Origin of the sequence: Pseudarthrobacter enclensis (assembly GCF_030811655.1) — a bacterium.
Classification (GTDB): domain Bacteria; phylum Actinomycetota; class Actinomycetes; order Actinomycetales; family Micrococcaceae; genus Arthrobacter; species Arthrobacter enclensis_A.
Genome location: NZ_JAUSRE010000012.1, coordinates 1 through 57,032, shown reverse-complemented (window position 1 = coordinate 57,032; position 57,032 = coordinate 1). Strand labels below are relative to the sequence as shown.

Annotated in this window: 54 protein-coding genes, 1 tRNA gene, 1 other RNA gene, 1 pseudogene and 1 riboswitch (1 of these 58 running past the window's edge); of the genes and pseudogenes, 26 read left to right on the top strand and 31 right to left on the bottom strand. The window is 65.2% G+C overall.

Annotation, left to right across the window (positions count from 1 at the left end; all coding sequences use genetic code 11):
- Window positions 1-501: the start of an arginine--tRNA ligase gene (gene argS / locus J2X98_RS12645; protein WP_307308614.1), read on the bottom strand. The gene continues 1,164 nt to the left of window position 1, outside the view; the window shows 501 of its 1,665 coding nt (coding positions 1-501); the start codon lies at window positions 499-501; its stop codon lies beyond the left edge, outside the window.
- 252 nt (window positions 502-753) lie between these two features.
- Here argS and J2X98_RS12640 point away from each other — a divergent pair.
- A tRNA-Arg gene (locus J2X98_RS12640) sits at window positions 754-826 on the top strand.
- A gap of 55 nt (window positions 827-881) precedes the next feature.
- Here J2X98_RS12640 and J2X98_RS12635 read toward each other — a convergent pair.
- Window positions 882-1,832, bottom strand: a complete 951-nt coding sequence (locus J2X98_RS12635) for a cation diffusion facilitator family transporter (RefSeq protein ID WP_307308611.1) — start codon at window positions 1,830-1,832, stop codon at window positions 882-884.
- Window positions 1,833-1,958: 126 nt separating this feature from the next.
- On the opposite strand from J2X98_RS12635, the gene J2X98_RS12630 reads away from it, so the two are divergent.
- From J2X98_RS12630 to J2X98_RS12615, 4 genes are all read left to right on the top strand, one after another.
- A complete protein-coding gene (locus tag J2X98_RS12630; RefSeq protein ID WP_307308609.1) occupies window positions 1,959-3,011 on the top strand; it encodes a M4 family metallopeptidase in 1,053 nt (350 codons plus the stop codon).
- Window positions 3,012-3,071: 60 nt separating this feature from the next.
- Window positions 3,072-3,410: a protealysin inhibitor emfourin gene (locus tag J2X98_RS12625; RefSeq protein ID WP_307308606.1), complete on the top strand. Its 339-nt coding sequence runs from the start codon at window positions 3,072-3,074 to the stop codon at window positions 3,408-3,410.
- Window positions 3,411-3,489: 79 nt separating this feature from the next.
- Window positions 3,490-7,500, top strand: coding sequence for an ATP-dependent RNA helicase HrpA (gene hrpA / locus J2X98_RS12620; protein WP_307308603.1), 4,011 nt, complete (start codon window positions 3,490-3,492; stop codon window positions 7,498-7,500).
- Window positions 7,501-7,527: 27 nt separating this feature from the next.
- Entirely contained in the window at window positions 7,528-8,511 is a 984-nt protein-coding gene (locus J2X98_RS12615) for a beta-ketoacyl-ACP synthase III (protein ID WP_141942124.1), read from the top strand.
- A 57-nt stretch (window positions 8,512-8,568) separates the two neighbouring features.
- On the opposite strand, the gene J2X98_RS12610 is transcribed toward J2X98_RS12615, so the two are convergent.
- Genes J2X98_RS12610 through J2X98_RS12600 form a run of 3 tightly spaced genes read right to left on the bottom strand, consistent with a single transcriptional unit; the run spans window position 8,569 to window position 11,065 of the window.
- Complete coding sequence (locus tag J2X98_RS12610; protein WP_141942126.1) at window positions 8,569-8,997, bottom strand: HIT family protein; 429 nt, start codon at window positions 8,995-8,997, stop codon at window positions 8,569-8,571.
- The gene (locus J2X98_RS12605) at window positions 8,994-10,154 is read right to left on the bottom strand and encodes an NAD(P)-dependent alcohol dehydrogenase (protein ID WP_307308600.1); all 1,161 of its coding nucleotides are present in this window, start codon (window positions 10,152-10,154) and stop codon (window positions 8,994-8,996) included. The genes J2X98_RS12610 and J2X98_RS12605 overlap by 4 nt, the downstream gene beginning before the upstream one ends.
- The gene (locus J2X98_RS12600) at window positions 10,151-11,065 is read right to left on the bottom strand and encodes a sulfurtransferase (RefSeq protein WP_141942130.1); all 915 of its coding nucleotides are present in this window, start codon (window positions 11,063-11,065) and stop codon (window positions 10,151-10,153) included. The genes J2X98_RS12605 and J2X98_RS12600 overlap by 4 nt, the downstream gene beginning before the upstream one ends.
- A 73-nt stretch (window positions 11,066-11,138) precedes the next feature.
- Here J2X98_RS12600 and J2X98_RS12595 point away from each other — a divergent pair, with 73 nt between their 5' ends.
- On the top strand, window positions 11,139-12,242 hold the full coding sequence (locus J2X98_RS12595) for a PLP-dependent cysteine synthase family protein (RefSeq protein ID WP_141942132.1): 1,104 nt from the start codon (window positions 11,139-11,141) through the stop codon (window positions 12,240-12,242).
- On the opposite strand, the gene J2X98_RS12590 is transcribed toward J2X98_RS12595, so the two are convergent.
- Entirely contained in the window at window positions 12,239-12,895 is a 657-nt protein-coding gene (locus tag J2X98_RS12590) for an MBL fold metallo-hydrolase (protein ID WP_307308595.1), read from the bottom strand. The genes J2X98_RS12595 and J2X98_RS12590 overlap by 4 nt on opposite strands.
- Before the next feature lie 90 nt (window positions 12,896-12,985).
- On the opposite strand from J2X98_RS12590, the gene J2X98_RS12585 reads away from it, so the two are divergent.
- Window positions 12,986-13,447 carry a Fur family transcriptional regulator gene (locus J2X98_RS12585; protein ID WP_141942136.1) on the top strand — a complete coding sequence of 154 codons (462 nt, stop codon included), beginning with the start codon at window positions 12,986-12,988 and terminating at the stop codon, window positions 13,445-13,447.
- Here J2X98_RS12585 and J2X98_RS12580 read toward each other — a convergent pair.
- The 5 genes from J2X98_RS12580 to J2X98_RS12560 form a co-directional block, all read right to left on the bottom strand.
- Complete coding sequence (locus J2X98_RS12580; RefSeq protein WP_307308590.1) at window positions 13,425-14,309, bottom strand: metal ABC transporter permease; 885 nt, start codon at window positions 14,307-14,309, stop codon at window positions 13,425-13,427. The two genes, J2X98_RS12585 and J2X98_RS12580, sit on opposite strands and share 23 nt — an antisense overlap.
- Window positions 14,309-15,121, bottom strand: a complete 813-nt coding sequence (locus J2X98_RS12575; RefSeq protein ID WP_141942141.1) for a metal ABC transporter ATP-binding protein — start codon at window positions 15,119-15,121, stop codon at window positions 14,309-14,311. Before J2X98_RS12575 ends, J2X98_RS12580 begins: the two co-directional genes overlap by 1 nt.
- Window positions 15,122-16,090: a metal ABC transporter solute-binding protein, Zn/Mn family gene (locus J2X98_RS12570; RefSeq protein WP_307308588.1), complete on the bottom strand. Its 969-nt coding sequence runs from the start codon at window positions 16,088-16,090 to the stop codon at window positions 15,122-15,124.
- Between the two features lie 142 nt (window positions 16,091-16,232).
- Window positions 16,233-17,303, bottom strand: a complete 1,071-nt coding sequence (locus J2X98_RS12565; RefSeq protein ID WP_307308585.1) for a hemolysin family protein — start codon at window positions 17,301-17,303, stop codon at window positions 16,233-16,235.
- Window positions 17,300-18,634, bottom strand: coding sequence for a hemolysin family protein (locus tag J2X98_RS12560; protein WP_307308583.1), 1,335 nt, complete (start codon window positions 18,632-18,634; stop codon window positions 17,300-17,302). The genes J2X98_RS12565 and J2X98_RS12560 overlap by 4 nt, the downstream gene beginning before the upstream one ends.
- Window positions 18,635-19,178: 544 nt before the next feature.
- Between J2X98_RS12560 and J2X98_RS12555 the strand changes: the two genes are divergently transcribed.
- The 5 genes from J2X98_RS12555 (at window position 19,179) to J2X98_RS22240 (ending at window position 25,300) form a co-directional block, all read left to right on the top strand.
- Window positions 19,179-22,988, top strand: a complete 3,810-nt coding sequence (locus J2X98_RS12555) for a multifunctional oxoglutarate decarboxylase/oxoglutarate dehydrogenase thiamine pyrophosphate-binding subunit/dihydrolipoyllysine-residue succinyltransferase subunit (protein ID WP_141942153.1) — start codon at window positions 19,179-19,181, stop codon at window positions 22,986-22,988.
- Between the two features lie 142 nt (window positions 22,989-23,130).
- Window positions 23,131-23,730 carry a GDSL-type esterase/lipase family protein gene (locus tag J2X98_RS12550; protein WP_141942156.1) on the top strand — a complete coding sequence of 200 codons (600 nt, stop codon included), beginning with the start codon at window positions 23,131-23,133 and terminating at the stop codon, window positions 23,728-23,730.
- A gap of 83 nt (window positions 23,731-23,813) precedes the next feature.
- Complete coding sequence (locus J2X98_RS12545; protein WP_307308578.1) at window positions 23,814-24,647, top strand: DUF4097 family beta strand repeat-containing protein; 834 nt, start codon at window positions 23,814-23,816, stop codon at window positions 24,645-24,647.
- The gene (locus J2X98_RS12540; protein WP_307308576.1) at window positions 24,647-25,108 is read left to right on the top strand and encodes a PadR family transcriptional regulator; all 462 of its coding nucleotides are present in this window, start codon (window positions 24,647-24,649) and stop codon (window positions 25,106-25,108) included. Before J2X98_RS12545 ends, J2X98_RS12540 begins: the two co-directional genes overlap by 1 nt.
- 117 nt (window positions 25,109-25,225) lie before the next feature.
- The gene (locus J2X98_RS22240) at window positions 25,226-25,300 is read left to right on the top strand and encodes a 50S ribosomal protein bL37 (protein WP_369299106.1); all 75 of its coding nucleotides are present in this window, start codon (window positions 25,226-25,228) and stop codon (window positions 25,298-25,300) included.
- Window positions 25,301-25,403: 103 nt separating this feature from the next.
- Here J2X98_RS22240 and rsrA read toward each other — a convergent pair whose 3' ends face one another.
- Both rsrA and J2X98_RS12530 read right to left on the bottom strand, forming a co-directional pair.
- Window positions 25,404-25,664 (bottom strand): mycothiol system anti-sigma-R factor, encoded by a 261-nt coding sequence (gene rsrA / locus J2X98_RS12535; protein ID WP_141942165.1) that lies wholly within the window; start codon window positions 25,662-25,664, stop codon window positions 25,404-25,406.
- A complete protein-coding gene (locus J2X98_RS12530) occupies window positions 25,661-26,473 on the bottom strand; it encodes a sigma-70 family RNA polymerase sigma factor (protein WP_373460885.1) in 813 nt (270 codons plus the stop codon). Before J2X98_RS12530 ends, rsrA begins: the two co-directional genes overlap by 4 nt.
- Before the next feature lie 237 nt (window positions 26,474-26,710).
- Between J2X98_RS12530 and J2X98_RS12525 the strand changes: the two genes are divergently transcribed.
- From J2X98_RS12525 to J2X98_RS12480, 10 genes are all read left to right on the top strand, one after another.
- A complete protein-coding gene (locus J2X98_RS12525; protein ID WP_141942169.1) occupies window positions 26,711-27,259 on the top strand; it encodes a DoxX family protein in 549 nt (182 codons plus the stop codon).
- A 6-nt stretch (window positions 27,260-27,265) separates the two neighbouring features.
- Window positions 27,266-28,654, top strand: a complete 1,389-nt coding sequence (gene aroA, locus J2X98_RS12520) for a 3-phosphoshikimate 1-carboxyvinyltransferase (RefSeq protein ID WP_307308570.1) — start codon at window positions 27,266-27,268, stop codon at window positions 28,652-28,654.
- Window positions 28,638-29,753, top strand: a complete 1,116-nt coding sequence (gene rsgA / locus J2X98_RS12515; protein ID WP_141942173.1) for a ribosome small subunit-dependent GTPase A — start codon at window positions 28,638-28,640, stop codon at window positions 29,751-29,753. The genes aroA and rsgA overlap by 17 nt, the downstream gene beginning before the upstream one ends.
- Before the next feature lie 44 nt (window positions 29,754-29,797).
- On the top strand, window positions 29,798-30,610 hold the full coding sequence (hisN, locus tag J2X98_RS12510; protein WP_141942175.1) for a histidinol-phosphatase: 813 nt from the start codon (window positions 29,798-29,800) through the stop codon (window positions 30,608-30,610).
- Between the two features lie 152 nt (window positions 30,611-30,762).
- Window positions 30,763-30,876: riboswitch (SAM riboswitch) on the top strand.
- A gap of 37 nt (window positions 30,877-30,913) precedes the next feature.
- Window positions 30,914-32,332: an aminotransferase class V-fold PLP-dependent enzyme gene (locus J2X98_RS12505; protein ID WP_307308562.1), complete on the top strand. Its 1,419-nt coding sequence runs from the start codon at window positions 30,914-30,916 to the stop codon at window positions 32,330-32,332.
- A gap of 93 nt (window positions 32,333-32,425) precedes the next feature.
- The gene (locus J2X98_RS12500) at window positions 32,426-33,184 is read left to right on the top strand and encodes a class I SAM-dependent methyltransferase (protein ID WP_307308559.1); all 759 of its coding nucleotides are present in this window, start codon (window positions 32,426-32,428) and stop codon (window positions 33,182-33,184) included.
- Between the two features lie 49 nt (window positions 33,185-33,233).
- Entirely contained in the window at window positions 33,234-33,947 is a 714-nt protein-coding gene (locus J2X98_RS12495; RefSeq protein WP_307308556.1) for a metal-dependent transcriptional regulator, read from the top strand.
- Window positions 33,948-33,954: 7 nt separating this feature from the next.
- Window positions 33,955-34,359: a fluoride efflux transporter FluC gene (locus J2X98_RS12490; RefSeq protein ID WP_307308764.1), complete on the top strand. Its 405-nt coding sequence runs from the start codon at window positions 33,955-33,957 to the stop codon at window positions 34,357-34,359.
- A complete protein-coding gene (locus tag J2X98_RS12485) occupies window positions 34,356-34,754 on the top strand; it encodes a fluoride efflux transporter FluC (RefSeq protein ID WP_307308553.1) in 399 nt (132 codons plus the stop codon). Before J2X98_RS12490 ends, J2X98_RS12485 begins: the two co-directional genes overlap by 4 nt.
- Window positions 34,755-34,808: 54 nt before the next feature.
- Entirely contained in the window at window positions 34,809-35,186 is a 378-nt protein-coding gene (locus J2X98_RS12480; RefSeq protein ID WP_307308550.1) for a hypothetical protein, read from the top strand.
- A gap of 43 nt (window positions 35,187-35,229) precedes the next feature.
- Here J2X98_RS12480 and J2X98_RS12475 read toward each other — a convergent pair whose 3' ends face one another.
- Window positions 35,230-36,213, bottom strand: coding sequence for a S1C family serine protease (locus tag J2X98_RS12475; RefSeq protein ID WP_307308547.1), 984 nt, complete (start codon window positions 36,211-36,213; stop codon window positions 35,230-35,232).
- A 216-nt stretch (window positions 36,214-36,429) separates the two neighbouring features.
- Here J2X98_RS12475 and J2X98_RS12470 point away from each other — a divergent pair, with 216 nt between their 5' ends.
- Window positions 36,430-36,897, top strand: a complete 468-nt coding sequence (locus J2X98_RS12470) for a pyridoxamine 5'-phosphate oxidase family protein (RefSeq protein ID WP_141942188.1) — start codon at window positions 36,430-36,432, stop codon at window positions 36,895-36,897.
- A gap of 19 nt (window positions 36,898-36,916) precedes the next feature.
- Here the strand turns inward: J2X98_RS12470 and J2X98_RS12465 are convergent.
- Window positions 36,917-37,971: pseudogene (locus tag J2X98_RS12465) on the bottom strand (zinc-dependent alcohol dehydrogenase family protein).
- 184 nt (window positions 37,972-38,155) lie between these two features.
- On the opposite strand from J2X98_RS12465, the gene J2X98_RS12460 reads away from it, so the two are divergent.
- Window positions 38,156-38,626, top strand: coding sequence for a pyridoxamine 5'-phosphate oxidase family protein (locus tag J2X98_RS12460; protein ID WP_307308541.1), 471 nt, complete (start codon window positions 38,156-38,158; stop codon window positions 38,624-38,626).
- A 20-nt stretch (window positions 38,627-38,646) separates the two neighbouring features.
- Window positions 38,647-39,666 carry a zinc-dependent alcohol dehydrogenase family protein gene (locus tag J2X98_RS12455; protein ID WP_307308538.1) on the top strand — a complete coding sequence of 340 codons (1,020 nt, stop codon included), beginning with the start codon at window positions 38,647-38,649 and terminating at the stop codon, window positions 39,664-39,666.
- A gap of 11 nt (window positions 39,667-39,677) precedes the next feature.
- Here J2X98_RS12455 and J2X98_RS12450 read toward each other — a convergent pair whose 3' ends face one another.
- The 16 genes from J2X98_RS12450 to J2X98_RS12375 form a co-directional block, all read right to left on the bottom strand.
- Window positions 39,678-40,703 carry an ATP-dependent 6-phosphofructokinase gene (locus J2X98_RS12450; protein WP_141942196.1) on the bottom strand — a complete coding sequence of 342 codons (1,026 nt, stop codon included), beginning with the start codon at window positions 40,701-40,703 and terminating at the stop codon, window positions 39,678-39,680.
- Window positions 40,700-43,885, bottom strand: a complete 3,186-nt coding sequence (locus tag J2X98_RS12445; RefSeq protein WP_307308536.1) for an HAD-IA family hydrolase — start codon at window positions 43,883-43,885, stop codon at window positions 40,700-40,702. Before J2X98_RS12445 ends, J2X98_RS12450 begins: the two co-directional genes overlap by 4 nt.
- 89 nt (window positions 43,886-43,974) lie before the next feature.
- Window positions 43,975-44,430, bottom strand: coding sequence for a pyridoxamine 5'-phosphate oxidase family protein (locus J2X98_RS12440; protein WP_141942199.1), 456 nt, complete (start codon window positions 44,428-44,430; stop codon window positions 43,975-43,977).
- 150 nt (window positions 44,431-44,580) lie between these two features.
- Window positions 44,581-44,949: a transfer-messenger RNA gene (gene ssrA, locus J2X98_RS12435) on the bottom strand.
- Window positions 44,950-45,022: 73 nt separating this feature from the next.
- A complete protein-coding gene (gene smpB, locus J2X98_RS12430) occupies window positions 45,023-45,496 on the bottom strand; it encodes an SsrA-binding protein SmpB (protein ID WP_141942201.1) in 474 nt (157 codons plus the stop codon).
- An 81-nt stretch (window positions 45,497-45,577) separates the two neighbouring features.
- Window positions 45,578-47,008, bottom strand: coding sequence for a M23 family metallopeptidase (locus tag J2X98_RS12425; protein ID WP_307308532.1), 1,431 nt, complete (start codon window positions 47,006-47,008; stop codon window positions 45,578-45,580).
- 27 nt (window positions 47,009-47,035) lie between these two features.
- Window positions 47,036-47,950: a permease-like cell division protein FtsX gene (gene ftsX, locus J2X98_RS12420; protein WP_141942205.1), complete on the bottom strand. Its 915-nt coding sequence runs from the start codon at window positions 47,948-47,950 to the stop codon at window positions 47,036-47,038.
- The gene (ftsE, locus tag J2X98_RS12415; RefSeq protein ID WP_307308526.1) at window positions 47,947-48,735 is read right to left on the bottom strand and encodes a cell division ATP-binding protein FtsE; all 789 of its coding nucleotides are present in this window, start codon (window positions 48,733-48,735) and stop codon (window positions 47,947-47,949) included. Before ftsE ends, ftsX begins: the two co-directional genes overlap by 4 nt.
- Window positions 48,736-48,920: 185 nt before the next feature.
- Window positions 48,921-50,036, bottom strand: coding sequence for a peptide chain release factor 2 (gene prfB, locus J2X98_RS12410; RefSeq protein ID WP_141942209.1), 1,116 nt, complete (start codon window positions 50,034-50,036; stop codon window positions 48,921-48,923).
- Between the two features lie 44 nt (window positions 50,037-50,080).
- A complete protein-coding gene (locus J2X98_RS12405) occupies window positions 50,081-50,527 on the bottom strand; it encodes a pilus assembly protein TadG-related protein (RefSeq protein ID WP_307308522.1) in 447 nt (148 codons plus the stop codon).
- Window positions 50,524-51,138: a hypothetical protein gene (locus J2X98_RS12400; protein WP_307308518.1), complete on the bottom strand. Its 615-nt coding sequence runs from the start codon at window positions 51,136-51,138 to the stop codon at window positions 50,524-50,526. Before J2X98_RS12400 ends, J2X98_RS12405 begins: the two co-directional genes overlap by 4 nt.
- Complete coding sequence (locus J2X98_RS12395) at window positions 51,119-51,532, bottom strand: TadE family protein (RefSeq protein WP_307308760.1); 414 nt, start codon at window positions 51,530-51,532, stop codon at window positions 51,119-51,121. The genes J2X98_RS12400 and J2X98_RS12395 overlap by 20 nt, the downstream gene beginning before the upstream one ends.
- A 27-nt stretch (window positions 51,533-51,559) precedes the next feature.
- Window positions 51,560-51,862, bottom strand: a complete 303-nt coding sequence (locus J2X98_RS12390; RefSeq protein WP_373460878.1) for a hypothetical protein — start codon at window positions 51,860-51,862, stop codon at window positions 51,560-51,562.
- Window positions 51,863-51,932: 70 nt separating this feature from the next.
- Window positions 51,933-52,874 (bottom strand): type II secretion system F family protein, encoded by a 942-nt coding sequence (locus J2X98_RS12385; protein WP_307308513.1) that lies wholly within the window; start codon window positions 52,872-52,874, stop codon window positions 51,933-51,935.
- Window positions 52,871-53,728 carry a type II secretion system F family protein gene (locus J2X98_RS12380; protein WP_307308510.1) on the bottom strand — a complete coding sequence of 286 codons (858 nt, stop codon included), beginning with the start codon at window positions 53,726-53,728 and terminating at the stop codon, window positions 52,871-52,873. Before J2X98_RS12380 ends, J2X98_RS12385 begins: the two co-directional genes overlap by 4 nt.
- The gene (locus J2X98_RS12375; RefSeq protein WP_307308507.1) at window positions 53,725-54,948 is read right to left on the bottom strand and encodes a CpaF family protein; all 1,224 of its coding nucleotides are present in this window, start codon (window positions 54,946-54,948) and stop codon (window positions 53,725-53,727) included. The genes J2X98_RS12380 and J2X98_RS12375 overlap by 4 nt, the downstream gene beginning before the upstream one ends.
- Before the next feature lie 726 nt (window positions 54,949-55,674).
- Between J2X98_RS12375 and J2X98_RS12370 the strand changes: the two genes are divergently transcribed.
- Window positions 55,675-57,032: GH25 family lysozyme (locus tag J2X98_RS12370; protein WP_307308758.1), on the top strand; the 1,358-nt coding region annotated here is incomplete at its 3' end.

Genomic DNA, 57,032 nt, shown 5'->3' with positions numbered 1-57,032 from the left:
GTACTCGGCCGTCACGTCGGCGCCCGAGGCGCGCAGCACGCGGGCAATGGAATCACCCAACGCGGCCCACCGGGTATGGCCGATGTGCAGCGGACCGGTGGGATTTGCGGAAACGAACTCCATGTTGACCGTGTGCCCGCTGAGCGCTGTGTTGGTGCCGTAAGTCCGGCCGGCCTCGACGATGGCCTTCGACAGGGCACCGGCTGCAGCGGCGTCCACGGTGATGTTCAGGAAGCCCGGGCCCGCGATGTCGACGGCCGAGACGCCATCGATGGACTTCAGCCGGGTGCTGAGGATGCTCGCGAATTCGCGGGGATTGGTGCCTGCCTGCTTGGCCAGCTGCAGGGCGATGTTGGTTGCCCAGTCGCCGTGGTCCCGGTTCTTGGGCCGTTCCACACGCACCTCAGCCGGAATGGCTGATTCCGCAAGGGCAATATCGCCGGCGGCAACGGCGTCCTTGAGGCAGGCGGATATGGCGAGGGAAAGTTCTTCGGGAGTCACCCCTCTAGCGTACCGGGGGCCAGTGACAGCAAAGAATTCGACCCGTAGCCCCGGCACCCGCCCTAACCGACCCACGGTCCGCCACGCAAAGGGAAGTGCCAGTGCGCAACCGGCCCGCGCGGACTCCTTTTCGGGCTGCAACGGCCTGTTCCCCTCACCCCTCCGACGGGTCCGGGCAGCGGTTTTCCCTTGCGGGCCACCTTCCTGCTAAGCTCTAGGACGTCCCGCCGGGAACGGCAGGATATCCGGATTGCCCTCGTAGCTCAGGGGATAGAGCGTCTGCCTCCGGAGCAGAAGGCCGTAGGTTCGAATCCTACCGAGGGCACACACAATCCCCGCCGCTTCAGTGAAGCGGCGGGGATTTTTCGCTTCCAGGGAACTCAGAAGCGCAGGGCCGCCTCGTCAAGGGTGGCCAGGGTGAGCACAGCTTCCTCTACGGTCTCGTGCTCCTCCAGCTCGCGCTCGATCCGGCGCAGGACCACAGCGACCTCGTGCTCCGGGTGGTCCCCCTCCAAATCCACTGCCGCCACGAGGTACAGCTTGCGGGGGCCGACAAATTCCAAGTGCAGGTACGTCAGCCGGGCAATCTCGGGATGCTCCAGCACACGCCGGGCCATGGAACGTTCAATGTCCGGCGTCACGCCCTGCCCCACCAGGAAGCGCCTGTTGCGGTCGATGAGGACGACAGCGACGATGGCCAGCAGAACGCCAACCGTGATCGATCCAATGGCGTCCGGGAGCGGGGATCCCGTCACCTGGTGCAGGAACACACCCACGAACGCCACGACGAGGCCGATCAGCGCAGCCGCATCCTCGGCGAAGACTGCGCGGAGCGTGGGATCGGAGCTGATGAGGACCTGCTCCAGCGTATGCCGTTCCAGCTCGTGGGCCGCTTTCCGGGTCTGCCGGAAAGCCTGGATGAAGGAAATCCCTTCAAAGACGAAGGCAACGCCCAGGACCACGTAGGCGATCGTGAAATCCGCCGCGGGCTCCGGTGCGATGATCTGCTGGATGCCATGCATGATGGACACCACTGCGCCCGCGGTGAAGAGTCCGAAGGCGGCGAACATGGACCACACATAGGCTTCCCGGCCGTAGCCCATCGGGTGGCTCCTGTCCCGGGGCCGGGCAGACCGGCGCTCGGCAAAGAACAGGAACACCTGGTTGCCGGTGTCCGCCCAGGAGTGCGCCGCTTCCGCCGCCATCGAGGCCGAACCTGAAAGGACAGCAGCCACCGACTTCGCCCCCGCCACGAGGGTATTGGCCACGAACGCGATGATGACCGTCAGGAGGGTGGAGCTGGACTTGGTGCTCTTTTCGGTTTCAGCCATGCGCTAACCGTACCCACCTGCACCGGCTCCAGCGCCCGGCTGGCCGTTGGTTTCGCCGAAGCGGCCTGCCGTTTGATTGTCAGTGCCTGCTCCTAGGTTGGGAACACCTAGCTGAGGGAGTACGCCATGCACGTTCAGTTCTGTTCAATTGTTCCCCCGTACCTGCTGCGCAGGCTCGCGCAGCAGGATGCGCCGGGATACTCTGCCGCGGCCACCGCCGCCAGGAAGGCCCTGGGCCATGTGGAATCATTCCACGCGGCGCGGGCCCAGGCGGCGTCCGCGCCAACCCCCGCGCTGCGCCACGAGAAGCCCGGCCCGGTGAACCGGACCATCTATGACGCGGAAGGTTCCGAGGTCCTCCCCGGCACCCCGGTCCGGAAGGAAGGCGGTGCGGCCACTACGGATGCCGCCGCCGACGAAGCCTATGACGGACTGGGACACACCCACCGGTTTTATGCTGAGGTGTTTGACCGGAACTCCGTGGACGATTCCGGACTCAGGCTCGATGCCACAGTGCATTTTGGCCAGCTCTATGACAACGCGTTCTGGAACGGCAGCCAAATGGTCTTCGGCGATGGTGACGGGGATGTCTTCGAGCGGTTCACCAGGTCCATCAGCGTCATCGGCCACGAACTGGCCCACGGTGTCACCCAATATTCGGCGGGGCTTGCCTACAGGAACCAGGCCGGAGCCCTGAACGAGTCCATGTCCGACGTATTCGGCGCGCTCGTCGATCAGTACGCGAAGAACCAGACCGCGGCCCAGGCCACCTGGCTCATCGGGGAAGGCCTCTTCACCCCGCAGGTTCAGGGCCTCGCCCTGCGGTCCATGAAGGCGCCGGGAACCGCGTACGACGACGACGTTCTGGGCAAGGACCCGCAGCCGGACTCCATGGATGGCTACGTCCGGACCAGTGCGGACAATGGCGGGGTCCACATCAATTCCGGCATTCCCAACCGGGCCTTCTACCTCGTTGCAGAGGCCCTGGGCGGCAACGCCTGGGAATCCCCCGGCCGCATCTGGTACGAAACCCTTACTAACGGGTCACTGCCCCCGGCCGCCACCTTCAGCGTCTTTGCCCGTGCCACAATCCGCACTGCCGCTAACCTCTTCGGCCCGGAGTCCACCGGGCATGATGCGGTGCGGGGCGCGTGGGAAACTGTGAAGGTCAAGGTTTAACCGCTGTCCTGTGGCCCGTTACTGCGCCCCGGGGCCATATGGAAGCCCAGGAACCCGGCCATGAAGATCAAGGTGGAGCGCACAGGCGGAACCGCCGCCGTGCCCAGGGTGTGGACGGTGGATGCACGGACCGACGCCGCCCTCAGCCAGTGGCAGCCCCTCGTCGAGGCCTGCCCGTGGGATGCAGTTCCCCGCACACCACGGGCAGTCGCCGCTGCCCTCGAAGCCCCGCAGCCGGACCGCTTTATCTACTCAATCACCGCCGGGCAGCGCAGGGCAGCCCTGCCGGAACAGGCCATCACCGGGCCGTGGCGCGTCCTGGTTGACAGTGCCCGGGCCGCGGCAGAGGAAACGGCCGCTGTGCTCCCTCCCGGCACGAACACCGGCCCCACCTCCTGAGTCCTGCTGCAGGAGGACAAGTACTGGGACAGGAGCCGAACCAAGGGCCGTTCATGACGGCAGTAGACTGTCAGCAGCCATGACTTTTCATATCTCCTATCCCGCCGAGCTGCCGGTTTCCGAGCGCCGCGAGGACCTGATGGCCGCCATCGCCGCCAACCAGGTGACCATCATCGCCGGCGAAACCGGCTCCGGGAAGACCACGCAAATCCCCAAGATGTGCCTGGAACTGGGCCTGGGGGACAAGGGACTGATCGGGCACACGCAGCCCAGGCGGCTGGCGGCCAGGACCGTTGCGGAACGCATTGCGGAAGAACTTGGCGTGGAAATCGGCCAGGAGGTGGGCTTCCAGGTCCGTTTCACCGGCGAGGTGGGCAAGTCGACCAAGGTCAAGCTGATGACCGACGGCATCCTGCTGGCCGAGATCCAGCGGGACAAGCTGCTGCGCAAGTACAGCGCCATCATCATTGACGAGGCGCATGAACGAAGCCTCAACATCGACTTCATTCTTGGCTACCTGAAGCGGATCCTCCCCCAGCGGCCTGATTTGAAGGTCATCATCACCTCGGCCACCATCGACCCCGAACGGTTCGCCAACCATTTCGGCACCCCGGAGAACCCGGCGCCCATCATTGAGGTCTCCGGCAGGACGTATCCCGTCGAAATCCGTTACCGTCCCCTGAGCCAGCCGGTCACCGACGAGGAAGACGCCTCGGACGATGAACTCGAAGAGGACCGCGATCCGCTGGATGCCGTGTGCGATGCGGTGGACGAGCTGGCGGCTGAGGCACCCGGCGACATCCTGGTGTTCTTCTCCGGCGAGCGCGAAATCCGCGATGCTGCAGATGCCCTGCAGTCCCGCATCCAGTCCAACCGGAGACTGGCCAACACCGAAATACTCCCCCTCTTCGCCCGACTGAGCCTGCAGGAGCAGCACAAGGTCTTCCATCCCGGCAACAAGCGGCGGATCGTGCTGGCCACCAACGTGGCGGAAACGTCGCTGACCGTGCCCGGAATCAAGTACGTCATCGACACCGGCACGGCCCGCATTTCCCGGTACTCGCACCGCACCAAAGTCCAGCGCCTGCCCATCGAGCGCGTCTCGCAGGCGTCGGCCAACCAGCGTTCGGGCCGCTGCGGGCGCGTATCTGACGGCATCGCCATCCGGTTGTACTCCGAGGAGGACTTCGAGTCCCGGCCCCGGTTCACGGACCCTGAAATCCTTCGCACCAACCTGGCCGCCGTCATCCTCCAGATGACGGCGATGGGCGTGGCTAAAGGCCCCAAGGACGTAGAGGACTTCCCCTTCGTCGAACCGCCGGAAACCCGGGCGATTAACGACGGTGTCACCCTCCTGCGTGAGCTCGGCGCCCTCGCTCCCCCACGCGTGCAGGGCAACGGCGGCAAGGCAGGTGCAGCCGAGGGCCGCGGAGCGCCGAAGGGCGGCGGCCTCACCGCTGTCGGACAGAAACTCGCACAGTTGCCCGTGGATCCCCGCCTGGGCCGGATGATCGTGGAAGCGGGGAAACGCGGCTGTGTCCGGGAAGTCATGGTCCTGGCAGCTGCGCTGACCATCCAGGATCCGCGCGAACGCCCCACCGACAAGCAGCAGCTCGCCGCGGAAAAGCACAACCGCTTCCGGGACGAGAACTCTGACTTCACCGGCTACCTCAATCTTTGGAACTACCTGCAGGAGAAGCAGCAGGAGCTGTCGTCCTCTGCCTTCCGCCGGTTGTGCCGCGCCGAATTCATCAACTACCTGCGCGTCCGCGAATGGCAGGACCTGTTTACCCAACTGCGCCAGCTCGCCCGGCCGCTGGGAATCACCCTGGACAACAAACGCCTGGCTGACCCGGTGGGTAACCATGACGGCATCCACATCAGCCTGCTCTCGGGTTTGCTGAGCCACATCGGCATCCTGGACGAGCGCAAGCGTGAATATGCCGGCGCCCGTGGCACCCGCTTCGCGATCTTCCCCGGGTCGGCGCTCTTCAAGAAGTCCCCCACCTTCGTCATGGCGGCGGAGCTGGTGGAAACCAGCAGGCTGTGGGCCCGGGTTGCGGCGAAGTTCGACCCCCTGTGGGCGGAACAAGTGGCACCGGACCTGGTCAAGCGCAGCTACAGCGAACCGCACTGGTCCAGCCGGCAGGGAGCCGTCATGGCTTACGAAAAAGTCACCCTTTACGGCGTCCCGATCATTGCGCAGCGGCGGATCAACTACGGCCGGGTGGACCCGGCCGTCGCCCGCGAGCTCTTCATCAGGCACGCCCTGGTCGAAGGTGACTGGCGCACGCACCATAAATTCTTCCAGCGCAACCGGGCCCTCCTGAATGAGGTGGAGGAACTTGAGGCCCGCATGCGCCGCCGCGACCTGCTTGTGGATGATGAAACACTGTTCGAGTTCTACGATGCCAGGATCGGACCCGATGTTATTTCCGAACGGCATTTCGACAAGTGGTGGAAGGATGCCCGCAGGGAGAACCCGGACCTCCTGGATTACGACAAGTCACTGCTCCTCAGTGACGACGCCGATGACCTGGACGATTCGGCCTATCCGAAGACCTGGCTCCACAAGGGCTTCGAGCTTCCACTGACGTACGAGTTCCATCCGGTGGCTCCGGGCTCGGCCCCAGACCCCTCTGACGGCGTCACGGCCGAAGTGCCGGTCCTGTTCCTCAACCAGCTCGACGACGCCCCGTTCCGCTGGTTGATTCCGGGGCAGCGGGTGGACCTGGTGACAGCCCTGATCAAGTCACTGCCCAAGCAGGTCCGGAAGAACTTCGTTCCCGCCCCTGATGTCGCCCGCCAGGCGGTGGCGGCCCTTGAAGCGGACTTCGACCCGGAAACGGATGACCTGGAACCGTCGCTGGAGCTGGTCCTGCGGCGGATCCGCGGGGCCATCGTCCCGCCGGGATCCTGGAACTGGGACGCGGTCCCCCCGCACCTGCGGATGAGCTTCAAGGTAGTGGACAGCAAGGGCAAGGTCCTGGGCGAGGGCAAGGACCTGGTGGAGCTCCAGGAGCGGCTTGCCCCAGCCACCCGGCGCGCCATCGCCGAATCGCTCGGCGCCACCCCTGCCTCCGCCGCTCCCGGCGGCCGGGGCAAGGCGGCCGGTGGGAACGGGAAGGAGCAGGGCGGAAGTGGCAGAACGTCCGACGCCGGTCCCCAGCGACGTCAGCAGGCCACTGGGGTCCCGGGTGTCCAGGCCGGGGCAGGGTTCGTGGAGCGGGACGGCCTGACGGAGTGGAGCTTCGGCAGCATCGAACGCCAGGTGAGCAGCATGGTCAAAGGCCACACCGTGACCGGTTACCCGGCTTTGGTGGACCAGGGCACGTCAGTGTCGCTGCGCGTGTTCCAGACGGCTGGAGAGCAGCTGGACGCGATGCGCGGCGGCGTGATCCGGCTGCTGGCCCTGCGTGTTCCGGCGCCCGACCGCTACGTCCTGGAGCACCTGAGCAACACGGAGAAGCTGACCTTCAGCCAGAACCCACACGGTTCAGTGTCCGCCCTGATCGCCGACTGCGCCCTGGCCGCCATCGACAAGCTCACGCCCGCGGAGCTTCCCTGGGACCGGCAGGCCTTTGACCAGCTCTACGAGCTGGTGCGCGCCGAACTTATCGACACCGTCTTCTCAGTCACAGCCACAGTGGAGCGCATCCTCGCCAGTACGCGCCGGATCGAAAAGCAGCTCAAGGGCACCACCAGCCTGGCCTTGATCAGCGCACTGAACGACATCAAGAGCCAGCTGGAACAACTGGTCTACCCGGGCTTTGTAGCACGCACGGGCTACGCCCAGCTCAGCCAGCTGCCGCGGTACCTTGCGGCGATCGAGAAGCGGCTGGACCGGCTGCCCGGCAACGTGCAGCGCGATGCCCTGAACATGGCGGTGATCCAGGGCCTGGAAGACGACTACGACGATGCGGTCTCGGCACTCCTGCCGGGACGTCGCGCTGGACGGGAGTTAACCCAAGTGCGCTGGATGATCGAGGAACTTCGGGTGAGCCTGTTCGCCGTCGAACTCGGGACCGCCTACTCCGTATCCGAGAAGCGCATCCGCACGGTGCTCAACAAGGCACTCGCCCCCGCCTAGCAGCGGCACCCCTACGAGAGGAATCGAATGAAGCTCACGCTTGCCCAGGGCCCGGCAGGGACAGAAATCGCAGGGCTCGGCCACGCCCAGCCGGTGCGGGTCATGGACAACCATGAACTCGAAGGCATGATGGACACGAGCGACGAGTGGATCCGCCAACGCACCGGGATTGTCACCAGGCGCATTGTTGCCGAGGGCGAGACCGTGGTGGACCTTGCGGTTCCCGCTGCCCGGATGGCCCTGGCTGACTCGGGAGTCGGCGCGGCGGACATCGACCTTGTGGTGGTGGCCACCACCACCGCGGCCGAACGCTCGCCGAATACGGCCGGCCGCATCGCTGCCGCTCTTGGACTCGGGCGGGACGGCCGCGGTCCAGCCATTATGGACGTCAACACAGCATGCTCCGGCTTCGAATACGCCCTGGGCGTGGCCGACCAGGCAATCCGGACCGGAAGCGCAACCCACGCCATCGTCGTGGGAGCCGAGACGCTCTCCACCGTCACTGACTGGACGGACCGCGCCACGGCCGTCCTTACCGCCGACGGCGCGGGCGCCGCCGTCGTGCGTCCCTCCGAAACACCCCGGATTGGACCCGTGGTCTGGGGCTCGGAGCGCGGCATGGCTGACGCTGTCACCATCTCCCCACCCTTGGGCAGGTTCTCGCAGAACGGCCGTGAAGTGCTGCGCTGGGCGCTGACCAGGGCCCCCGAGCGGGCCCGCGAGGTGGTGGCGCGCGCGGGACTGGAACTGGACGACATCCAGGTCCTGGCCGCTCACCAGGCCAACCTTCGCATCATCGAACCACTCGCGGAGGCTCTGGGCCTGACGGACCGCATCGTCATCACGGACGTCACGGAGTCGGGCAACACTTCTGCCGCAAGCGTGCCGCTCGGGTTGAGCAAATGGTGGCACTCCGGCAGGATCCCCGCCGATGTTCCCGCGCTGCTTTTCGGCTTCGGCGGCGGGTTCACGTACGCGGGCATGGTGGCGATGACGCCCCGCAGGAACTGACCCTTCGTACGCGGCCCCTGCCACGCCCGCCGCATACGCGCCGGGCGTGGCACTGGTTCATTCGGCCGGAACGAATTCCCCGTAGCCGGCTGCGCGGAGCCCGGCACGCAGCTTTTCCGCGTTGGCGTCCAGGACCGCCGGGTCCGGGTTCTGGTCGGCAGAGCCAAAATCGAAGTCGGCCATACTGCGTGACGGCCACACGTGGACATGCAGGTGGTTGACCTCATAGCCCGCCACGATCAGACCGGCACGGCGTGCCCCGAAGAGGTCCACCTGCACCGCGCCGATGCGGCGTGCCACCTCCATGACACGGGCCAGAGTCTCCGGTGCGGCGTCCGTCCACCGGTCCACTTCCTCGGTGGGCACCACGAGGGTGTGGCCGTCAGCGAGCGGCCCGGTGGTCAGGAACGCCGACACATCGTCCTCGCGCCAAACGAACCGGCCTGGAATCTCGCCCCTCAGGATCCTGGTGAACAGCGTGCTCATGCGTCTGCCTCCTCGGCTGCTGCCTGCAGCGTGCTGGTGTCCAGCACGAACCGGTACTTTACGTCTCCAGCGACCATCCGGTCGTAGGCTTCATTCAGCTGTCCGGCCGACACCATCTCGATATCGGCCACAACCCCGTGCTCAGCGCAGAAGTCGAGCATTTCCTGGGTTTCTGCGATGCCCCCAATGAGCGATCCCGCATAGGCAATCCTCCGCCGGATCAGGGCCCCGGGATTGACGGGCGGCATCGCCTCCGAGGGCAGGCCGAGCTGGAACAGTGCCCCGTCCACGCGCAGGGTGCGGAAGAAGGGGTTCAGGTCGTGCGGGGCTGCCACGGTGTCGATAATGAGGTCGATGGTGCGGTTTGCGCCCTCCATGGCGGCCTCATCGCGGGACAGGACAACCTCGTCGGCCCCCAGTTCCAGCGCCGCGGCTACCTTCGATTCCGAAGTGGTGAACACCACCACCCTTGCACCCATGGCCTTGGCCAGCTTGACGGCCATGTGGCCCAGTCCCCCCAGGCCGACCACGCCCACCACGTCGCCTTCCTCCACGTCGAAGTGCCGCAGTGGAGAGAACGTGGTGACGCCGGCACACAGCAGGGGCGCGACGGCGGCCGGGTCCAGTGAGTCGGGCACGTGGAGGACATAGCGCCGGTCCACCACGATGGACGACGAATAGCCCCCCTGCGTGACCGCGTCGCCGTTCCTGCGGTCCTTGGCACCGTACGTGCCGGTCATGCCCCGTTCGCAGTATTGCTCCAGGCCGTCCAGGCAGCTGTCGCACTCGCGGCAGGAATCGACCATGCAGCCCACGCCCACCCGCTCGCCCACGGCGAAATCGGTAACGTCCGCTCCAACCCTGGTGACCGTTCCGACGATTTCGTGGCCCGGCACCAGGGGGTAGACCTGCCCGCCCCACTCCCCGCGCGTAGCATGCACATCGGAGTGGCACAGCCCGCAGAATTCGATGGCGATCTCGACGTCGTCCGGTTTGGGAGCCCGCCGGGCCACAGTCAGCGGCACCAGCCCGCTGTCTCCGGACACGGCGCCGTAGGCGGCGGCGAGCTGTCCGGCTGCACCACCAGTGGGCGCAGCGTCAGGGGCAGGGGCTATGGGTCGGGCGAGGGGCGGTGGTACGGGGCGTCCTGGTGTCATACTGCGACGCTACCCCCGCCTCCTGCCGACTTGCCAACCGGCGCAACAGACTGCCCGGCATCGGCGCCACCGTCCCCAGGTTCCGGACCGGTGGCAACAGGGAGATCAGGACGGTTGGACCACTCTGAAAATGAGCCCGGGTACAGCGTGGCCTGGAACCCGGCGAGTTCCAACGCGGCCACCTCGTGCGCCGCAGTGACGCCGGAGCCGCAGTAGACCGCCACCGGACAGCCTTCCCGGACGCCCAGGGATTCGAACCTCCGCCGCAGCTCCGCCGGCGGCAGGAACCGTCCGTCGGCGTCCACGTTCCCCGTGGTGGGGGCGCTCACTGCTCCGGGAATGTGGCCGGCACGCGGATCAACCGGCTCAATCTCACCCCGGTACCTCTCCCCTGCCCTCGCGTCGAGCAGCAGGCCGCTGCGCGCCCAGCCGGCGGCAGCACCGGCGTCGGCCGCGGGCATCTGTCCACTGCCCAACGTCACGTCTCCGGGGACAGGATGGACGGCGCCCGGCTCAACCGGCAGGCCCGCGGCACGCCAGGCGGCCAGGCCGCCATCGAGCAGGTACACCTCCGCCAGTCCGGCGTCGCGCAGCATCCACCACACCCTGGCCGCCGCCATGTTGGCACTGTCGTCATAGGCCACCACGGCATCGCCGTTCCTGACGCCCCACCGCCGGGCCGACTCCTGGAACTGCGCCGGCGACGGCAACGGGTGGCGCCCCCGGTCCGGGACCGACGGATCCGAAAGCTCGGTGGCCAGGTCCACGAACACCGCCCCCGGCAGGTGGCCGGCAAGATAGTGGTCGTGCCCGTGCGGGTCGCCCAGCGCCCACCGCACATCCAGCAGCACCGTCCGCTGCCCGGCGGCAAGCCGGGCTTCAAGGTCCTGGACGTCCATCAACGGGTTCATCGCGCTCCTTACAGGTTCCTACAGCCGACGGGACCCACTCTAGACGGACTGTTGCCACGGGTAGGCTGGTTCGGTGACGATCAAGGGCAACCCCGGCAAAGGCAGCAGCGGAACGGACCGGGGCTGGGCCGACCGTGCCATCCGCACCATCACGGCGGAAAACAACCGCTCTGCAGACACCCACCTCTACTCGGTGCCGCTGCCGGAGCACTGGGGCATCGAGCTCTACCTCAAGGATGAATCCAGGCACCGCTCGGGCAGCCTGAAGCACCGGCTGGCCAGGTCCCTGTTCCTGTTCGGCCTGGTGAACGGATGGATCCGGGAGGACACCACCATCGTTGAAGCGTCCAGTGGCAGCACTGCGGTCTCGGAGGCGTACTTCGCCCAACTGCTGGGGCTTCCCTTCGTCGCCGTCATGGCGCGCACCACCAGCCCGGAGAAAATTGCGCTGATTGAACAGTTCGGCGGCTCGTGCCTGCTGGTGGAAAACGCCTCTGACGTTTATGCCGTAGCCGAGGAAACAGCAGCAACGTGCAACGGGCATTACATGGACCAGTTCACGTACGCGGAACGGGCTACGGACTGGCGCGGCAACAACAACATCGCGGAATCAATTTTCGGCCAGCTCAGCCTCGAGCCGCACCCGGTGCCGGACTGGATCGTGGTGGGGGCCGGCACCGGGGGAACCAGCGCCACGATCGGCCGCTACCTGCGCTACCACTCCCACCCCACCCGGTTGCTGGTGGTGGACCCGGAGAACTCCGCCTTCTACCCGGGCTGGCTGGGCGAAGCAGCCGGGAAACCCACCGGCCTGCCCTCCCGGATCGAAGGCATCGGCCGGGCCCGGATGGAGCCCAGTTTCATTCCCACGGTGATCGACAGAATGGTCCAGGTACCCGATGCCGCCTCGATCGCCGCGATGCGGCACCTGCATTCCTACGCCGGCCTGCACGCCGGGCCCTCCACCGGCACAAACCTGTGGGGAGTCTGGCAGGCAATTGCCGGAATGCTCGCGGAAGGGCGCCGGGGCAGCATCGTTTCCCTGATGTGCGACGGCGGGGAACGCTACGCGGGCACCTACTGGAACCGGGAGTGGCTGGCTGCCCAGCGGCTGGATCCTGCGCCGTATGAAGCAGTTATTGCCCGGTTCCTGGACACCGGGGAATGGACGGCCTAAACCTCCACTGATTCGCGGGAGGCCAGGTGCCGGTACTCCGTGCCGTACTTGGCGCCAATCCGCTTCACGTGGCCTTCAACGATGCCCAGGCCGTTGTCGTTGAGCAGCCCGTCGTGAATCTGGAACGCCCGCGGCGCCCGCACGCCGATGACGAAATCCACCACCTCCGCGGATTTGCTCCACGGTGCGTGCAGTGGCACCAGCAGCGTCTGGACCGTGATGCCGTCCGGGATGATGAATGAGTCCCCCGGGTGGTACACGTTGTTGTCCACCAGGAAACCGATGTTGGCCACCACGGGAATCTGGGGGTGGATCAGGGCGTGCTGGCCGCCAAAGCTGCGGATATCGAATCCTGCGGCCTGGAAAGTCGATCCGGGTTCCACGGCGTGGATACGGTCCGCGGCGGCCGGGGCCTCCCCGCGCAACTGCCCGGCCACCCCCTCTGGGGCGTACAGCACCAGGTCCTTGTCATCCTGGAGGGCCTTCACCACAGCGGGGGTGTCAAGATGGTCTGCGTGTTCGTGGGTTACCAGGACGGCCTGGGCCCCAGCGAGCGCCTCAGCCGATTCGGAGAACGTGCCGGGATCAAGGACCAGGACCCCGCCTTCCTTCTCGAGCCGGACACAGGCGTGGGTGTATTTGGTCAGCTTCATAGCGCCAGCCTAGGGTCCGCCGCGGAAGCCTGTCCACGATGCTCCGGCTGGTAATCTTGATGTCTGCCCCCCACGGAAGCGAGTTCGTCCATGCCGATCGGCGTCAAGGCTGATTCCGCCGCCCCACCACCGGCAGGAGCTGGCAAGGAACAGCGCGTCACCAAACAGCGCAAGGCCGTCAGCGCAGCCCTGGACGATCTGGATGACTTCGTCAGCACCCAGGAGCTCTACCGCATACTGCAGAACCAGGGCGTCTCCGTTTCCCTCGCCACTGCCTACCGGATCCTGCAGTCACTCGCCGATGAGGGCCTGGTGGATGTGCTGCGCAACGGTGACGGTGAGGCAGTGTACCGGCGCTGTGCGGTGACCGGGCACCACCACCACCTGTTGTGCAGGAACTGCGGCAAGGCAGTGGAGGTTGAGGCACCCGCCGTGGAAACGTGGGCCGTGCGCACTGCAGCGGAGCACGGGTTCACGGAGGTGGACCACACCGTGGAGATCTTTGGCCTGTGCCCCGACTGCACCGCGCTTAAGGCTTCCGGGAAGCTGTAAGGACGCGTCCGTTCATCCCCCGGGCAGACCGCACCGACCCGATGACCCGGCACACCACGTAGATCAGGAATGACAACGTGGTCACGTAGGGGCTGATGGGTATCCGTCCGCCCAGCGCCAGCAGGATTCCGCCCACCGTTGCGCTGACCGCGAAGACGACACTCAGGACCACTGCTGCGACCGGCGAGGACGTGACACGCAGGGCCGCGGCTGCCGGAGTGATCAGCAGGGCGAGTACCAGCAGGGCGCCCACCACTTGGATGGACAGCGCCACGCTGACGCCGAGCACGATCATGAACACCACCGCGAGGGTGCGGACCGGCACTCCCCTGGCCTCGGCAAGGTCGGGGTCCACGCTGGCAAAGTTCAGGGGGCGCCATATTGCCAGCAATACAAGCATGATGACGACGGCGGTGCCGGCCAGTGCCTGCAGCTGGACCGTGTCCACCGACACGATCTGCCCGGTCAGCAGGCCAAACTTGTTGGCGGCGCGGCCTTGGTACAGCGACAGGAAAAGGATTCCAAGGCCCAGGCCGAAGGGCATGATGACACCGATGATGGAGTTCTTGTCCCGCGCCCGTACCCCCATAACGCCCAGCAGCAGGGCAGCGGCCACCGACCCGATCAGCGAGCCAAACACCACGTCCGCGCCGACCAGCAGGGCGAAAGCCGCCCCGGCGAAGGACAATTCGGAGATGCCGTGGACCGCGAAGGCAAGGTCCCGCTTCATCACGAACGTTCCCACCAGGCCGCCAAGGAGGCCAAGGATGGCGCCGGCCCAGATGGAGTTCTGGACCAGGACCAGCAGTTCGCCGTAGTTGTCGAAGTTGAAGATGGCGCCAAGAATGCTGTCCACGTCCATCAGGCCACCTCCCCCGCCAGCGAATCGGCTCCGTGGTGGTGCGTTGTGGCGTCGGGCAGCCCGACGACGACGATCCGGCCGTTGGCGTGGATGACCTCCACGTTGCTGCCGTAGAGGTCCGAGAGCACTTCAGTGGTCATGACCTCGTCCGGCGTCCCCACACGGAAACGTCCCCCCGCCAGGTAGAGCACCCGGTCCACATATTCGATGATCGGGTTAATTTCGTGGGTGACGAATACTACGGCGGTGTCGTGTTCGCGGCTTTGCTGATGGATGAGGGCGCTGACTGCCTGCTGGTGGTGCAGGTCGAGGGACAGCAGCGGCTCGTCGCAGAGCAGGACCTGCGGGCCCGTGGCCAGGGCCTGCGCCACGCGGAGGCGCTGCTGCTCTCCGCCGGAGAGCTGGCCCACCGGGACCTTGGCGTAGTCGGAAGCTCCCACCATCTCCAGCAGCTGGTCCACTTTTCGGTTGGTTCTACCGGGTTGCAGTCTGATTCCCCACCGGTGGCCGTCCACTCCCAGGGCCACCAGGTCGCGTGCACGCATGGGGGTGTCCGGCGGGAAGGACTTCTGCTGGGGTATGTAGCCGATCAGGCTGCTGCCGCGTTCCACCGGACGACCGCCCAGCTCCGCCTGTCCTGAATGCAGTTTCTGCAGGCCAAGCAGGACCTTCAGGAAGCTTGTCTTTCCGCTGCCGTTGGGGCCGAGCACGGCGAAGAACTCTCCGGGCCTGATGTCCAGGTCCAGGTCCTCCCAGAGCGTGCGCTGGCCGAACTTGAGGCACGCCCCTTTGAGGCTGACGACGGATTCCACCTATTTTGTCTCCAGAACCTTGCTGATGTTGTTCACATTGTCCGCCATCCACTGCAGGTAGGTCTTGCCTTCGGGCAGTGTCTCGGTGAAATCAACCACCGGCACACCCGCCCCTTCGGCCGCCTTCTTCAGGGCCTCCGTCTGCGGGCCTTCCGTTTGGGCGTTGTAGGCAAGGAAGCGCACCGCCCTGGATGCCACCAGATCCGTGGCCTCCTTCATGACTGCGGGCGGAACGTCGCTGCCTTCTTCAATGGCTGCCGTGTATTGCACGGGCGTTGCGTTCACCAGGCCCGCGTCCTGCAGCAGGTATAACGGGACGGGCTCCGTCACGGCCACCTTCCCGTTCGCCGCAGCAGCCTTGACCGCGTCCACCTTGGACTGCAGCCCGGCGAGGGAGGACTTGAATGATTCAGCGTTGGCTGAGAACGCAGCGGCAGAGCCGGGATCCAGCGCGGACAGCTTGGCCTCGATGCTGTCGGCCACCCGCTCCATGGCCGGCAGGCTGTACCAGACGTGCTCGTTGATGTCGCCGTGGTCGTGTGCGTCCGCCGTGCCGGTCGCCGACGGCCCGGCCCCGGATTCCGCAGGATGGGCAAGCCCCGAGATGTCGACGGCGGTCAGCACCGAAGCATTGCCAGGCTTGCTGCTTTCCACCAGGGTGTGAAGAAAGCCGTCGTAGCCGCCGCCGTTTTCGATGATGAGCTGCGCCTTGGAAACGGCCAGCCGGTCCTGGGCGCTCGCCTCGTAGGAGTGCGGATCCTGGGCGGCATTGTTAATAATCGCGGTGACCTTGACCTTGTCTCCGCCAATGGTTCTGGCGATGTCGCCATAAACGTTGGTGGAAGCCACGACGTTGATTCCCTGCACCGCCTCCTGGGTCTGCGAAGACTGGGAGCCGCAGCCAGTCAGCAGAAGGCCAAAACCTGCAAGGGCGGCAAGGAAAGAGCTGGCAGCGGCTGGACGGCGCACGGAAGACCTCAGTTCACAGATGGGGTGGCAACATCACCAGCCTATACCTAAATGCGAATGATTCCTATTTAGCTTCCAGGCGTCCGGGGACGCGGGCCTTGGCATGGCAACGCCCCTCCCCTCCGGGAGGGGCGTACCGCTGTCAGCCGCCGTTGGATTGGCCCAGGCGCCGGATGCCCGTCGCCTGGGTTGCGTCCCGGATCTCACCGACCAACTGTTCGATCACGTCCTCAAGGAAGAGGACGCCCCGGGTATTGCCGTCCGGGCCGATGACCCGGGCAAGGTGGGAACCGGTCCGCTGCATCACCGACATGGCCTTCTCGATCTCGTCCCCCAAAGCCAGGTTGGCCAGTGACCGTACCCTGGCCTCGGCAATGGGCAGGCCATAGGCAGACTCGGGGATGGACAACACGTCCTTGACGTGGAGGTAGCCGTACAGCAGGTCCTCATCGTCCAGCATGGGGAACCGGGAGAAACCGGTCCGGCTGACGGCTTTTTCGAACTCCACCGGGGTAGTGGAAGCCGGCAGCATGACCAGGTTTTCCAGCGGCACCATGATGTCCTCCGCCGTGTGCTCCGAGAACTCGAGCGCGCCGGTGATGAGGCCCGCGTCGTCGTCCACCAGGCCATGGCGGGTGGACTCCTGCACGATCGACTGCACTTCCTCCAGGGTGAAGGAGGATGTCACCTCGTCCTTCGGCTCAATCCGCACCAACTTCAGCATGTGGTTGGCGGTCCAGTTGAGGACAGAGATGACGGGATGGACCAGCCGGGAGATGAACAGCAGCGGCGGCGCCAGGAACAGCGCCGCTTTGTCCGCCACGGACACCGAGATGTTCTTGGGCACCATCTCGCCGAACGTGACATGCAGGAAGGTCACCAGCATCAACGCCACGGCGAAGGCGGCTACGTCCGCCGCTTCCGCGGGCAGGCCCACCGTCTCGATGGGGCCGGCGAGGAGGTGGTGTATCGCCGGTTCCGCCACCAGCAGGATCAGCAGTGAGCAGACGGTGATGCCCAACTGCGCACAGGCCAGCATCAGGGAGACGTTCTCCATGGCACGCAGGGTGGTCTGGGCTCGCTTGGACCCCGTGTCGGCCAGTGGCTCAATCTGGCTGCGGCGTGCGGACATGATGGCAAATTCGGCAGCGACGAAAAAGGCGTTGCCGAGCAGGAGGAAGCCCAGCCAAAGTATTCCGGCCCAGTCGCTCATGGCCTGCTCCTGTCATCGGCGTCATGCTTGGCCGGTTCTTCCGAGGGGTGGAAGCAGATGCGGTCGATCCTTCGGCCGTCCATCCTGGTGACGATGAGGGTCCCGCCGTTCACCGGGACGGTATCGCCCACCACCGCAATCCTGCCGAGTTTGCTCATGACGTAGCCGCCCACTGTTTCGTAGGCCGCCTCGTCCGGGACGGTCAACCCAGGGATCTGCTCGGACAGCTCATCCGGCCGAAGGAGGCCGGGAAAGTACCAGTCACCGGAAGCACTTTGCAGGAGTCCGGGACGGACCCGATCGTGTTCGTCCGCCACCTCGCCCACAATCTCCTCCACCAGGTCCTCAAGGGTGGCAATGCCGGCGGTTCCGCCGTATTCGTCCAGCACCACGGCCAGCTGCAGGTTTCCCTCCCGGAGCTCCGCCAGCAGCGCATCAAGGTGGATGGTCTCGGGCACGCGCAGGACCTCGGTCATGATGGCGCCCGCCTCGAGGTTTTGCCGGCGTTCCGAGGGAACAGCAACGGCCTTTTTGACGTGCACCAGCCCCCGGATGTCATCGGCGGACTCGCCAATGACGGGGAACCGCGAATACCCGGTCCTGCGTGCCGCATCCACCACATCCGACACCGGCTGGTCCGCGTCAATCGTCTCCAGTCTGATACGGGGCGTCATCACGTCAGCCGCGGTCCGCGTGGAAAAGTTCAACGTCCGGGCGATGAAGTTGGCGGTCCCGGCGTCGAGGGTTCCCATTGCGGCGGACCTGCGTACCAGCGAGGCAAGCTCCGCAGGCGTGCGTGCACCGGAAATCTCCTCTTTGGCTTCCACCCCGAAGACGTTCAGGATTCTGTTGGAAAACCCGTTGAGGAGCAGGATAGCGGGCTTGAAGATGGTGGTGAACACCAGCTGCGGGCCGGCCAGCGCCCGGCCCACCGGGAACGCAAGCGCAATGGCCATGTTCTTGGGCACCAGTTCGCCGAGGAGCATGGACAACAGTGTTGCCACCACCATCGCCAGGATCAGCGAGACGGACTGCACCGCCACGTCGGGAAGTCCGACGGCGGCCAGCGGCACTTCGAGCAGGTGGCCCACGGACGGTTCCATGACATAACCGGTGAGCAAGGTGGTCAGGGTAATGCCGAGCTGGCAGCTGGACAGCTGCGTGGACAGGGACTTAAGGCAGGCCAGCAAAGGCACTGCGCGGGTGTCGCCGTCGTCAATTGCACGCTGGACGGTGGGCTGGTCCAGGGCGATGAGGGAGAACTCGACGGCCACGAAGAACCCGGTGCCGGCGATCAGCAGCAGGCCTGCTGCGAGGAGAAGCCACTCCATTCAACATCCCGCCTGGGATATTGAGGATGACCGGATGCCGGTCATCTGGAAGGGGGAAAAGCTGTTTCGTCCCGGCGGAGGATGGTCGGCAGATGCCGATGCCTGGCCCGTGCGGGCTGCGGCAAGCTGGGCCGTTGGCTGGTGATGGGCGCGTTGTCGGGGTTTGCCGGCTCTGGGGGCGGACTGCGCGGCGCTTCTCTTGGAGCTCCGCTGACAGCGCCCAGGCCGGCACCTAGATTTACTGTCCATAAGAATTTCAGTCTACAGGAGCGCCCCTGCCGCCGGACCGCATCGAGGCCGCAGGCCGGCGCTTTAAAGAGGAGCATCCAGCGTCCCGCCCCGCCCCGCCACTGACCGTCCGGCCCCTATATTTCGGCCCCGGTTCGTCACTTCATGATTTGGGTCACCCTTATTGGCAGTTAACACAGAATGCTCACTAGACTTGCAAAGGTCCGGGTTCAGCGGACAGAGACTGGTTCGAACGTAGTGCTGAAGCACCGGGGGGCCAAAGAGAAATCAAACTCATGGAAGAGGCGTATTTCAAGTGCCAGAGCAGCCAAGCCACCGTCTACCAGAGGAATTTGGCGGAAACGAGTGGCTCGTTGACGAACTGTACGAGCAGTACCAACAGGACAAGAACGCCGTGGACACCAAGTGGTGGCCCCTGTTTGAATCCTTCGACTCGGGCAACGGTTCTTCTTCCAATGGAAATTCCGCGCATGCCGCCAACCCTCCCACGCGGGAACTTCCCGTCGTAAAGCAGGCCCCGGCAGCGTCGCCGGCCGCAGCCCCCGCCGCTCCCCCCGCACCGCCCGCTGCCGCTGCCCCGGCGCCTGCCGCACCGGCAGCAGCCCCCGTCAAGAAGGCCCCCGCCACGGAAGCGCGCGACGGCGGCAAGAAGACCGAAGCCGGCACCGGCTCGCAGCCCATCCCGGCCCAGCTGCCCAAGAACGTCAAGGCTCCCACCGCTCCCGAGGAAGACGTTGTCTCCGTCCTTCGCGGACCGGCCAAAGCGATCGCCACCAACATGGTCACCAGCCTCGAGGTGCCCACCGCCACCAGCGTCCGCGCCATTCCGGCCAAGCTGCTCATCGACAACCGGGTGGTCATCAACTCCAACCTTGCCCGCGCCCGCGGCGGCAAGGTTTCCTTCACCCACCTCATCGGCTACGCCGTGATCCGGGCGCTCTCCCAGTTCCCGTCGATGAACGTCTACTACGACGAGGTGGACGGCAAGCCCGTCGCCGTGCAGCCGGCACATGTCAATTTCGGCATTGCCATCGACATGCCCAAGCCCGACGGCAGCCGCCTGCTGATGGTTCCGAACATCAAGAAGGCCGAAACCCTCAACTTCGCGGAATTCTGGCACACCTACGAGGACCTCATCAAGCGGGCCCGCAACGGCAAGCTCACCGCCGAGGACCACCAGGGCACCACCGTGTCCCTCACCAACCCGGGCGGAATCGGCACCGTGCACTCCGTGCCACGCCTCTCCAAGGGCCAGGCTGCCATCATCGGCGTCGGCGCCCTTGACTACCCCGCTGAGTTCCAGGGCGCCAGCGAAAAGATCATCGCCCAGAACGCCATCAGCAAGGTCCTCACCCTGACCTCGACGTACGACCACCGCGTCATCCAGGGCGCCGGCAGCGGTGAATTCCTCAAGCTGGTCCACCAGCTCCTGCTGGGGGCGCAGAACTTCTACGACGAGATCTTCGAAGCCCTCCGCATCCCCTACGAGCCCGTCCGCTGGAGCCCCGACCTGCAGGTGGATCCGGCCGACGAGATCAACAAGGTCGCCCGCATCCAGCAGCTGATCCACTCCTTCCGCGTGCGTGGACACCTCATGGCGGATACCGATCCGCTGGAGTACGTCCAGCGCAAGCACCCCGACCTCGACGTCCTCACCTACGGCCTCACGCTGTGGGACCTGGACCGCGAGTGGCCCACGGGCGGCTTCGGCGGCAAGCCCATGCTGAAGTTCCGCGACATTCTCGGCGTTCTGCGCGATGCCTACTGCCGCACCACCGGCATCGAGTACATGCACATCCAGGAGCCTGCCGAACGCAAGTGGTTCCAGGACCAGCTGGAGCACCCTTACTCCAAGCCCAGCCGGGAAGAGCAGCTGCGCATCGTTTCCAAGCTGAACGCCGCCGAGGCCTTCGAAACCTTCCTCCAGACCAAGTTCGTGGGCCAGAAGCGCTTCTCCCTCGAAGGGGGCGAGTCGCTGATCCCGCTGCTGGACGCCATCATGTCGGACGCTGCCGACGACGGCCTGGACGAGGTTGCCATCGGCATGGCACACCGCGGCCGCCTCAACGTCCTGACGAACATCGCAGGCAAGACCTACGCCCAGGTGTTCCGCGAGTTTGAGGGCACCCAGGATCCCCGCTCCGTGCAGGGTTCCGGCGACGTCAAGTACCACCTGGGCACTGAGGGCACCTTCACGTCGGACAATGGCAAGGAGACCAAGGTCTACCTCGCGGCCAACCCGTCGCACCTGGAAGCCGTCGACTCCGTGCTCGAAGGTATTGTCCGCGCCAAGCAGGACCGCCTGGACCAGGGCGAAACGTTCCCCGTACTGCCCATCATGGTTCACGGTGACGCCGCCTTCGCCGGGCAGGGTGTTGTGGCGGAAACGCTGAACCTGTCCCAGCTTCGGGGTTACCGCACCGGCGGCACCATTCACATCGTGGTCAACAACCAGGTGGGCTTCACCACCGCCCCGTCGTCCTCGCGCTCGTCCACGTACTCCACGGATGTTGCCAAGATGATCCAGGCACCGGTTTTCCACGTGAACGGCGACGACCCCGAGGCAGTGGTCCGCATCGGCCAGCTCGCCTACGAGTTCCGGCAGCGCTTCCACAAGGACGTTGTCATCGACATGGTCTGCTACCGCCGCCGCGGCCACAACGAGGGTGACGACCCCTCGATGACCCAGCCGCTGATGTACAACCTGATCGAAGCCAAGCGCTCCGTCCGCAAGCTGTACACCGAGTCCCTCATAGGCCGTGGAGACATCACCGAGGAAGAAGCCGAGCAGCTGCTCCGCGACTACCAGGAACGGCTGGAGCGGGTCTTTGCCGAGACCCACGCCGCCCAGACCTCCCCGATTCCGATCGTGACGGCAGATTCCGCAGCCGTGTCCGACATCGAACGGCCCATGGCCCAGCAGTCCGATGCAGGCGTCAGCGCACCGTCCTCCACTGCCATCAGCGCAGACACCCTGGCCAGGATCGGCAAGGCACACGTCGAAATTCCTGACGGCTTCACGGTCCACCCGAAGCTGAAGCAGCTCCTTGAAAAGCGCGAGCAGATGTCGCGCGAGGGCGGCATCGACTGGGGCTTTGGCGAGATCGCTGCCTTCGGCTCCCTGATCATGGAAGGCGTCCCCGTACGCCTGGCCGGCCAGGACTCGCGGCGCGGCACGTTCGTGCAGCGCCACGCCGTCTTCCACGACCGCGCCAACGGCAAGGAATGGCTGCCGCTGGGCAACCTTTCCGACAACCAGGCAAAGTTGTGGATCTACGACTCCCTGCTGTCGGAATACGCCGCCATGGGCTTTGAGTACGGCTACTCGGTGGAACGCCCGGACGCCCTTGTCCTGTGGGAAGCCCAGTTCGGTGACTTCGTCAACGGTGCGCAGACCATCATCGACGAGTTCATCTCCTCGGCCGAGCAGAAGTGGGGCCAGCGCTCCTCGCTGGTCCTGATGCTTCCGCACGGCTACGAGGGCCAGGGCCCGGACCACTCCTCCGCAAGGATCGAACGCTTCCTGCAGCTGTGCGCGGAAGACAACATGATCGTGGCCAACCCCACCACCGCGGCCTCGCACTTCCACCTGCTGCGCCGCCAGGCATACAGCCGCCCGCGCAAGCCGCTGATCATCTTCACGCCCAAGCAGCTGCTGCGCCTGAAGGCTGCCGCTTCCTCCGTGGAGGACTTCACCAACGGCACCTTCCGTCCCGTCATCGGTGAGCATGAGCAACTGCCGGCAACCGCCGTCGAGCGCGTGCTCCTCGTCTCGGGGCGCCTCTACTACGATCTCCTGTCCACCCGGCAGAAGACCGGCGACAAGACCACCGCCATCATCCGCGTGGAGCAGCTCTACCCGCTGCCGCACGCGGAGATCGCTGCGGAACTCGCCAAGTACCCGAACGCAGAGGTGGTCTGGGCACAGGATGAGCCCGCCAACCAGGGCCCGTGGCCGTTCATCGGCCTGCACCTGCCGGAGATCCTTGACCGCCGCGTCCGACTGGTTTCCCGCCCGGCATCGGCCTCCACGGCCGCCGGGTCCATGAAGCGGCACGCAGCGGAGCAGGATGTCCTGCTGAAGCAGGCATTTGCTCGGAAGTAGGCAGTAAGGCTGCCCGGCCGGACGTCGAAATACCAGACTCCGGCCGGGCAGTTCTGTTTAATGGATGGACAGCGCCGCAACTTCCGCAGCCGCGGCGGCTGCTGCCGCACAGAGTAACCCGTACCGAAGTAAAGAGGAACGCGTGGAAGACAGGAAGCTGCGGATCGCAGCTGTAGGAGACGAACTGCTGGCCGGACTGGGCGATCCCCGGGCCCTGGGCTGGCTGGGCCGCGTCCTGGCCCGCACTCCCCAGGACGGCATGGTGCTCGAAAGCTATGCGCTCCCCTGTCCGCAGGAAGGTACCGAAGGGCTCGCGGCGCGCTGGCTGGACGAAGCAGGGCGCCGCTTCAGCGGCCAGGCAGAAAACCGGCTGGTCATCGGCCTGTCCGGGCGCGACATCGAATTCGGACTCTCCACTGCCCGCAGCAGGCTTAACCTGGCCAACATCCTGGACTCTGCGTCGCAGAACAGGATCGAGGTCTTCGTTGTTGGGCCGCCTCCCACGCTGGATCCGGCGCAAAACAGGCGTCTGGACGAGCTGAACACCGCTTTCGCCGACGTCACCACCCGCCGCAAGCACCTCTACGTCGACACCTTCTCTCCCCTGCTGAACCATGAACAGTGGCGCCAGGACCTGGCTGCGAATGGTGGGACGCCCGGTCAGGCAGGTTACGGGCTCATGGCGTGGCTGGTGCTGCACCGCGGCTGGTTCCAGTGGCTTGGGTTGGACGCGCCGCAGTAGCTGCACTTCGAGACGTATCTTGACCCGTCCAGTAACCGGCGTTAGGTTGAACCGACGCGATATATCGTCTTCTGGAGGGGACCTTGAGCGAGGAGAACTGGACCGTCGCAGGCCCGCAAACCATTGACGTCAATGACGTTGCCGCGCTGAAGCTGGGCATTGTCAGGGGCAGGTTCGAGGTCCTGCCCCACGCCGGCCCGGCAGTCCGGCTGGAGGTTTCCGAGGTGCATGGCGACCCCATCGCCGTGCACTTGGGCGATGGCAGGCTGGAGGTCCGGCATCAGCTCCATGGGGCCCAGGGATGGTTCAGGACCCTGATGGAAACGGTCAACCACAACAGCGACAATTCCGCGGTCATCAGCATTTACGTCCCCGCCGGCATCGACGTGGAGGCGGGCACCGTCAGTGGTGCAGGTCTGGTCACCGGCATTTCCGGCCGCGTCCGGCTCAGCAGCGTCTCGGGCACTCTCACTGCCGAGGGCACGTCCGGCGAACTTCAGGTCAACACGGTCAGCGGGCGGGTGGAAGTCAGTAACCACCGCGGAGTCCTCACGGCCAAGAGCGTCTCCGGAGAGGTCAACGCCTCAGGCCGCTTTACACATGTCCGCACCAACACCGTCAGCGGGCACCTCAATTTCGACCTGCTCGATTTCACGCAGGATTTCGGCTCCAACTCGGTGGCCGGCGATCTGGCCATCCGGCTGCCCCATGACGTAGGCGCCGACATCGTGGCCAAGTCAGCCGGAGGCGCAGTGGTCCTCGATGGCCACCAGTGCATCCTCACCAACGGCAAAGTGGAAACCATTGCCGGTCCGGACGCACAGCTGACTCTCGTCCGCACCAACTCCGTCTCGGGCAAAACCTCCATCAGCCACGCTCCCGCGCCAGCAGAGGGCGGCGGGGCCCCAACAAACTGATGCCACCGGTCTTCGCCAGAGGCGCGTTGCGCCTCTACCTCCTGGCCCTGCTCGAAGGCGGCCCAAAACACGGCTATGAGCTCATCAAGGCACTGAAGGACCGGTTTGATGGGGCCTACTCCCCCAGCGCCGGGACCATCTATCCCCGACTGGGCAAACTCGCGGCGGACGGCCTGGTGGCCACCGAGGCCGCCGGACGCCGCACCAACTACCGCCTCACCGCCGCCGGCCTCGCCGAACTGAACCGGCGGCGGGTGGATCTCGCCGGAGTCGAGGAACGGATCGCCGCAACCGCACGGCGGCTGGATGTTGAGCTTGTCCTGCAGCAGTTCAACGACGGGCTGCAGTCGGATCTGCGCCGCCGGGCCCTGCACGGGCCCCTCAGCCCCGCCGTTCTGGAGACGGTCAGGACCGCATTGGACCACGCCCGGGCGACCATCGGCGGCGCGCTGGAGCCCTAGCACAAGGACCTTGGTGTACAACCGCAGGTCATCGGGCCTTGCCGGTTCGCGGGCCGCCACATGATGTGGGAGACTGGAGGGCAGCTCTTTTGAGTACCAACAGTAAGGAGGCCAGCTATGAGCAAGCGTGCACGCAAGCGTCGTGACCGTAAGCGTGGCGGCGCGAACCACGGGAAGCGCCCCAACACCTAGGCAAATGCCAGGAACTACGGTTCAAGCAAGGGACCCCGCAAGCCACTCGGCTTGCGGGGTCCTTTGGTGTCTGTGGCCGTGACCCGGCGGGAAAGTCCTGAACCTATGCTTCGACGCTGCGGATGGAGTGGATCCGGTCCAGGATCGCGTTCTTCAGGTTGTCCGGAGCGGATTCCTTGCAGGAACGCTTGACCATGTTCCGGATGACGCACTCAAGGTCGTATTGCTCCGTGCACTCAGGGCACTCGTCAAGGTGGTTCTTGATCTCGGTCAGGTCCTCGCGGGTCAGTGCCCCGTCAAGGTATTCGTAGATGCGTTGCATCCGGGTGTCGTCGCAATCGCCCAATCCCTGGCAGTCGCTCATTTCCTGTTCTCCTGTGCTTTGCTTCCTGCCGCATCCGACGTATCCGCGGCCGTTTTGAATCCGCGCTCAGCGGCATATTCCGCGAGCATGTCCCGCAGCATTCGCCGGCCGCGGTGGAGCCGGGACATCACGGTGCCGATCGGCGTGTTCATGATGTCCGATATTTCCTTGTACGCGAAGCCCTCCACGTCCGCGAAGTAGACGGCCAGGCGGAACTCCTCCGGAATGTCCTGCAGAGCCCGCTTGACGTCCGAGTCCGGAAGGTGGTCCAGAGCCTCAGCTTCGGCCGATCGCAGGCCACTCGAGGTGTGCGATTCGGCCCGGGCAAGCTGCCAGTCCTCGATGCTGTCCGAGTTGGACTGCAGGGGCTCGCGCTGCCTCTTGCGGTAGAGGTTGATGTACGTGTTCGTCAGGATCCGGTACAGCCATGCCTTGAGGTTCGTCCCCGGCTTGTACTGGTGGAAGGCCGAGAACGCCTTGGTGTAGGCCTCCTGGACCAGGTCCTCCGCGTCCGACGGGTTCCGCGCCATGCGCATGGCCGCTGAATACAGCTGGTCCACGTACTGCATGGCATCACGCTCAAAACGCAGGCGGCGCTGCTCCACGGACTCCGCGGAGACGTCCAAGGTGCCGTCATCGCCCGACGCTTCAGCGTCCAATGGCTCGGGACCTGCCTGGCCGGAGGCCAGGGGTTCGCTTCCTGCCCTGCCGTTCACTTCGCCGGGGGAAGCCTCATACATGGCCGCGACGGCCGGATCCAGGGTGTTCATTGCCTTCAAGTCTACTGTCAGCCTCCCGGACCGGGGCATGCCGTACTCCGGAGCCCCGGCTGCCAGCTTGTCCACTGCCACCGGGCCCGCCTGTCTGGTTCCGTCCAACACCTTCCCCAAGGGCCAACTCCGCTCTGTTTCGGGTGAATGATCTCCAGGTCCCCTGTCTCGGACCCGACATGGACAACCGCCTCACACGGGCAAATATTCCCCAAAAGTGCAAGACTAGGACCGACTCCGCCGCTTGCCGCGGTTCGTCCATCCAGGAGGAAATCCATGTCCTTTGTCCGCACGCTCGCACGGCCCATGCTTGCCTCCAGTTTCGTTCTCGCCGGACTGGATAAGCTCAAGAACTCCGACGACACCGCACAGCAGCTTTCGCCGTTGCTGCGCAAGGCTGCAGCTTCGCTCCCTTTCCAGGCGAATGAGAAAACCCTTGCCCGGGTCATCGGTGGAACGCAGGTCGGGGCCGGCGTCCTGTTCGGGCTCGGCAAGTTCTCCAGGCTTTCGGCTGCCCTGCTCACGGTCATTTCCCTCCTGAACACCTTCGTCGAATGGCGCAGCGCGGACATCAGCAGCAAGGAAGGCCGTGAGAACCGGCGGAACCAGCTGCTCAAGAACCTCTCCTTGGGCGGCGGCGCCCTGCTCGCTTCAGTGGATACGGCCGGCAAGCCGGGCCTTGCGTGGCGCGCCGAACACCTCGCCGCGGATGCCCGCCGGAACGCATCGCACCTGGCCGCCGACGCCCGCAAGACCACCACCAAAAAGCTGAACAAGGCGGACAAGGCTGTACGCCGCGCCGTCGACCAAGCAACGAAAGCCTAAGCACGAATGACCGCACCAGCTGCCGCCCGGGACGAATCCGGAACCCCTGTCCAGCATTGGCACGCGCCTTTCGCGGCCGGGCCCGTCGACGCCACAGTGACGGTGCCGGGATCAAAGTCCCTGACCAACAGGTACCTGGTCCTGGCAGCCCTTGCAGACGGACCGTCCCGGCTGCGCGCGCCCCTGCACTCCAGGGATTCCGCCCTGATGATCGACGCGCTCCGGCAGCTGGGCGCCACCATCACCGAAGTGCCCGGCGACGGCGCTTTCGGGCCTGACCTGGAGGTGCTTCCCTTCCACGCGGCAGCGGAAGCATCCCGGACCAGGATCGACTGCGGGCTTGCCGGCACCGTCATGCGGTTTGTCCCGCCGCTGGCGGCGCTGCGCAACGGAGCCAGCCTGTTCGACGGCGACCCGCACGCACGCAAGCGTCCCATGGGGACCATCATCGAGGCCCTCAAGGCGTTGGGCGTGGCCGTGGCGGCGGAAGACGGCAGCGCGCCGTCGTCGCTCCCCTTTGCGGTGGAAGGGACCGGCACAGTCCGCGGCGGCCACCTGGTGATCGACGCCAGCGCCTCCTCCCAGTTCGTCTCGGCCCTTCTCCTGGTGGGGGCAAGGTTTGACGAGGGCCTGCACCTTGAACACGTGGGAAAGCCGGTGCCGAGCCTTGACCACATCAACATGACAGTCGACGTCCTCCGGGGCGTGGGGGTGTCAGTGGACGACTCCGTCCCCAACCACTGGGTGGTGGCGCCGGGACCCATTCGCGCCTTCGATCAGCGGATCGAACAGGACCTTTCCAACGCGGGCCCTTTCCTCGCCGCAGCCCTGGCCTCGAAAGGTACGGTGCGGATCCCCAACTGGCCCGCGGAAACGCAGCAGGTGGGAGATTTGTGGCGCGGCATCCTCGCCAGGATGGGCGCCAAGGTCTCCCTGGCCGACGGCGTCCTGACCGTCACCGGCGGCCCGGAGATCAGGGGCGGCGTTTTTGCCGACACCAGTGAACTCGCTCCCACGGTGGCAGCGCTGTGCGCCCTGGCCAGCGGCCCCTCCCGGCTCACCGGCATCGCACACCTGAGGGGACACGAGACGGACCGGCTCGCGGCCCTGGTGACGGAAATCAACCGGCTCGGCGGCGACGCCGAAGAAACAAATGACGGACTGGTAATCCGGCCCGCGGCGCTGCACGCGGGCGTCGTCCACAGCTACGCAGACCATCGCATGGCCACTGCCGGTGCCATCCTGGGCCTGGCTGTGCCAGGCGTGCAGGTAGAGGACATCGCCACCACCGCCAAGACCATGCCCGACTTCCCGGAGCTGTGGGCAGCCATGCTGTCCCAAGGGTCTTCGGCACAGCCGGGACCGGAAGGGCGTGGCAGTGGCGCGGAGCACTGATTCCTGGGACGAATCAGACGTTCGCATCCGCCCAAACAAGAAAGGCTCACGTCCACGTACCAAGGACCGGCCCAGCCATGACGATGCCGTCACCGGCCGGATCATCACCGTGGACCGGGGCCGGTACACGGCTGTGGTGGATGAGGACTCGAAGGAAGAGCGTGTAGTCATCGCCGCCCGCGCGCGCGAGCTGCGCCGGTCGCCGGTGGTTGCCGGCGACTTCGTATCGCTCGTTGGAAACGTGTCCGGGGCGCCTGACACCCTGGCCCGGCTGGTGAAGATCCAGGACCGGAAGACGCTCCTGCGGCGCAGCGCAGATGACACCGACCCCGTGGAGCGGGCCGTGGTCGCCAACGCGGACCAGTTGGTGATCGTGGTGGCCGCAGCCAACCCCGAGCCCCGCACCGGGTTCATCGACCGCGCCCTGGTGGCGGCCTATGACGCCGGCATTGAGCCGATCCTGCTGGTCACCAAAGCCGACGTCAAGGATCCGGCGGACCTGCTGTCCAACTACACCCATCTGGACTTCCCCGTGATCATCAGCCGCACCGCCGATGCCCAGGCCTCGGGAATAGACGCGCGGTCCGACGACGGCCTCTCCGCCCGGCTGGACATAACTGCGGTGGCAGACCTCCGGGCGCACCTCGACGGCAAAGTCACCGTGATGCTGGGGCACTCCGGGGTGGGCAAGTCCACCATGGTGAACGCGCTCACCGGTGCCGAGCGTGCCACCGGCGGGGTGAATGCCGTGACCGGCCGCGGCAGGCACACGTCCTCCTCCGCCCTGGCTCTGCGCCTGTCCGACGCGCCTCCGGGCAGCTGGATCATCGACACCCCGGGCATCCGCTCCTTCGGCCTGGCGCACGTTGACCCTGACCGCATCCTGCGCTCCTTCCCGGACCTCTCCCCCGGGATCGAGAGCTGCGAGCGCGGCTGCAAACACACGGCAAGCGCCGTTGACTGCGGGCTCGATGGCTGGGTGGCGGATGGACACGCCGGGCCCACCGGTCCCGCCAGGCTGGCGTCCCTGCGGCGCCTTCTGGGTACGGACCCGCGGATGGAAGCGCAGGACGCCAAGGAGCTCGGCAGCGTCAACTGACGCGTTCTCCCGGCAGAAGCGTCGGCAGACGGTAGTTTGGAACCATGATCCAACCCGCTTCGAGCTACAACGATGACCTGCGCCTGGCCCACGTCCTGGCCGACTCCGTGGATGACCAGACCATGAGCCGTTTCAAGGCCCTGGACCTCCGCGTTGAGACCAAGCCGGACCTGACGCCGGTCACCGATGCGGACAAGGCCGCCGAGGAAGCCATCCGCGGCCAGCTCTCGCGTTCCCGCCCCCGCGACGCCGTCCTGGGCGAGGAGTTCGGCAGCACCGGGCACGGTTCGCGGCGCTGGATCATCGATCCCATCGACGGAACCAAGAACTTCGTCCGCGGCGTGCCGGTCTGGGCCACCCTGATCGCACTCGTGGACGAAGGCGAGCCCGTTGTGGGCGTGGTCAGCGCCCCGGCCCTGGGCAAACGCTGGTGGGCGGCCAAAGGCATGGGTGCGTACATGGGCAGGTCCCTGGCTGCCGCCACCAGGCTCCGCGTTTCCAACGTGTCCAAGCTCTCCGACGCGTCCCTTTCCTACTCCAGCCTCAGCGGCTGGAAGGAACGCGGCAACCTGGACGAGTTCCTGGGCCTCACCGAGGACGTGTGGCGGACCCGTGCCTACGGCGACTTCTGGTCGTACTGCATGGTGGCAGAAGGCTCCGTGGACATCGCCTGTGAACCGGAACTGAACCTGTATGACATGGCGGCCCTGGTGCCCATTGTGGTGGAGGCCGGCGGCCGGTTCACGTCCCTCGAGGGCGAAGACGGCCCGTTCGGCGGTAACGCGTTGGCCACCAACTCGATCCTGCACTCGGAAGTGCTGCACCGCCTGAACCCATACCTGGACGACCTGCTCTAACAGCCGCGGTTTTACCGCTACAGCGAATATTGCGACGCCGGGTGCCCCTAAAAGGGGGCGCCCGGCGTCGTTTATTCGCCCACGCGTAACAAACGCCTTAACAATCGCCCTGGCTTCAATCCTGGGCGCCCCATGTCCTACGCTTTTATGCAGGTCACGAGTGCCAGCGCAAAACCCCGGTTTGCTGGCCGGCAACCCTCCATTCGCGGTGGGGTGCCCCGGGTGACGACCAGGCCGGTCCGGAGCGGATGCGGCAAGCGCGGATTCCTGTGTGCCGGAGTCCTGTAGTCAAGTGAGGTCTCTGTGACAACTGCCACCGTCTCCCCCCAGCCCGCTATCGCCCAGGCTGCCGCTGCCGATCAACGCCGCGCCGCTGCCGGCCGGCCCCTCGCCGCCGTCACCGGAGCGGAAATCCAGGCACCACTGATTTCCGGCGGCCACGTACGCTACGCCAACCTCGATTACGGCGCGTCAGCCCCCGCGTTGTCTGTGGTCTCGGCTTACCTGAACGAGATCCTGCCTTACTACGCCAGCGTCCACCGCGGGGCCGGGTATGCGTCCCAGATCAGCACGTCAGTGTACGAGAACGCCCGCAGCATTGTCCGCGACTTCGTGGGCGGCCGCCCTGACGATTCCGTGATCTTCACCCGCAACACCACCGATTCGCTGAATCTGCTGGCTGGCTGCCTGCCCGCAACTGGAGGACGTCCGGACGGGGACGTCCTGTACCTGGACATCGAACACCACGCCAACCTCCTGCCGTGGCAGGCCGTCCCGCACCGCAGCATCGTCGCCGCGGACACCATCACCGGCACGCTGGAGTCTGTGCGTGCCGAACTGGCGCAGGGCGGGGTCAGCCTGCTGGCAGTGACCGGCGCATCCAACGTCACCGGCGAGATCCTTCCCATCCGCGCCCTGGCCGCGCTGGCCCACCAGCACGGCGCCCGGATCGTGGTGGACGCTGCCCAGCTGGCGCCGCACCGGCGGGTGGATATCAGCGCCGACGACGTGGACTACCTCGCTTTCTCCGGCCACAAGCTGTACGCGCCGTTCGGGGCCGGCGTCCTGGTGGGGCGGCCGGACTGGCTGGACTCGGGCGTCCCGCACCTCGCCGGCGGCGGCGCAGTCAAGGAAGCAAGGCTCGACGGCGTCAGCTGGGCCACCGGACCGGCCCGCCATGAGGGGGGCTCGCCGAACGTCCTCGGGGCCGCCACCCTGGCCCGCGCCACCCAGGTGATCGCCGGGCTGGACCAGGACCGCTGGCATGCCCACGAAGCCGCCATCCGCTCGTTCCTGGTTGAGGGCCTGCAGCGCATTGACGGCGTAACGGTCCACCAGATCTTCAAGGACACCAACCCGGAAACGGACACCATCGGCGTGGTCAACTTCTCCGTCGAAGGCTACGACGCGGGCCTGGTGGCCGCCTATCTCTCGGCGGAGCACGGGGTGGGCCTGCGCGACGGGCGCTTCTGCGCCCACCCCCTCCTGAAGCGGCTGGGGCTGCCGTCCGGCTCCCTCCGGGCGAGCTTCGGCGTCGGCTCGCGGCTGGAAGACGCCGAACGCCTCCTCGCGGGAATCCAGGCGCTGCGCGCCGACGGCCTGGGCTGGGACTACGTGGTTGACGCGGGCCGCTGGGTGCCCGCAAACGACACCCGCACCTACCCGCACTGGGCCCCGAATACCCCCGGGACGGCCGGCGCCGCGCCCTGCATCGACGACTAGGGCGGGCTGCCTCCTTCCGCCACGCCGGCGATGCCTTCCGTGCGGTAGATTCGAAAGACATCCACAATCGGCAGCGTCAGAAGGAGGCCACGCGTGGTTCGGGGTGGCCCCAGGCTCGATCACGGGCGGCGCCGGGAGCTGGGGCAAAGCTTCCAGGACGGCGGCAGGCATTACCAGCGGGTGCGGCCCGGCTACCCGGAGGAATCAGCACGCTGGCTGGTCCCCGCCGGAGCCCACGACGCCCTTGATGTCGGCGCTGGAACCGGAAAGTTCACCGCGTTGCTGCTGGAGATGGGACTGGACGTCACCGCCGTCGACCCGTCGGAAGACATGCTCGCCCAATTGAAGGCCCACTGCCGGGCCGCCACCGCCGTGACCGGCACTGCGGAGGCGACTGGCCTGCCGGACGCAAGCTTCGACGTCGTCACCGTTGCCCAGGCCTGGCACTGGTGTGATGCCCTGGCGGCAAGCACGGAGCTCGCCCGCGTCCTGCGCCCGCACGGAACCCTCGGCCTCGTGTGGAACCAGTTGGATACCTCCGTGCCGTGGGTGCACCGGCTCTCCAGGATCATGCACGCCGGCGACGTCTACCGGCCGGGACACAAACCCGTCGTCGGGCCCGAATTCCGGGGCCTCGAAGGGCATGTAACACACTGGCAGGACACGGTAACCACGGCAGACCTGATGGAACTCACCAAATCGCGCAGCTACTACCTCCGCGCCGGCGAGGCCACGCGCGCCAAAGTTCTGTCCAACCTGGACTGGTACCTCCATGAACACCTCGCCTACGCCCCGGGCCAGGAGCTTGACCTTCCATACCTCACGCTGGCGTGGCGCGCCGTCAAGGCGTAACCGGCACACCACACAGTGCCGTCCCGGCCAAACCGGTAGGCTTGAGCCTGTGAAGACCAGCGCGCCCTCCTCCTCCATCGAGGACTACGTCAAGGTCATCTATTCATTCACGGAATGGCAGGACAAGCCCATCACGTCCTCCCAGCTGGCACAGCGGCTGGGTGTGGCGAATTCCTCCGTGTCGGAGATGGTCCGCAAGCTCAAGGACCAGGGCCTGGTTGACCACAAGCCCTACAGCGCCGTCACGCTGACCGAGCCCGGCCTCCGCCTGGCACTGTCCATGGTCCGGCGCCACCGGCTGATTGAGACCTACCTGGTCCAGCGGCTCGGTTACAGCTGGGACGAGGTCCATGATGAGGCTGAACAGCTGGAGCATGCTGTATCGGACACCTTTATCGAACGCGTCGCCGCCAAGCTCGGAAACCCCAAGCGGGACCCGCACGGTGACCCCATTCCCACTGCCGACGGCCAGGTGCTGATGCCGCGGGCCCACCTCCTCGCTGATCTGGACGAGGGCCACAGCGGGCGGATCACGCGGATCAGCGATGACAATCCCGAACTGCTCCGGTACCTCGCCGCCCAGGACATAGACCTCGACGCCGACGTCGAAGTGGTGGGACGGCGGCCCTTCGGGGGCGCCCTGGTGGTGCGGATCGGCCGCGCCGGCGCGTCCCGCGACTTCGACCTTGCCGATGAGATCGCCTCCGCGTTGTGGGTGTCCAGCGACACCCCGCATTCCGGCTGCGTCCTGGGCGGCCGCTGACGTGGCGATGCCAACGGGCAGTGCGTGGCTGGCCGTCGCGGCCGGAGGGCTGATCGGCAGCGAACTGCGGTACGGGCTGGGGCTGGCGTTCCCTGATACTCCGGGGTCGGTTCCCTGGGCCACGCTGGCCATCAACATCAGCGGCAGTTTCGTCCTGGCGGCACTCACTACGATATGGATCGCCCGCCCGCATACAGCTTTTTGGCTCCGCGCCGCGCTGGGGCCGGGCCTGCTGGGCTCCTTCACCACGTTTTCCGCGGTCATCCTTGCCTCCGGCCAGTTGGCCCGCGCTCAGGCACACCCGGTGTGGATCACCTACCTGGGGTTGTCTTTGGTCCTGGGCCTTGCGGCGGCCGGGGCCGGGTGGCGGACCGGCAGGTTCGTTTCACGCAACCAGGACGGGCGGCGATGACCGCGGCCGTCCTGGTGGGAATTTTCGGCGTCGGGGGCGCGCTGCTGCGGTTCGCCGTCGACAGCTGGTTTGCCCACCACAGCAGCATCCGCAGCGTCCGCACGGATGGAAGCGCCAGGCTGCACTGGCCGTGGGCCACGCTGCTGGTTAATGTGGCAGGGTGCTTCGTCATCGGCGTGGCGCATGGCCTGACCGCTGGGATGGGGCTTGGCAGCGAATGGCAGGTGGGCCTGGCGACCGGCCTCGCAGGAGGCCTCACGACGTTCAGCTCCTGGACCACCGCCACCATTCGCCTGGTCAGCGAGGCACGCTTCGGCTCCGCCCTGCTGAACGTGGTGGTCAACCTGGTCCTGGGCTTTGCCGCCGCGGCCGCAGGAATCGCGCTGGCTGGTTAGGCCCCCACCGGGCCGCAGTCGGCGATTTGGCCGCCTCCCGTATCGTGGAAGGTGATGATCAGCAGACGTGATGCAGCAATAACCCTCGATGTCCCCTTGGAAATGGCACAGCGCCACGGCCTGCCGAAGTGGATGTCGGAAGCAGAACTGCGAGCCATCCTGGACAATCCCCCACCCTGGCTGGTGCAATCGCGTGCCAACAGGACGGGCAAGCGGCCCGTATGGGTCCATCTGGAATGTGCGGTCTGCGGGTACGAGGAAGCGGCGCGCCCCAAGAAGTGGTGGCCGGACTTCACGTACGTAGTCTGTGTGCACCACTCCCCGACCGAGGTTCCGCCCGTACGCACGGGCTGCGTCCGCAGCGAGTACGACGGCGTCGGGACACGTTTCGTGGGCATCGCAGACGTGGAAGCGCCCCAGGCCAGCCGTTAGCTTTCCCAACGCTTCGCCCCCGGGCGCCGGCCCGGCGTCGTGCTTACGATGTCCCGTTCGCCGTCATTTCGTTGGGAACGGTGGTGAGGTGCAGTTCACTGCCCTCCCGGAGCACTGCGACGTCAAGGGGCTGGCCAATGGCGTCCGCGAACAGCAGCCGCTGCAGACTCTCAGCATTGCTGACCGGGCTGCCTCCGGCCGTGACGATGATGTCTCCGGCCAGCAGGCCGGCCTTGTCCGCCGGCGACCCCGGCAGAACCTCCACGATGCGAAGCCCCTGGCGCAGACCGGTGCGGATCACGGAGCTGGGGTTGAGCTGGATCGGCGTGCTGACGAGGCCCAGGTAGGCGCGGCGCACCCTGCCATCCTTGAGCAGGGCGGAGATGATCCGGCGGGTGGTGGCGTTAATCGGGATGGCCAGCCCCAAACCCGCCCCTGCCACAGCGGTGTTGATGCCGACGATCCTGGCGTGGCTGTCCGCGAGCGCTCCGCCGGAGTTGCCTGGGTTCAATGCCGCGTCTGTCTGGATGACGTCCTCGATGACACGCCTGTTGCCGCCCGACCAGACCGGAATGGCCCTGCCCAGGCCGCTGACCACACCTGCGGTCACCGACCCCGCCAGTCCCAGCGGATTTCCCACCGCGACCACCAACTGTCCCACGCGGAGGGACTCGGCCGCGCCGAACTCCGCAGGCCGGAGCCTGGGCCGGGAGCCGTGAACCACCGCAAGGTCGGACAGCGGGTCGGCGCCCACCAGTTCCAGCTCCATCCTGGTGCCATCGCCGAAAACCGCAAAACCGTGCACGGTACCGGCAACCACGTGCGAATTGGTGAGCAGGTAGCCATCCTCCGTGAAAAGCACGGCAGAGCCTGCACCCACCCTGACGCGTCCGTTGCGGCGCGTTGCGGTCATCTCGATGGCTGCCACGTGGGGCGTGACGGCTGCGGCGACGTGCATGACTGTTTTCGAATAGGAGTCCAGGACCTCGTCGTCTTCCGCTGTCCCGGCGTTCCGCGCCTGTTCCATGACGCACCTCCGGCGTCCGTTCCATCCACCCCGTGGGGCCGGCCTCAGCGTGATTTTGTTCCGGCCCCGGCCATCGCGGGCCTTTAGTGGAACAACGCATGCGCGCGCTGTTTCAAGTCCCGGTTCTGCTACGCCGTGGGTGAACGGCACCCTGGTCCACCGCTGGATCGTTCTTCACCCGTGCGCGGCGGCTCTCCAGGCTCTAGGATCGGTACCATGACTGATTCACCTGCAGGGTCTCATACGGAAATTCTGCGCGCTGATGAATGCTGGAAGTACCTCAAGTCCTCGTACATCGGACGGCTGGCGGTCATCAACGGTGATATTCCGGAGATCTTTCCAGTGAATTTCTCGGTGGCCGGAGGAACCCTGGTGTTCCGTACGGGACAGGGCACCAAGCTTCGTGCCCTGCTCAGCGGTGCGATGGCAGCCCTCGAAGTGGATGGGCTCAACCCCTACGCCACGGAGGTTTGGAGCGTGGTAGCCAAGGGCGTGCCGGAACCCTTTGATGAAGCCCGGATGGCCCTGCCTGAAGACGACGCTGACCGTGAACCGTGGGAGCCGGGCATCAAGGACCACTTGGTGGCCATCACCCCCACGGAGATCAGCGGGCGCAGATTCGCGGTGAGGTCGCGGGTGCGGTGGTGGCCGCCCGTGGATTTTTCCGCCGATTGGCTGGACTAGGCGGGGCCGCCCGTACCCCTTACGCCGTGAGGATCACCTTGAGGGCTTTGGTTTCGGAAGCACGGGAAAACGTGTCATAGGCGTCGAGGAACTGGTCGAAGCCAAACCGGTGCGTCGCGAATTTTTCTGCCCTGATCCGGCCCTGGGCCACCAGCTTGAGCAGCATGGGCGCGGTGTTGGTGTTCACCAGGCCCATGCTGATGGTGATGTTTTGGATCCACAGGTCTTCCAGGTGCAGTTCCACAGGCTTTCCGTGCACCCCGACGTTCGCCACGGATCCGCCGGGGCGGACGATGTCTGTGCACATGGCGAAGGTGGCCGGCACGCCCACAGCTTCGATGGCGACATCCACCCCGTGGCCGTCCGTCAGGGCCAGGACCTGTTCCTTCCAGTCGACGCTGCCGGACAGGACGGTGTCGGTAGCGCCGAACTCCTTTGCCTTCCCGAGGCGGTTGGCGTCCACGTCGATGGCCACCACGGTGGCCGCGCCGTACAGTCCCGCCGTGGTGATCGCAGCCAGTCCCACCGGCCCGGCGCCAACCACCGCGACGGCGTCGCCGGGCTTGACGCGGCCATACTGGACACCGATTTCGAACCCGGTGGCAAGGATGTCCGAGAGCATCACGCCCTGCTCATCCGTGACGCCGGAGGGCAGCAGGTGCAGCGAGTTCTCTGCGTAGGGCACACGGACATACTCCGCCTGGGTGCCGTCGATCAGGTGGCCGAATATCCATCCCGTACCTTCCTGGCCCTCGCCCCCGAGGCAGTGTGAGTAGAGGCCGGCCTTGCAGTTGGCACAGTGGCCGCAGGATTTGATGCAGGAAATGATCACGCGGTCATTGACCTTCAGCCCGGTCACGGAGGATCCGGTTTCAACGACAGTTCCCACTCCCTCGTGGCCAAGGATCCGTCCTTTTTCTACGGCGGGCACGTCGCCTTTCAGGATGTGCAGATCGGTGCCGCAGATGGTGGTCGTATCAACCCTGACGATCACGTCACCGGGCTGCTGGATCCGGGGGCCGGGACTTCGGTCCACGACTTTTCGCCGGGCCCACCATAGACGAGTGCTTTCATGCGGAACTTCCTTACTGTGAGGGGCGGCCGTGCATGGCCTGCGGGCGGGCGCCGATCGATGATGCCCGGGAGATCTCCCCCAGCGTCCCATTGGCCCTGCCGGGCACCAAGGGCCATAGGTCCTCCCGCACAGGCGGGCCTTAATGCCCTTACCGGCGGCAGAAGAGTTGCCTACGCTGTCGACATGACTGACAAGACGAACATACCGGTGCCGGAAATCCTCGACGAAGAAGAGTGTTGGATGCTCCTTTCCCAAACAGGGGTGGGCAGGCTGGCTGTCATTGCTGACGGCCATCCCGACGTCTTCCCCGTGAACTACAAGGTGGAGGGCCGTTCGCTGGTTTTCCGCACCGGCGGCGGCACCAAGCAACAGGCCATCCAGTCAGACGCCACGGTTGCCCTGGAAGCTGATGCCGTCAGTTCCCAGTTCGGCCTTGCCTGGAGCGTTGTGGTCAAGGGCAAGGCCGCTGAGACAACGCCCACCGGCGCTGACCTGGATGACATCCGCCGGGCGCTGTTTCCCTGGCAGGGTGTGGGGCAGGAGCACTTTCTCCGCATCACGCCGGAATCCGTAACGGGGAGGCGCTTCACGATGAGCGCACCGCTTTTGTGGCAAACCCCGCTGGACGACGCAACCCGCGCCGGCTTCGAATAGGCCTGTGGACTGGAGGCGCTGTGCGCGCATGGTGGGTGGATGAGCCCGGCCCCATGTCCACCCATCCGTTGGTCCAGGGAAGCCGTGCCACTCCCCGCCCAGGCGCCCATGAGCTCTTGGTGGAAGTAAGCGTCTGCGGCGTGTGCCGCACGGACCTTCATCTGGCGGAGGGCGACCTGGCCCCGCACCATTGGCGCGTTGTACCCGGGCACGAGGCCGTCGGCGTCGTTATTGGAACCGGGACGGACTGTTCCCGCTTCAAGCCGGGTGACAGGGTGGGCGTGGCCTGGCTGGGCGCAGCCTGCGGCAGGTGCCGCTACTGCCGCCGCGGCGATGAGAACCTGTGCTCGTCACCCGTTTTCACCGGCTGGGACCGGGACGGCGGCTATGCCGAGCACATGACAGTTGCGGAGGATTTCGCCTACCCGGTGCCGGCCGTGTTCACCGACGAACAGGCGGCGCCGTTGCTGTGTTCGGGCATCATCGGCTACCGCGCCCTGAAGCGCGCTGCCCTGCCCGTGGGCGGACGCCTGGGAATCTACGGGTTTGGCAGCTCCGCGCACATCACTGCCCAACTGGCCATCAGGCAGGGTGCCTCGGTGTTCGTCATGACCCGCTCCGAAAGTGCGCGGAAGCTCGCGCTGGAGCTGGGAGCGGAGTACGCGGGGGGCGCCGGGGACAACCCGCCGGTACCGCTCGACTCCGCCATCCTCTTTGCCCCGGCGGGTGACCTTGTTCCCGTCGCACTGCGCGCCCTGGACCGGGGTGGAACCCTGGCCATCGCCGGGATCCACCTGACTGCGATTCCTGCCCTGGACTACGGCAGGGAGCTCTTTTTCGAACGCCAGGTAATGAGCGTGACGGCCAATACCCGGGCTGATGGGGAAGAGTTCCTGGCGTTGGCCGCCAGGCTCTCCCTGGCCCTCACCACCATCACCTACCCGTTCGATGCCGCGGACAGGGCGCTGGAAGACCTGGCTGCGGACAGGGTGACGGGCTCGGCCGTACTCCGGGTCCGGCCGGAGCAGGCGCCAAGCTGACTCGACCGGCCTTACCCAAACAGGACGGCGGCCTCCTGGTAGCGCGCCTCGGGGACCACCTTCAGTTCTCCCAGCGCTTCCTCGAGGTTGGCGTTGACGATGTCCGTGCCACGCAGTGCCACCATGGTGCCCCATCTGCCTGCAGCTGCGGATGCGACGGCGGCAAGCCCCAGCCTGGTGGCCAGCACACGGTCAAAGGCCGTGGGTTCCCCGCCCCGCTGAATGTGGCCCAGCACGGTCGCCCGGGTTTCGATGCCGGACCTCAATTGAAGTTCTCCTTCAAGCAGCAGCCCAATGCCACCCAGCCTCGGCCGGCCAAAGGTATCAAGGCCACGTGGTGCGTAGGGCGCCGGGTGACCCTCTGGTGCGAAGGCTTCGGCTACCACTACAAGGGGCGCCCTGCCGCGGTCACGGGCGGAAAGAACCCATGAGCAGATTTGGTCCAGGGACACAGGATGCTCAGGTATCAGGATGGCATGGGCGCCGGAGGCCATCCCCGAATGCAGTGCTATCCAACCTGCGTTACGGCCCATCACTTCGGCGACCATGCACCGGTGATGCGATTCGCCTGTGGTCCGCAGGCGGTCTATTGCTTCCGTGGCAGTTTGCACTGCAGAGTCAAAGCCAAACGTGTAGTCCGTCGCGCCGAGGTCATTGTCGATGGTCTTGGGCACCCCCACCACATTGATGCCTTGTCTGCACAGTTCCCGGGCGGCGGCCAACGTCCCTTCCCCTCCAATGGCAATCAGGCCCTCCAGCCTGTTGCGCTGAAAGCAGGCGCGTACACCGTCGATTCCTTTCCCGACCAGCGGGTTGGTCCGGGAAGTACCCAGGATGGTTCCGCCGAGCCGGGAAATCCCCCTGACACTTGTCCGGGGCAGCGGAACAACATCCTGTTCCAGGACACCCCGCCACCCGTCCAGGAAACCGAGGAATTCGTATCCGTGCTTAACGTCCCCGCCCAGCACGGCTCCCCGGATCACTGCATTTAGTCCCGGACAGTCGCCGCCGCTGGTGAGGATTCCCAGCCGCTTCACGGCGCCGGCACCCCTGGCACCTGCGCAGGCAGCGGGAAATGCCTGGTCTGGCCGGGTGGCAGAACCACGTCGCGTCCATGCACCCGCACCTTGATAGGACCGGCGTCACCGGGGCCAGAGGCGATGCTCATGTGCCGGCCCTTGAGATGGACCCTCAGCAGGTGTCCGCGGTACAGGACCTCGAAGGCAACGGCACGGAGCCCTGTGGGCAGGTTGGGGGCGAACAGGATGGTGTCACCGCTGAAGCGAAGGCCCGCAAAGCTGCGCTGCACGACGTCAATGGTTCCTCCCATCGCCCCCAGGTGGATACCCGAGCGAGTGGTGCCGTGCTGGGTATCGTCAAGGTCGGCGTCGAGCGCTTCCCGAAAACTGTCCCACGCCCGGTCCGCGTCAAGGGCCGCCAGGACCGACGCGTGCGCAACCCGGCTCAGCGTTGACCCGTGGGCCGTCCTGGCCAGATAGTACTCGATGGTCCGGTTGAGCTGTTCCTGCGTAAAGCCGTAATGCAGCCGCTGAAGAATGGTTATCAGCCCTTCGTGCCCCAGGAGGTACGGCAGCATCAGGACATCCGCCTGCTTGGCCAACTTGTAGCAGTTGGTTGCGTCGTCTTCGGCTTCAAGGATCAGGTCCAGTCGTTCGATGTCGCCGTATTTGTCCCGGTAATGCTCCCAGTCCAGCTCCTTTAGTTCGCCGTAGCCCTCGAACTGGCTTATGATGCCGTCGCTGTGAAAGGGGACGTACATGGCGGCCCCCATGTGCACCCACCCGGCTGTTTCCTCGTCTGTGATACCAAGTCGTTCCTTAAGCCCTGTGCGTTCGCTGCCGTGCAGGAAGGACACGATTCCCGCTGCCTGGGAGCAAACCCACGCCGTCATGACGTTGGTGTAGGCGTTGTCGTCCAGCCCTGGGGCGTCGCGCCCGGGATACCCGGTATGGTACTCGTCCGGCCCCACCACGCCACGCACATGGTACCGGCCGTCCTGTTGGTCGTAGTCCGCCAGGGAGCGGAAGAAACGGGCAACCTCGATCACCAGCTCGGCCCCTTTTTGAAGGAGCCAGATCTTGTTCCCGGTGGCCTGGAAGTATTGCCAGGCGTTGAAGGCTACTGCCAGGCCGGAGTGGACCTGCAGGTGCGAATGATCCCTGACCCACCTGCCGGATCTCTCGTTGTACAGCCATTTCGGCGTTTCCTCGGTCCCGTCGCTGCCACTTTGCCACGGGAACTTTGCCCCCGCCATCCCCTGCGCCTTTGCAGCATCCCGGGCGGCCGGAAGCCTCCGCCATCTGTAATCGATCACGGACCGGGCAATGTCAGGCGTCCTTGACGTTAGTACTGGCAGGACGAACAGTTCGTCCCAAAAGACGTGGCCGCGGTAGCCCTCGCCGTGCAGGCCGCGGGCGGTAACGCCGGCATCCAGTTCAGCGGTGTGGTGTGTCAGCGTTTGCAGGAGATGAAAGATGTGCAGGTTGAGGACCAGGCGAACCTGTACCGGGGCGTCGATCTCCACCATGAACGGCCGGAGTTCACGTCGCCATGCCTCCTCGTGCGCCGCCAGCATGGCTTCGAAGTCCGTGCCCGTACGTTCCAGCACCGCACGGGCACCAGTCTCCGGAGAGGAGATGGCACGGTCGCGGGAGGTCACCACTGCCACCGTCTTGGTGACCCGTACAGCCGTGCCCGCCTCAAGGGAAAGCATCACGGTGCGGAAGTGGAAGGACCCTTTCCTGCCGTCCTCGAATTTTGCTGCATCCTGGGACACATATGTCCGATAAGCTGCGGCGACGCGGATGAGGCTTTGGGTGGTTTCCACCTCGACGATGGAGATCGCGTCCCGGGGCCGCCCCGGGACCGAACAATGCGACGTTGTCCTGTCGCTCAGGTGGACATCGGAGCCGTGGGAACGTTCAGGCAGGTTCGCGTTGCGCACCCCGGCATCAATCCCGCTGCGGAGCTCCACGGCACCACTCCATCCAAGTGCTGTAACAACCGTGTCAAGGACCAGCAGGTGGGGTTCGGCCATGGACGCGAAGCGCATCTGCGCCACTTCCAAGCGCCGGCCATCCCCGCCCTCCAACAAGAGCCTGCGCTCCAGCACCGCCCTCCTGAGATCCAGCACCCTGCGCTCCCGGACGACGGTCAGCCCACCTTCCGACCACCACCGCTGGCCCGCCACCCTCAGATCAAGTGGAAGGCAATCGGGGGCGTTGACCATGTGCTCCTCCAACAGCACTTCACCCGCAGCCTCCGCCCTGACACGGTTGTAGACGCCAGCGAGGTACATGCCGGCGTAGCTGAACGGGCCGCCCTCGGGGGCCGCTCCCCTCACCCCCATGTAGCCGTTGCCCAAGGTGGTCAAGGCTTCCCGGTGCCCCTCGTGTACTGCGTCGAAACCCTCGTAGACGAGGTGCCAGGCGTTGCCGATAACCTGTCCCAGATCCAGCTCGCCCACGTCGTTCAGGACACTGTCGGCGCCCGCGGCTTCGAGCTGCCGGCGGTTGCCAGTGCGGTCAATTCCAACGACCATGCCGAACCCGCCCCGCCGTCCTGCCTCAACGCCTGCCGCGGAATCCTCCACCACCACGGCATGTGACGGAGCCACCCCCAGCCGCGATGCCGCCGCAAGAAAGACGTCAGGCGCGGGCTTGCCGCGCAGACCCAGCCCAGCCGCCGTCGTACCATCCATCACTGCCGTGAACAGATCGTGGATGCCCGCCGCCTGCAGGACCAACGCCGCGTTCCGGCTCGAGGTGACCACGGCGGTGGGCACCCCCGCAGCAACAAGCCTCTGCAGCAGCTTGAGTGTCCCGGGGTAGCTTTCCACGCCGTCATTCCGCAGGTGTTGCAGGAACAACTCGTTTTTCCAGGCGCCCAACCCGAAACCAGTCCAGGTACCGGGCTCGTCGGTCTCCTTGCCCTTGTCAACCTCCACTCCCCTGGCGGCGAGGAAGCGCACCACACCTTCCTCCCGCGGCATGCCATCAATGAAGGAGAGGTAGTCAGCCCTGCTGAGTGGCGCACGGTTGGCCCCAGCCGGAACCCTCGGGTCATTCAGGATCCGCTCGAAGGCGTCTTTCCACGCAGCCTGGTGGACCAGGGCCGTGTTGGTCACCACCCCGTCCAGGTCGAAAATGACGGCGTCGAACGGTGGCTTGGCGGCGGCGGCGGTTGGCGACGCAATCATAGGTCAGTGGTACCAGCAAGCCGTGATTCGGGACAGGGCCGTTGGGCCCGGCCGCCGCGTCCCCTTTCCCGCGCCACTGTCACCTGCGTCTAGCCGGCAGCGCCGTGCTCCACGTGGTTCCACCAGGTCAGCGGGGAAGTGATGGTGAAGCGTCTGCCTGATACCGACGTTGGGACGATCCGGACAAAGTGGTTCTTCTCGCCGGACTGCCAGGGGAACAGCGTGAGGCCGGCCCCGGTCAGGAGTTCTTCCGATGGTTCCAGGATGACGGCCTTGCCCTTCACCAGGACGCTCCATGCCTGGGCGTCGTCATGGCCATCGGCTTCAAGCGCGACGGCGAGTGGTCCCCCGGCTGCGCGCAGTTTGGTACCTTCTCCGGTACGGAACAGGACGGTGTCGTGGTCCACCTTGTAGTTGACCGGGAAGACTTCCGGATACCCGTCCACGAGGACGGCGAGGTGCCCCACGGACACTCCGCGCAGCAAGTCCCAGCACGCGCCGGCAGCCAGGACTTCGGTGGGCGCTTGCGGCGGGTCGTTGTGCATAGAGTGGACGGTACCTGGCTGCCGGGCGGCCCACTAGAGTATTTTGGCCCGGCCTTTTGTTGGGGACGGCAAACAAAAACACCCCGGTCCGGGACCGGGGTGTCATGAGCAAGGCCGGGGCATCCGCTTGGATGCCCCGGCCTTGTCCGAGGGTGGAGATGGGGGGAATTGAACCCCCGTCCGATGTCGTGTTGTCAGGGCTTCTCCGGGCGCAGTTTGCGTCGGATTTTCTCGGCCCCAGCCATGCCGCAAACAGCTGGCTGATCCGGGCCCAGTCATCTAAAAGTCCCGTTTACTCCGATGACGGGAGCAAACAGCAGTGGCTACCTAAATGACGCCAGGATCCGGGGCGATAGCAACCCCGGGCTGACGGACTGTCTTACTGCTTAGGCAGCAAGAGCGAAGTCAGTGCGCTTAGATTCGGCACTTATTGGTTTGCAGAAAGCGTTTACGAGATAATTCTGCATCCTCGGCCCGCTTCACCTGTCGCGACTAACACCGTCGAAACCGATCATCCCCGTATTTTGTTACCAAACCGGCTGGCAAGCCTCCCGGACTATCAATACTAACGCACTCCCTTCCGAAATAATTCCTAGCGGCGGCGGTTGCGCTCGCGCATCTCGCGCTGGGCCTCACGGTTGTCCTGCTGTTCCCGCAGAGTCTGCCGCTTGTCATACTCGCGCTTGCCGCGGGCAACGGCGATTTCCACCTTGGCCCGACCGTCCACAAAGTAGAGCTGGAGCGGCACGATGGTGTAACCGGGTTCCTGGACCTTGCGGGAAATCTTAATGAGTTCCTCGCGGTGCAGCAGCAGCTTACGGCGGCGGCGCGCGGCGTGGTTGGTCCAGCTGCCCTGGTTGTACTCCGGAATGTGGATTGCTTCCATCCACAGTTCGTCGTTGTAGAACGTGCAGAATCCGTCCACCATCGAAGCGTGGCCCTCGCGCAGCGACTTCACCTCGGTGCCCATCAGCGCGATGCCGGCCTCGTACGTGTCCAGCACATGGTAGTCGTGCCGGGCCTTGCGGTTGGTGGCCACCACCTTACGGCCACTTTCTTTAGGCACGGGGCAACTCCTCAGGGTCAGGTTGGACTCTCCGCGCCCGGCGGCGCGGAGCTATACCAGTCTACGGCAGCAGCGTTCCCCCTAGAGCAGCCCCATGGGGTCCACGGCCTTGCCGTTGAGCCATGTCTCGAAGTGGGCATGGCATCCGGTGGAGTTGCCGGTGCTGCCCGAGTAGGCGATCAGCTGTCCCTGCGAGACGTGCTGGCCGTTCGAAACCACGATGCTCGAGTTGTGGTAGTAGATGGTGGTCAGGGTATTGCCCTGCACCACCCCATGGTCGATCTTCACGCGCCATCCGCCGCCGTCGGCGGAGTTCCAGCCGGAGCTGAAGACTTCCCCGGCAGCAGCTGCGTAGACAGGGGTGCCGCAGGCGGCGCCGAAATCGATGCCGGTGTGCATGTACCCGCCGGTGCCGTAGAAGTCGATGGTCCCCGGCGGAGTGAGGCGGTAGCCAAATCCGGAGGTGATGGGGATGCTGCCGTCGAAGGGGTGGCGCAGGCCAAAGGCCGACGGCGATCCCGCGGCAGGCGGTACGTACGGCTGGACAGGCGGGGCCGGGCGGTTGGCTGCCGCGGCTGCCGCAGCAGCAGCTGCTGCCGCAGCCTCTGCCTGCCTGCGCTGTTCGGCTTCCCAGGCCTCGCGGGCTTTCCGGTCGCGTTCGGCGATTTCGTTGGCCACCTGGTTCTGGTTCGCCTGAACGCCCGCAAGCTGCGCCTGGATGCCGGGCTTGGCTGCCTGCAGTTCGGCGTCAAGGCGTGTGGTGTCCGCGATCAGCTGGTCAACCTGGGCTTTTTTGGCCGCAGCTTCGTCCCGGGCAGCCTTTTCCCGTTCCAGGGCCGCGTCAGCCTTGGCTTTGAGGTCCTTGATTTCCGCTTCCACTGCCTGGAGGCGCGCCTCGGAATTGACGTTGGTGGCGTTCTGCTGGTTGAGCTTGTCCATGGCCGCGTTTTGGCTGCGCATTGCCTGGTCTGCCAGGTCCATGGTGTCGGTAAGGCTGCCGCCGCCGTTCGAGCCGAAGAAGAGCGACAAGTTGGAAGGGACTCCGCCGGACTTGTAGGCCTGGGTGGCTATCTGCCCAATCAGCTTCTTGGTGTCGGCGATCTTCTGCTTGTCCGCTTCCAGCTGCTGGGTGATCTTCGCCTTGTTCTGTTGCGCCATGTCGACGCGTGCCGCAAGAGCTTCCGATTCCTTCACCGCGCTGGCCACGCGGCCCTGCGCGTCAAGGAGGTCCTGCTGCGCACCCGGCAGCTGGCCCTGGTAGATCACCAGGTCACCGGCAGCCTTCGCAATCCTGGAATCGACGAACTCAAGCGAGGCCTGAACGCGGGCGGCTTCGGTCTCGAGCGCCTTCTGCTTGTCATCCAGGTCGTCGGCGAACGCGACCGGGGTGGCGATGGCCATGCCGGCGGAAAGGAGGACGGTGAGCACGCCGCTGACGATCCCCAACCGGCGGGCAGCGGCCAGCCGGTTGCTGCGCCGGGGAAGGGGCGGGTTCTGATCGGTTACGTTCATGGGCATTCCTTGGTCGGTGTGCACAGCCTAAACGCGCAAATATCTGCGTAAGGTCAAGAGAGACGAAATTCCTGCCAAGGATCCGCCAAGGACCAGCAGTGCCGGGGCGAGGATGAGCGTCTGCCCGGATGAGATGAAGGCCGTGTCCGGATACTGGCGGGACATGTAGTCGCCCAGGAAGAACTGCGCAACTGCCCACAGGGTGCCCGAAGCCAGGGCAGCTCCAATCACTGCCGCAATGACGCCCTCCAGGATGAATGGTAACTGGATCACGGTCTTGGAGGCGCCGACAAGACGCATGATGCCGGTTTCCCTGCGCCTGCTGAATGCGGAAAGGCGGATGGTGGTGGCAATCAGAAGAATGGCGCAGACGATCATGACGCCGGCGATGCCTACTGCCACCAGCGACGCGCCGTTCATTACGGAGAAGAGGCGTTCGAGCAGCTGGCGCTGGTCAATCACGGTTTCCACCCCCGGCTGGGAGGAGAAAGTCTCGCTGATGATCTGGTACTTTTCCGGGTCCTTCATGTTGATCCGGAAGGATGCAGGCAGCTGGTCCGGCGTTACCGAATCGACGATGGGTGAGTTGGAGAACTGGTCCTTGAAGTGCTTGTAGGCCTCATCCTTGGACTCGAACTGGAAGTCGTTGATGTACTGCGCCACGGCCGGGGATTCCAGGAGCGCGTTCAGGCCCTTTTGCTGCTCCGGAGTGACGGGCCCTGAAGCGCACCCCGGCGCCGTCGAGCCGTCGCTGCAGAGGAAGATGGCCACCTGGACCTTGTCGTACCAGTAGCCCTTCATTTGGTTGATCTGCATTTGCAGCATGCCGGCCGCGCCCACGAACGTCAGGGACACGAAGGTCACCAGGATGACTGAGACCACCATGGAGAGGTTGCGGCGCAGGCCGCTGCCGATCTCGGAAAGAATGAATGCGAGCCTCACTGCTGGGCCTCGCCTTCGGCACGGTTGCCCGGCAGGCCGGCGTCGGGCGCTTCCCGGCCACTGGCATCCTTGAGGCGCCGCGATTGTCCGACGACGGGAATCATCGACGTGTAGAGAGCCTTGGCTTCGTCGCGGATCACCACTCCGTTCTTTAGTTCGACCACCCGTTTGCGCATCTCGTTGACGATGTCGTCATCGTGCGTGGCCATCACCACGGTGGTTCCGTTTTGGTTGATCTTGTCCAGCACGCCCATGATTCCCATAGACGTAGTGGGGTCCAGGTTTCCGGTGGGCTCGTCCGCGAGGAGGATTCCCGGGCGGTTGACCACCGCGCGGGCGATGGCCACGCGCTGCTGCTCGCCGCCGGAGAGTTCGTGCGGCATGCGGTGTTCCTTGCCCTCGAGGCCTACCGTCTTGAGCACCTCGGGGACGGTGTCGCGGATGACGCTGCGGCTCTTGCCGATGACCTGCATGGCAAACGCGACGTTGGCGAACACATTCTTTTGGGGCAGGAGGCGGAAGTCCTGGAAGACGACGCCGATGCCGCGGCGGAGGCGCGGGACCCGCCAACTGGAGATTTTGGCGACGTTCTGGCCTGCGACGTAGACCGCCCCCGAGGTGGCACGGTCTTCCTTCAGCACCAGTCGCAGGAAGGTTGACTTTCCGGAGCCGGACGCGCCGACAAGGAAGGCGAATTCGCCGCGGTCAATCTCAAGGTTGACGGAGTCCAGTGCCGGACGGGCTTTCTGGTCGTATACCTTGGTGACATTTTCGAATCGGATCATGGCCCTAAGTACCCTGCAGGGCAGGACTGATCCTTCTGACGCAGCCCAGTTCTGCAGCCGGTGCACGGGTTTTCGTTGGGGGAAGGTAGGGCCCCGGCCCCTCGACTATACGCAGGACAGCCCGGGGTTGGCCGGGCTTTCCGGGGCGTGTCGCCGGATCCGATGGCGACCTGCGGGCCGGCCTGCTACTTTTCGGCGTTGCGGTTATCAGTACGCCAGCGGATGCCGGCGTCGATGAAGTCGTCGATCTCGCCGTCGAACACTGCCGACGTGTTGCCCACTTCGTGTTCCGTGCGCAGGTCCTTCACCATCTGGTACGGGTTGAGGACGTAGGAACGCATCTGGTCGCCCCAGGAGGCTTTGACGTCCCCGGCCAGGGCCTTCTTCTCCGCGTCTTCCTGTTCTTTCTTGAGCAGGAGGAGCCGGGATTGCAGCACGCGCATAGCCGCGGCCCGGTTTTGGAGCTGTGACTTCTCGTTCTGCATCGACACGACGGTGCCGGTAGGAATGTGGGTGAGGCGCACCGCGGAGTCGGTGGTGTTAACCGACTGACCGCCGGGGCCCGACGAACGGAATACATCGACCCTGATTTCGTTGTCCGGGATGTCGATGGAGTCAGTCTGTTCGATCAGCGGGATGACTTCCACTGCTGCGAACGACGTCTGGCGCCGGCCCTGGTTGTCGAACGGGCTGATCCGGACCAGTCGGTGGGTTCCTGCTTCAACGCTGAGGGTGCCGTAGGCGTACGGCGCCTTGACCTCGAACGTGGCCGATTTCAGGCCGGCCTCCTCCGCGTACGAGGTGTCCATAACCGTCGTGGGGTAACCGTGACGCTCGGCCCAACGGAGGTACATGCGCATCAGCATTTCGGCGAAATCTGCTGCATCGACTCCGCCGGCTCCCGCACGGATGGAGACCACGGCTTCGCGCTCGTCATATTCCCCTGACAGCAGGGTGACCACTTCCAGGTCCTTGAGGGCCTTCTTGATGGATTCGAGTTCGGCCGCGGCCTCCCCCATCGAGTCGGCGTCGTCCTCGTCCTGGCCGAGTTCCACCAGCACTTCGAGGTCGTCAATCCGGGACTGGAGGTTGGTGAGGCGCTCAAGCTCCGACTGGCGATGGGACAGCCGGGAAGTGATTTTCTGGGCCGCGGCAGGATCGTCCCAAAGATCCGGCTCCCCTGCCCGTTCGCTGAGTTCGGCGATGTCCTCCTTGAGCGCTTCGATGTCGGTCACGCGTTCGATGGACTCGTAGGTGGCGCGGAGCGCGCGGATTTCAGCGGAAAAATCAATATTGGCCATGGTCGTTTAAGCCTACGCTATCGGCGCATACTGCCCCGGTGCGGCTATCGCGTCAACCGGGAGCGGGCTATTGACGTCGCCTCGATCCGGATGCCGTCTGGAATGAGGAAGTTGACCACCGGCGGATGCACGGCCGCGCTGAGGACCACGACGGCGGTGGAGCCGTCCGGCGTCCCCGTCGCTCCCGTGACGGCAAGGTCCGAAAAACGCTGGGATGCAGGACTTCGGGCAACGAAATCGGCAGCCACATTCCGGATCCGCGCGGGGTTAAGCACGGCTGAAGGGCTTCCGCCCTGTGTTGCGACTTCGCCCAGGGTGTAGCTGTCTGCCGCGGCAAGGGAAGCTCCGTCCGCCAGGGACAGCAGCCGTTTGTGCTCCAGATATACGGCGGAAATGCCTACAACGACCGTGGCGACCAACAGCGCCAAAACCACGTAACCCAGGATCATCACCATCAACTGGCCGCTTTCGTCCCGTTCGTCGCGCCTCACCGGTAACGGCCCACCAGTTGCGTGGAAGAAGCGGTGACCTCTGTGGCAGACAATCCTTCAGCAAATGGCATGAACGGCAGCGCGACGCGGAGGCTGACGTTCACCGTTACCGTGCTGCCCGCCGCCTGGCAGTCGGCTGGATTGCAGGACGTGGTCACGCTGGCCCGGTTCGGTTGGTGCCCGAAATCGGAAAGGGCCAGGGCCACGGCCCGCTCTGCAGCAGCTTGGGCGGTGGCGGCATCGGGTTGGACAATGTAGACCTTGGCCGCCTGGTCTGCAGCGCCCACCACCGCGAAGGAGCCACCTTGGATCTGGCTGACCGTGATGACGAAGTACACCAGCGGGACCATGAGCAGAAGTGCCAGGAACGTAAACTCCACAATGGCACTCCCCTCTTCAAGCCCGGAGCCCTGCTGCGCCGTCTGCTGCCCGCGGTGGATGTCCCCGCGCACGGCACGTCGCGCCGGCCCCTGGTTCGTCCCCGTATCCGGGTCGAAGTCCGTCTCCGTTTCGCGGCACAGCGCGCCGGAGAGGCGGATCTTGAAGCGAACGTAAAGCGTGGAACCGGGCAGCGGGTTGAAGCCGCGCGAATCAGGGCTGGACAGCCGCATGCCCCTTCACCTCCAACATGTCCCGCGGCCCGATCAGACCGATGACGGGCATGGGAGAGCGCACTGTAACTTCCAGGGTGCGCATGCCGTGGACGTTCACCTCCCGGGTACTGACCCGTTCCGCGAAGCCCGGGTTGAGGGCCACGCTTATGAGGCTTCGGGTTCGTTCTTCAGCATCGGAGGCGTTCCTGTCAGCAAGTGTTCCGTACCGGGCACCCGATGCCGCAGCATCGATGAGGGTGTTCCGGACGTGCAAGACGAGGGTCAGCTGCATGATGGCAAGGAAGAACATCGTCAGCAGTCCGCCAACCAGAACGAAGTCCACGACCGCTGCCCCCCGCTCCCCCGGCCGGGACAACTCCGGCGCCACGCCGAGGTGCAGGCGCGGATGCACCTTCGACCCCTGAGCGGAGCTCACGGGTCAGTTCCCCACTTTGTCCATGGCCTGGTTGAACATGGCCTCCAGGGCGGGGCCGGCGAGAGCCAGCAGTGCTGCCACCAGCACCGCTGACATCAGGGTTATCATCACCCAGCCCGGCACGTCGCCCCGCTCCCGGTCGTCATTCGGGGCCGGCCACGTGGATTGGCCGGCATTCCGCCTCCCGCGGCTCTGTGTGATGCCGCCTTGCATACGCGAAGGCCGAACCGACCGGGTCATCCCTACCTGCAACAGCATCCCAAGGCCAAGAAGCAGCATCGCACAGCGGGTTCCCATGTTTTTCATCTTGCGTCCTATTCCTGTTCCTTGAAGGGGATTTGAAGTCGTCGAGTCGAAATTTCGGTTCTTGCTTCCATCAGAACCCCAGGTTGATTGCGGCGAGGCCCGGGAAGACCGCAAACACGACGGTCAGGGGAAGCACTCCGAAAACCAGGGGCACCATCATGGCGATTTCCTTCTTTCCTGCGGCCTCCATCAGGTCGCGCTTGGCCGTATCGCGGACGTCCTGCGCCTGTGCACGGAGTACGTCGGCCAGTGGTGTCCCTCGCTCGACCGCGACAATGATTCCGTCCATGAACCGGACCAACGGCGCAAGGTCGGTGCGCGCGGAAAATTCCTGCAGTGCCAGGACCAAGGGTTTGCCGGCCCTTGTCTCTGTGAGGATTCTCGAGAATTCCCGGGACAGTTCGCCGTTCGCGCTCCTGCAGACGCGGTCCAAAGCCCCTGCAGCGCTCTCCCCTGCACCCACAGCGAGTGCCATCAACTCGGCAAGGCTGGGAAACTCTGCCATCATCCTGGTTTCGCGCCGACGCACCTGGACACCCAGCCAGTAGTCCCGGAGTACAAACCCTCCTGCAGCGCTGCCGATGACTATCACGGCCGAAATGATCGGGCTGACCCTGCCCGCTGCTGCTCCAAGAAGGATAAAGATCAGCGAGAGGATGAATCCGCCCGCTGCCCAAAGCAATTGCTCTGCGCGAAAGTCGATGGGCGATTTATTGAAGCCCGCCTGTGCCAGCCTCCGGCCCGTTGCGCCAGGAGAAGGGTTGAACTTGCCCAGGGCCGACCGCCACTCCTGGAAGACGGGACGAAGGATGCGCTCGAGGGGGCCGAAGGGTGTCAGGTTCTGCTCACTGGTGCGCAGGAGCCGCGATTCCAGGTTCTGTGATTTCAGCTGGGGCTCAATCCGCTCTGAAAGCGTCATGGGGCGCATCGGCGGTGAACGGAAGATGACAAGCCATAAACCGAGTCCAAGACCTACACCGCAGATTACAGCTCCTGGGGACATGACCATCATCGGAGGACCCTTTCATCCTGCGGTAGGGCCCCGATCTTCAGCATGACCGTGTAGCAGATCAGCGAGACCACCAAACCGCCCAGCAGAACCACAGCCCCCACAGGCGTGTTGTAGGCCTGGATTGCTTCCGGCCTGGTTGCAAGAAGAAGCATGACGATCCAGGGCGCAGCGACGGCAAGCCTGGCTGCGTTGATTGTCCAGGACTGCCGGGCTTCAAGCTCACTGCGTGTCCGGGCGTTCTCGCGCAGGAATTCGGCCAGAGTACCAAGAAGCTTCCCGAGGTCCGAGCCCCCAACTTCCCGCGTCAGCCGGAGCGCCTCGATGATACGGTCGGCAACCGGATCAGCGAGCCGCTGCTTCAGCTCGTTGAGAGAACCGTCAAACTGGCCTCCCGCACGGTAGTCGGCACCAAACTCGCGGAACACCGGCCGCAGTTCCTCAGGTCCTTTATCTCCGAGCTGGATAAGGGCCTCCGGCATTGGAAGCCCTGCACGGATCGCCGACCGGAGATGGTCCACAACATCAGGCCAGAGTTGGCGCAGCATGGCCATCCTCTTTTTGGCCCGCCAGCGGAGAATTGTGATCGGCAGCCAGGCTCCAAAAAGGCTGAAGCAACCGGCTATCGGCCAAGACCGGCTGAGGGCGTAGAAGACGAGTGCCACGAAAATACCAAGCCCCAGGCACGTACCGGCCAAACCCCGGGGCGATACCTTGTCCACGCCCGCGGCAGCGAGCAGGTCAGCCAGGCGACCAGGCTTACGTTCCCGGTCTCCGCGGGCAGGGGTCTCCCAGCAGGACCACCAGATGAGGAAGAAGCCAACGCCCCCCACTGTTCCGGCCAGCGCGGTGATCATCGCGGATCCAGCAGTGCCGAAACGTCGTACCCTGCCTGCGAAAATTTCTCGGCAGCGGGCATCGCGTTCGCCCGGGCCTGCAGAACACCGTCCTCCAGGGCAAAGACCAGCGATGACTCGATCACGCCGTTTTCCACGCGGCGACCCAGCGACAGGATTTGGGTTACTAGGCGCCGGCCGTCACCATGCCTGCTGCAATGCACCACGAGATCTATGCACGACGCAACAGTCGGGACCACGAACGCACTTGAGATGTTGTCCCCGGCCAAAAGCGGAAGTGTGCAGATTTTAGTCACGGCGTCGTACGCCGAATTGGCGTGGACGGTGCACATTCCGGGAAGGCCGCTGTTGAGCGCAATGAGCATGTCCAGGCTTTCGGCTTCCCGTACCTCCCCAACTACCAGGCGGTCCGGACGCATTCGCAATGCCTCCTTGACCAGCCGGCGAAGTGGGATTTCCCCCTCACCTTCAAGGTTTGGTTGACGACACTGAAGTCCTACAACGTCGCGGAGCGGAAACTGCAACTCAAAGATTTCCTCGACCGTAATGACACGTTCCCTGCTTCCAATATCGGCCGCCAGGCAGTTCAGCATGGTCGTCTTGCCTGCCTGGGTTGCGCCTGAGACGAGTATGTTGAGGCCGCTTGCTACGGCCGCGCCGAGGAAACGAGCAGCGTGTGCGGTGAGGGTGCCGAGTTCTACGAGATGCTCCAGACGGCTCGCCCTGACAACGAATTTCCTGATATTCACTGCCCAGTGGCGGCGCGTAACGTCCGGAATGACGACGTGGAGCCTGGACCCGTCGGGAAGCGCAGCGTCTACAAAGGGCGACGACATGTCGAGCCGTCTTCCCGAGCTCTTAAGCATGCGCTCCACGAGATCACGCACCTGCTGTTCGGAGAGAGTCAAAGACGTCAGTTCTGACTCGCCATTACGTGCCACGAAGATTTCGTTGGGGGCATTCAGCCAAATTTCTTCGACGGATGGATCATCAAGCAGAGGTTGGAGCACGCCGAAACCTGCGACGGCGTCAAAGAGGAATCGGCGCGCGGCGTCAAGAGGACCAAGGGGCGGCAGCGGACCCACCAGCGTGCGTTCGTCATAGTCGGAGACCACGGCTTCGACCAGGCGTCGAACCTCGCCGGCCTGCGTGAGCGGGTCCAGCCCTCGCCGGCGGATAAGTTCGCGGACTTCGTCCTCGACAATTTCCAGCGCATCCATATGTTCCCCCATACAACGGCCGCCCCCGATGGAGGCAGTGCGACTGGGTTACAGCCTAGGGAGAGGGGCATCGCCACAACAAGTCATCCAGCCCGTTTGTGGATAAACGAACAACCTCAAGATTCCCACCAGTTGGTGTGAGGATTCAGCAGGGAGCCCCGCAAGATTCACATAAGTAACACCAGAACCACTAGTTCCCCCAGTAACACCGGTGCTAAGGTGAGCGCGTTGTTTATCGAAATAGCACTATCAGGTGGCTTCCTGGGGGAAACACCTGAGCAGTATCCAAAGGGGCGCTTGGGGGAGCGCCGCAATGTCTCCGGAGCAAATATGAAGCGGAACCTGTCTCAGTCCCGTCGCCCAGCCCTGAAATTCTTCGGGCTCCTCGCCCTCGTGGGCTCCTTGTTGGCAGGCCCGGGTCTGAGCGGGGTCGCCTTCGCCACCGATTCCAGCCCGTCGCCGTCACCTTCGGCTACTGCGCCGACGTCGCAGCCCGCGGCTACGCCGCCACCGACGACTGCCCAGGCAACGGCGACGGCAACGGCAACGACCACCCCTAAGCCAAGCGCGGCGCCATCTCCGTCCCCGTCAGCGTCCCAGACCATGGCCGAGGCCGTCGGCAAGGGTGCCGAGATGGGTCAGCGCTCAGCCCGGGTGACGGCTTCCGCGAATACTACGGGCGTGAAACGCCTTAGCGCGGAGTCACTGACGACGCAGGGAACCTGGATGCCGACGTTCGGTGTGCAGGGACTTGACGTCAGCGCCTACCAGACCAATGTCGACTGGCAGCAGCAATGGAACATGGGCGCCAGATTCGCGTATGTGAAGGCATCAGAAGGCAACTACTTCACCAATGACCAGTTCAGCTCCCAGTACCAAGGTTCGCGAAACGTGGGCATGATCCGCGGCGCCTACCACTTTGCCATCCCGAACTGGTCCTCCGGAGCAGACCAGGCCCGCTACTTCGTGCAGAATGGCGGCGGCTGGACTGCGGACGGCTACACGATGCCCCCGGTTCTTGACTTCGAATTCAACCCCTACGAGGGCCGGACCATCAACGGTTTCTACTTCGGCAACACCTGCTACAACATGTCGGCAGACCAATTGTCTTCCTGGGTGCAGGACTTCGGCAACACAATGCTGTCACTGACTGGGCGGCTCCCGGCCATCTACACCAACACCAGCTGGTGGAACCAGTGCCTGGGCAACCAGACAGCCTTCAGCGACTACCCGCTTTGGGTAGCAGCGTACCCAGGGTCCCCGAGCAACGACGCCGGCGCGGTACCAGCGAGCTGGGGCACCTACAGCATCTGGCAGTACAGCAGCACCGGGCCTTTCGCTGGCGACTCGAACGTCTGGAACGGGGATTATGCCGGGCTCCAGGCCTTCGCCGCAGCCGGGGTGCCGGCGGCCGCCAACCAGGCCATAAGCAGCGTCCAGATGCAGACTCCGGGTCTGGGATCGCCTACAACTTCAATAATTTGTGGTCTACGTGACGGTGGCTGCTACCAGAATTTCGACAGTGGAGCGATCGTATGGTCTTCCGCCACTGGCGCCCATGCCTCTCCAAACGGGTCTATCCGTGACGCCTGGAAAGCCTCCGGTTTCGAGGGAGGCGTCCTTGGCTACCCCACCTCAGATCAAACCTGCGGGCTGAAGAACGGCGGCTGCTACCAGAACTTCCAAAACGGAGCCATCATCTGGTCCACCGCTACCGGAGCCCAGGTCTCCACCAACGGACCCATCCGCGACGCCTGGCAGGCCAGCGGTTTCGAGGGAGGCGCCCTGGGCTACCCGACGTCGTCCCAGATCTGCGGACTGAAGGACGGCGGCTGCTACCAGAACTTCCAAAACGGAGCCGTCATCTGGTCCACCGCTACCGGAGCCCAGGTCTCCCCCAACGGACCCGTCCGCGACGCCTGGCAGGCCAGCGGCTTCGAGGGAGGCACCCTGGGCTACCCGACCGGACCGGTAACCTGCGGACTGAAAGACGGCGGCTGCTACCAGAACTTCCAAAACGGAGCCGTCATCTGGTCCACCGCTACCGGAGCCCAGGTCTCCCCCAACGGACCCGTCCGCGACGC

Bases quoted from the DNA above. Each gene is read 5' to 3' on its own strand.
- J2X98_RS12530 (WP_373460885.1), bottom strand. From the start codon at position 26,473: ATGCCCCGGTCCGGGAGGCTGACAGTAGACTTGAAGGCAATGAACACC.
- J2X98_RS12460 (WP_307308541.1), top strand. From the start codon at position 38,156: ATGACTGACAAGACGAACATACCGGTGCCGGAAATCCTCGACGAAGAA.
- J2X98_RS12615 (WP_141942124.1), top strand. From the start codon at position 7,528: ATGAAGCTCACGCTTGCCCAGGGCCCGGCAGGGACAGAAATCGCAGGG.
- J2X98_RS12380 (WP_307308510.1), bottom strand. From the start codon at position 53,728: ATGATCACCGCGCTGGCCGGAACAGTGGGGGGCGTTGGCTTCTTCCTC.
- J2X98_RS12580 (WP_307308590.1), bottom strand. From the start codon at position 14,309: ATGGACGTGGACAGCATTCTTGGCGCCATCTTCAACTTCGACAACTAC.
- J2X98_RS12525 (WP_141942169.1), top strand. From the start codon at position 26,711: ATGTCCTTTGTCCGCACGCTCGCACGGCCCATGCTTGCCTCCAGTTTC.
- J2X98_RS12490 (WP_307308764.1), top strand. From the start codon at position 33,955: ATGCCAACGGGCAGTGCGTGGCTGGCCGTCGCGGCCGGAGGGCTGATC.
- J2X98_RS12445 (WP_307308536.1), bottom strand. From the start codon at position 43,885: ATGATTGCGTCGCCAACCGCCGCCGCCGCCAAGCCACCGTTCGACGCC.
- J2X98_RS12440 (WP_141942199.1), bottom strand. From the start codon at position 44,430: ATGCACAACGACCCGCCGCAAGCGCCCACCGAAGTCCTGGCTGCCGGC.
- J2X98_RS12600 (WP_141942130.1), bottom strand. From the start codon at position 11,065: ATGAACCCGTTGATGGACGTCCAGGACCTTGAAGCCCGGCTTGCCGCC.
- hrpA (WP_307308603.1), top strand. From the start codon at position 3,490: ATGACTTTTCATATCTCCTATCCCGCCGAGCTGCCGGTTTCCGAGCGC.
- J2X98_RS12400 (WP_307308518.1), bottom strand. From the start codon at position 51,138: ATGCGGCTGTCCAGCCCTGATTCGCGCGGCTTCAACCCGCTGCCCGGT.
- aroA (WP_307308570.1), top strand. From the start codon at position 27,266: ATGACCGCACCAGCTGCCGCCCGGGACGAATCCGGAACCCCTGTCCAG.
- J2X98_RS12480 (WP_307308550.1), top strand. From the start codon at position 34,809: ATGATCAGCAGACGTGATGCAGCAATAACCCTCGATGTCCCCTTGGAA.
- J2X98_RS12540 (WP_307308576.1), top strand. From the start codon at position 24,647: ATGCCACCGGTCTTCGCCAGAGGCGCGTTGCGCCTCTACCTCCTGGCC.
- J2X98_RS12560 (WP_307308583.1), bottom strand. From the start codon at position 18,634: ATGGAGTGGCTTCTCCTCGCAGCAGGCCTGCTGCTGATCGCCGGCACC.
- prfB (WP_141942209.1), bottom strand. From the start codon at position 50,036: ATGGCCAATATTGATTTTTCCGCTGAAATCCGCGCGCTCCGCGCCACC.
- J2X98_RS12605 (WP_307308600.1), bottom strand. From the start codon at position 10,154: ATGACACCAGGACGCCCCGTACCACCGCCCCTCGCCCGACCCATAGCC.
- rsrA (WP_141942165.1), bottom strand. From the start codon at position 25,664: ATGAGCGACTGCCAGGGATTGGGCGATTGCGACGACACCCGGATGCAA.
- J2X98_RS12470 (WP_141942188.1), top strand. From the start codon at position 36,430: ATGACTGATTCACCTGCAGGGTCTCATACGGAAATTCTGCGCGCTGAT.
- J2X98_RS12635 (WP_307308611.1), bottom strand. From the start codon at position 1,832: ATGGCTGAAACCGAAAAGAGCACCAAGTCCAGCTCCACCCTCCTGACG.
- hisN (WP_141942175.1), top strand. From the start codon at position 29,798: ATGATCCAACCCGCTTCGAGCTACAACGATGACCTGCGCCTGGCCCAC.
- J2X98_RS12385 (WP_307308513.1), bottom strand. From the start codon at position 52,874: ATGATGGTCATGTCCCCAGGAGCTGTAATCTGCGGTGTAGGTCTTGGA.
- J2X98_RS12565 (WP_307308585.1), bottom strand. From the start codon at position 17,303: ATGAGCGACTGGGCCGGAATACTTTGGCTGGGCTTCCTCCTGCTCGGC.
- J2X98_RS12625 (WP_307308606.1), top strand. From the start codon at position 3,072: ATGAAGATCAAGGTGGAGCGCACAGGCGGAACCGCCGCCGTGCCCAGG.
- J2X98_RS12630 (WP_307308609.1), top strand. From the start codon at position 1,959: ATGCACGTTCAGTTCTGTTCAATTGTTCCCCCGTACCTGCTGCGCAGG.
- J2X98_RS12390 (WP_373460878.1), bottom strand. From the start codon at position 51,862: ATGAAAAACATGGGAACCCGCTGTGCGATGCTGCTTCTTGGCCTTGGG.
- J2X98_RS12475 (WP_307308547.1), bottom strand. From the start codon at position 36,213: ATGGAACAGGCGCGGAACGCCGGGACAGCGGAAGACGACGAGGTCCTG.
- J2X98_RS12425 (WP_307308532.1), bottom strand. From the start codon at position 47,008: ATGAACGTAACCGATCAGAACCCGCCCCTTCCCCGGCGCAGCAACCGG.
- J2X98_RS12590 (WP_307308595.1), bottom strand. From the start codon at position 12,895: ATGAAGCTGACCAAATACACCCACGCCTGTGTCCGGCTCGAGAAGGAA.
- ftsE (WP_307308526.1), bottom strand. From the start codon at position 48,735: ATGATCCGATTCGAAAATGTCACCAAGGTATACGACCAGAAAGCCCGT.
- J2X98_RS12610 (WP_141942126.1), bottom strand. From the start codon at position 8,997: ATGAGCACGCTGTTCACCAGGATCCTGAGGGGCGAGATTCCAGGCCGG.
- J2X98_RS12485 (WP_307308553.1), top strand. From the start codon at position 34,356: ATGACCGCGGCCGTCCTGGTGGGAATTTTCGGCGTCGGGGGCGCGCTG.
- J2X98_RS12585 (WP_141942136.1), top strand. From the start codon at position 12,986: ATGCCGATCGGCGTCAAGGCTGATTCCGCCGCCCCACCACCGGCAGGA.
- J2X98_RS12375 (WP_307308507.1), bottom strand. From the start codon at position 54,948: ATGGATGCGCTGGAAATTGTCGAGGACGAAGTCCGCGAACTTATCCGC.